51 protein-coding genes, 3 tRNA genes, 1 pseudogene and 2 riboswitches (2 of these 57 running past the window's edge) are annotated in these 55,715 nt (G+C 70.6%); of the genes and pseudogenes, 28 read left to right on the plus strand and 27 right to left on the minus strand.

Going from position 1 to position 55,715, the window contains the following annotated elements:
- On the minus strand, positions 1–821 hold the 5' portion of the coding sequence (locus VGN45_RS05005) for an acyl-CoA dehydrogenase family protein (protein ID WP_327459993.1). 364 nt of this gene lie to the left of the window's left edge; only the first 821 of its 1,185 coding nucleotides appear in the window; its start codon is at positions 819–821; its stop codon lies beyond the left edge, outside the window.
- Between the two features lie 100 nt (positions 822–921).
- Between VGN45_RS05005 and ligD the strand changes: the two genes are divergently transcribed.
- Positions 922–3,489 (plus strand): DNA ligase D, encoded by a 2,568-nt coding sequence (gene ligD / locus VGN45_RS05010; RefSeq protein ID WP_327460186.1) that lies wholly within the window; start codon positions 922–924, stop codon positions 3,487–3,489.
- Between the two features lie 13 nt (positions 3,490–3,502).
- On the opposite strand, the gene VGN45_RS05015 is transcribed toward ligD, so the two are convergent.
- The 4 genes from VGN45_RS05015 to VGN45_RS05030 form a co-directional block, all read right to left on the minus strand.
- Complete coding sequence (locus VGN45_RS05015; RefSeq protein WP_327459995.1) at positions 3,503–4,366, minus strand: Ku protein; 864 nt, start codon at positions 4,364–4,366, stop codon at positions 3,503–3,505.
- A 153-nt stretch (positions 4,367–4,519) separates the two neighbouring features.
- Positions 4,520–6,163, minus strand: coding sequence for a chaperonin GroEL (gene groL / locus VGN45_RS05020; protein ID WP_327459998.1), 1,644 nt, complete (start codon positions 6,161–6,163; stop codon positions 4,520–4,522).
- 55 nt (positions 6,164–6,218) lie between these two features.
- Positions 6,219–6,506 (minus strand): co-chaperone GroES, encoded by a 288-nt coding sequence (gene groES, locus VGN45_RS05025; protein WP_055808823.1) that lies wholly within the window; start codon positions 6,504–6,506, stop codon positions 6,219–6,221.
- Positions 6,507–6,644: 138 nt separating this feature from the next.
- Positions 6,645–7,946, minus strand: coding sequence for a tetratricopeptide repeat protein (locus VGN45_RS05030; protein WP_327460003.1), 1,302 nt, complete (start codon positions 7,944–7,946; stop codon positions 6,645–6,647).
- Positions 7,947–8,267: 321 nt separating this feature from the next.
- Between VGN45_RS05030 and VGN45_RS05035 the strand changes: the two genes are divergently transcribed.
- On the plus strand, positions 8,268–8,768 hold the full coding sequence (locus VGN45_RS05035; protein ID WP_327460005.1) for a hypothetical protein: 501 nt from the start codon (positions 8,268–8,270) through the stop codon (positions 8,766–8,768).
- 138 nt (positions 8,769–8,906) lie between these two features.
- On the opposite strand, the pseudogene pgi reads toward VGN45_RS05035, so the two are convergent.
- Positions 8,907–10,523: pseudogene (gene pgi / locus VGN45_RS05040) on the minus strand (glucose-6-phosphate isomerase); the annotation flags it as partial.
- Between the two features lie 108 nt (positions 10,524–10,631).
- On the opposite strand from pgi, the gene VGN45_RS05045 reads away from it, so the two are divergent.
- Entirely contained in the window at positions 10,632–11,099 is a 468-nt protein-coding gene (locus tag VGN45_RS05045) for a hypothetical protein (RefSeq protein WP_327460007.1), read from the plus strand.
- Here VGN45_RS05045 and VGN45_RS05050 read toward each other — a convergent pair.
- From VGN45_RS05050 to VGN45_RS05065, 4 genes are all read right to left on the minus strand, one after another.
- Positions 11,096–11,758, minus strand: a complete 663-nt coding sequence (locus VGN45_RS05050) for a redoxin domain-containing protein (protein WP_327460009.1) — start codon at positions 11,756–11,758, stop codon at positions 11,096–11,098. The two genes, VGN45_RS05045 and VGN45_RS05050, sit on opposite strands and share 4 nt — an antisense overlap.
- Positions 11,759–11,775: 17 nt before the next feature.
- Positions 11,776–13,896, minus strand: a complete 2,121-nt coding sequence (locus VGN45_RS05055; RefSeq protein ID WP_327460011.1) for a protein-disulfide reductase DsbD family protein — start codon at positions 13,894–13,896, stop codon at positions 11,776–11,778.
- Between the two features lie 79 nt (positions 13,897–13,975).
- The gene (locus VGN45_RS05060; protein WP_327460013.1) at positions 13,976–14,428 is read right to left on the minus strand and encodes an OmpA family protein; all 453 of its coding nucleotides are present in this window, start codon (positions 14,426–14,428) and stop codon (positions 13,976–13,978) included.
- Between the two features lie 127 nt (positions 14,429–14,555).
- A complete protein-coding gene (locus VGN45_RS05065; RefSeq protein WP_327460015.1) occupies positions 14,556–14,879 on the minus strand; it encodes a YMGG-like glycine zipper-containing protein in 324 nt (107 codons plus the stop codon).
- A gap of 161 nt (positions 14,880–15,040) precedes the next feature.
- Here VGN45_RS05065 and VGN45_RS05070 point away from each other — a divergent pair, with 161 nt between their 5' ends.
- Genes VGN45_RS05070 through VGN45_RS05080 form a run of 3 tightly spaced genes read left to right on the plus strand, consistent with a single transcriptional unit; the run spans position 15,041 to position 17,190 of the window.
- Entirely contained in the window at positions 15,041–15,409 is a 369-nt protein-coding gene (locus VGN45_RS05070; protein WP_327460017.1) for a hypothetical protein, read from the plus strand.
- 42 nt (positions 15,410–15,451) lie between these two features.
- Positions 15,452–16,396 carry a diacylglycerol/lipid kinase family protein gene (locus VGN45_RS05075; RefSeq protein ID WP_327460019.1) on the plus strand — a complete coding sequence of 315 codons (945 nt, stop codon included), beginning with the start codon at positions 15,452–15,454 and terminating at the stop codon, positions 16,394–16,396.
- On the plus strand, positions 16,393–17,190 hold the full coding sequence (locus VGN45_RS05080) for a metallophosphoesterase (protein WP_327460021.1): 798 nt from the start codon (positions 16,393–16,395) through the stop codon (positions 17,188–17,190). Before VGN45_RS05075 ends, VGN45_RS05080 begins: the two co-directional genes overlap by 4 nt.
- A gap of 6 nt (positions 17,191–17,196) precedes the next feature.
- Here VGN45_RS05080 and VGN45_RS05085 read toward each other — a convergent pair whose 3' ends face one another.
- Both VGN45_RS05085 and VGN45_RS05090 read right to left on the minus strand, forming a co-directional pair.
- Positions 17,197–17,586 (minus strand): hypothetical protein, encoded by a 390-nt coding sequence (locus VGN45_RS05085; RefSeq protein WP_327460024.1) that lies wholly within the window; start codon positions 17,584–17,586, stop codon positions 17,197–17,199.
- Complete coding sequence (locus VGN45_RS05090; protein ID WP_327460026.1) at positions 17,586–17,963, minus strand: DUF883 family protein; 378 nt, start codon at positions 17,961–17,963, stop codon at positions 17,586–17,588. The genes VGN45_RS05085 and VGN45_RS05090 overlap by 1 nt, the downstream gene beginning before the upstream one ends.
- A gap of 125 nt (positions 17,964–18,088) precedes the next feature.
- Between VGN45_RS05090 and VGN45_RS05095 the strand changes: the two genes are divergently transcribed.
- The 3 genes from VGN45_RS05095 (at position 18,089) to VGN45_RS05105 (ending at position 20,340) form a co-directional block, all read left to right on the plus strand.
- A complete protein-coding gene (locus VGN45_RS05095) occupies positions 18,089–18,739 on the plus strand; it encodes a fumarylacetoacetate hydrolase family protein (RefSeq protein WP_327460028.1) in 651 nt (216 codons plus the stop codon).
- Positions 18,736–19,368: a maleylacetoacetate isomerase gene (gene maiA / locus VGN45_RS05100; protein WP_327460030.1), complete on the plus strand. Its 633-nt coding sequence runs from the start codon at positions 18,736–18,738 to the stop codon at positions 19,366–19,368. Before VGN45_RS05095 ends, maiA begins: the two co-directional genes overlap by 4 nt.
- Positions 19,369–19,440: 72 nt before the next feature.
- Complete coding sequence (locus VGN45_RS05105) at positions 19,441–20,340, plus strand: aldo/keto reductase (RefSeq protein WP_327460032.1); 900 nt, start codon at positions 19,441–19,443, stop codon at positions 20,338–20,340.
- Here VGN45_RS05105 and VGN45_RS05110 read toward each other — a convergent pair.
- Positions 20,324–22,129: a TonB-dependent receptor plug domain-containing protein gene (locus tag VGN45_RS05110; RefSeq protein ID WP_327460034.1), complete on the minus strand. Its 1,806-nt coding sequence runs from the start codon at positions 22,127–22,129 to the stop codon at positions 20,324–20,326. The genes VGN45_RS05105 and VGN45_RS05110 overlap by 17 nt on opposite strands.
- A 170-nt stretch (positions 22,130–22,299) precedes the next feature.
- Positions 22,300–22,440: riboswitch (cobalamin riboswitch) on the minus strand.
- 48 nt (positions 22,441–22,488) lie between these two features.
- Positions 22,489–23,010: a hypothetical protein gene (locus VGN45_RS05115; protein ID WP_327460037.1), complete on the minus strand. Its 522-nt coding sequence runs from the start codon at positions 23,008–23,010 to the stop codon at positions 22,489–22,491.
- A gap of 58 nt (positions 23,011–23,068) precedes the next feature.
- Here VGN45_RS05115 and mutS point away from each other — a divergent pair, with 58 nt between their 5' ends.
- The gene (gene mutS, locus VGN45_RS05120) at positions 23,069–25,753 is read left to right on the plus strand and encodes a DNA mismatch repair protein MutS (protein WP_327460187.1); all 2,685 of its coding nucleotides are present in this window, start codon (positions 23,069–23,071) and stop codon (positions 25,751–25,753) included.
- Here the strand turns inward: mutS and VGN45_RS05125 are convergent.
- Complete coding sequence (locus VGN45_RS05125; RefSeq protein ID WP_327460039.1) at positions 25,734–26,363, minus strand: CAP domain-containing protein; 630 nt, start codon at positions 26,361–26,363, stop codon at positions 25,734–25,736. The two genes, mutS and VGN45_RS05125, sit on opposite strands and share 20 nt — an antisense overlap.
- A 57-nt stretch (positions 26,364–26,420) precedes the next feature.
- Here VGN45_RS05125 and glnD point away from each other — a divergent pair, with 57 nt between their 5' ends.
- The 5 genes from glnD to VGN45_RS05150 all read left to right on the plus strand — a co-directional run bounded on the left by glnD (position 26,421) and on the right by VGN45_RS05150 (position 33,099).
- Entirely contained in the window at positions 26,421–29,138 is a 2,718-nt protein-coding gene (gene glnD, locus VGN45_RS05130; protein WP_327460041.1) for a [protein-PII] uridylyltransferase, read from the plus strand.
- Between the two features lie 122 nt (positions 29,139–29,260).
- Positions 29,261–30,802 carry a murein biosynthesis integral membrane protein MurJ gene (murJ, locus tag VGN45_RS05135; protein WP_327460188.1) on the plus strand — a complete coding sequence of 514 codons (1,542 nt, stop codon included), beginning with the start codon at positions 29,261–29,263 and terminating at the stop codon, positions 30,800–30,802.
- Between the two features lie 37 nt (positions 30,803–30,839).
- Complete coding sequence (gene trpS, locus VGN45_RS05140; protein WP_327460044.1) at positions 30,840–31,886, plus strand: tryptophan--tRNA ligase; 1,047 nt, start codon at positions 30,840–30,842, stop codon at positions 31,884–31,886.
- Positions 31,887–31,955: 69 nt separating this feature from the next.
- On the plus strand, positions 31,956–32,663 hold the full coding sequence (locus VGN45_RS05145; protein ID WP_327460046.1) for a GNAT family N-acetyltransferase: 708 nt from the start codon (positions 31,956–31,958) through the stop codon (positions 32,661–32,663).
- On the plus strand, positions 32,638–33,099 hold the full coding sequence (locus tag VGN45_RS05150; RefSeq protein ID WP_327460048.1) for an OsmC family protein: 462 nt from the start codon (positions 32,638–32,640) through the stop codon (positions 33,097–33,099). The genes VGN45_RS05145 and VGN45_RS05150 overlap by 26 nt, the downstream gene beginning before the upstream one ends.
- Positions 33,100–33,226: 127 nt before the next feature.
- Here the strand turns inward: VGN45_RS05150 and VGN45_RS05155 are convergent, their stop codons facing one another.
- On the minus strand, positions 33,227–34,105 hold the full coding sequence (locus VGN45_RS05155; RefSeq protein ID WP_327460050.1) for an SDR family NAD(P)-dependent oxidoreductase: 879 nt from the start codon (positions 34,103–34,105) through the stop codon (positions 33,227–33,229).
- Positions 34,102–35,331, minus strand: coding sequence for an NAD-dependent epimerase/dehydratase family protein (locus VGN45_RS05160; protein WP_327460052.1), 1,230 nt, complete (start codon positions 35,329–35,331; stop codon positions 34,102–34,104). The genes VGN45_RS05155 and VGN45_RS05160 overlap by 4 nt, the downstream gene beginning before the upstream one ends.
- A 158-nt stretch (positions 35,332–35,489) precedes the next feature.
- Here VGN45_RS05160 and VGN45_RS05165 point away from each other — a divergent pair, with 158 nt between their 5' ends.
- The gene (locus tag VGN45_RS05165; protein ID WP_327460054.1) at positions 35,490–35,708 is read left to right on the plus strand and encodes a hypothetical protein; all 219 of its coding nucleotides are present in this window, start codon (positions 35,490–35,492) and stop codon (positions 35,706–35,708) included.
- 26 nt (positions 35,709–35,734) lie between these two features.
- Here the strand turns inward: VGN45_RS05165 and VGN45_RS05170 are convergent.
- A tRNA-Arg gene (locus VGN45_RS05170) sits at positions 35,735–35,811 on the minus strand.
- Between the two features lie 110 nt (positions 35,812–35,921).
- Between VGN45_RS05170 and VGN45_RS05175 the strand changes: the two genes are divergently transcribed.
- A complete protein-coding gene (locus VGN45_RS05175) occupies positions 35,922–37,211 on the plus strand; it encodes a hypothetical protein (protein WP_327460056.1) in 1,290 nt (429 codons plus the stop codon).
- Between the two features lie 12 nt (positions 37,212–37,223).
- Here VGN45_RS05175 and VGN45_RS05180 read toward each other — a convergent pair.
- Positions 37,224–37,299: transfer RNA gene (locus VGN45_RS05180), tRNA-Ala, on the minus strand.
- A gap of 141 nt (positions 37,300–37,440) precedes the next feature.
- On the opposite strand from VGN45_RS05180, the gene VGN45_RS05185 reads away from it, so the two are divergent.
- The 7 genes from VGN45_RS05185 (at position 37,441) to VGN45_RS05215 (ending at position 43,915) form a co-directional block, all read left to right on the plus strand.
- Complete coding sequence (locus tag VGN45_RS05185; protein WP_327460058.1) at positions 37,441–37,764, plus strand: YggT family protein; 324 nt, start codon at positions 37,441–37,443, stop codon at positions 37,762–37,764.
- Positions 37,765–37,845: 81 nt separating this feature from the next.
- A complete protein-coding gene (locus VGN45_RS05190) occupies positions 37,846–38,724 on the plus strand; it encodes a 3-hydroxybutyryl-CoA dehydrogenase (RefSeq protein ID WP_327460060.1) in 879 nt (292 codons plus the stop codon).
- Positions 38,721–39,281: a phthalate transporter gene (locus tag VGN45_RS05195; protein ID WP_327460062.1), complete on the plus strand. Its 561-nt coding sequence runs from the start codon at positions 38,721–38,723 to the stop codon at positions 39,279–39,281. Before VGN45_RS05190 ends, VGN45_RS05195 begins: the two co-directional genes overlap by 4 nt.
- Positions 39,282–39,424: 143 nt before the next feature.
- Positions 39,425–42,013, plus strand: coding sequence for an ATP-dependent chaperone ClpB (gene clpB / locus VGN45_RS05200; protein WP_327460064.1), 2,589 nt, complete (start codon positions 39,425–39,427; stop codon positions 42,011–42,013).
- 97 nt (positions 42,014–42,110) lie between these two features.
- Positions 42,111–42,530, plus strand: coding sequence for a hypothetical protein (locus VGN45_RS05205; protein ID WP_327460067.1), 420 nt, complete (start codon positions 42,111–42,113; stop codon positions 42,528–42,530).
- 257 nt (positions 42,531–42,787) lie between these two features.
- Positions 42,788–43,129, plus strand: a complete 342-nt coding sequence (locus VGN45_RS05210; protein ID WP_327460069.1) for a GIY-YIG nuclease family protein — start codon at positions 42,788–42,790, stop codon at positions 43,127–43,129.
- A 216-nt stretch (positions 43,130–43,345) separates the two neighbouring features.
- Positions 43,346–43,915, plus strand: coding sequence for a DUF5655 domain-containing protein (locus VGN45_RS05215; RefSeq protein WP_327460071.1), 570 nt, complete (start codon positions 43,346–43,348; stop codon positions 43,913–43,915).
- A gap of 3 nt (positions 43,916–43,918) precedes the next feature.
- Here the strand turns inward: VGN45_RS05215 and VGN45_RS05220 are convergent, their stop codons facing one another.
- The 3 genes from VGN45_RS05220 to VGN45_RS05230 all read right to left on the minus strand — a co-directional run bounded on the left by VGN45_RS05220 (position 43,919) and on the right by VGN45_RS05230 (position 45,021).
- Positions 43,919–44,275, minus strand: a complete 357-nt coding sequence (locus tag VGN45_RS05220) for a hypothetical protein (protein ID WP_327460073.1) — start codon at positions 44,273–44,275, stop codon at positions 43,919–43,921.
- A gap of 51 nt (positions 44,276–44,326) precedes the next feature.
- A tRNA-Arg gene (locus VGN45_RS05225) sits at positions 44,327–44,403 on the minus strand.
- A gap of 81 nt (positions 44,404–44,484) precedes the next feature.
- Positions 44,485–45,021 (minus strand): hypothetical protein, encoded by a 537-nt coding sequence (locus VGN45_RS05230; protein ID WP_327460075.1) that lies wholly within the window; start codon positions 45,019–45,021, stop codon positions 44,485–44,487.
- An 83-nt stretch (positions 45,022–45,104) separates the two neighbouring features.
- Between VGN45_RS05230 and VGN45_RS05235 the strand changes: the two genes are divergently transcribed.
- Positions 45,105–46,847, plus strand: a complete 1,743-nt coding sequence (locus VGN45_RS05235; protein ID WP_327460077.1) for a gamma-glutamyltransferase family protein — start codon at positions 45,105–45,107, stop codon at positions 46,845–46,847.
- A 7-nt stretch (positions 46,848–46,854) separates the two neighbouring features.
- Here VGN45_RS05235 and VGN45_RS05240 read toward each other — a convergent pair whose 3' ends face one another.
- Positions 46,855–47,712 carry a lipid A-modifier LpxR family protein gene (locus VGN45_RS05240; protein ID WP_327460079.1) on the minus strand — a complete coding sequence of 286 codons (858 nt, stop codon included), beginning with the start codon at positions 47,710–47,712 and terminating at the stop codon, positions 46,855–46,857.
- Between the two features lie 170 nt (positions 47,713–47,882).
- Positions 47,883–49,775 (minus strand): ribonucleoside-diphosphate reductase subunit alpha, encoded by a 1,893-nt coding sequence (locus tag VGN45_RS05245; RefSeq protein ID WP_327460081.1) that lies wholly within the window; start codon positions 49,773–49,775, stop codon positions 47,883–47,885.
- 250 nt (positions 49,776–50,025) lie between these two features.
- On the opposite strand from VGN45_RS05245, the gene VGN45_RS05250 reads away from it, so the two are divergent.
- Complete coding sequence (locus VGN45_RS05250; protein WP_327460083.1) at positions 50,026–50,775, plus strand: phosphatase PAP2 family protein; 750 nt, start codon at positions 50,026–50,028, stop codon at positions 50,773–50,775.
- A gap of 3 nt (positions 50,776–50,778) precedes the next feature.
- Positions 50,779–50,968: riboswitch (yybP-ykoY riboswitch) on the plus strand.
- Positions 50,969–51,047: 79 nt separating this feature from the next.
- Positions 51,048–51,608: a TMEM165/GDT1 family protein gene (locus VGN45_RS05255; RefSeq protein ID WP_327460085.1), complete on the plus strand. Its 561-nt coding sequence runs from the start codon at positions 51,048–51,050 to the stop codon at positions 51,606–51,608.
- Between the two features lie 95 nt (positions 51,609–51,703).
- Here the strand turns inward: VGN45_RS05255 and VGN45_RS05260 are convergent, their stop codons facing one another.
- Positions 51,704–52,507 (minus strand): metallophosphoesterase family protein, encoded by an 804-nt coding sequence (locus tag VGN45_RS05260; protein WP_327460088.1) that lies wholly within the window; start codon positions 52,505–52,507, stop codon positions 51,704–51,706.
- 2 nt (positions 52,508–52,509) lie between these two features.
- Entirely contained in the window at positions 52,510–53,289 is a 780-nt protein-coding gene (locus VGN45_RS05265) for a hypothetical protein (protein ID WP_327460090.1), read from the minus strand.
- Positions 53,290–53,459: 170 nt separating this feature from the next.
- Here VGN45_RS05265 and VGN45_RS05270 point away from each other — a divergent pair, with 170 nt between their 5' ends.
- Entirely contained in the window at positions 53,460–55,553 is a 2,094-nt protein-coding gene (locus VGN45_RS05270; protein ID WP_327460092.1) for a response regulator, read from the plus strand.
- On the opposite strand, the gene VGN45_RS05275 is transcribed toward VGN45_RS05270, so the two are convergent.
- Positions 55,550–55,715 carry the 3' portion of a glutathione S-transferase family protein gene (locus VGN45_RS05275; RefSeq protein WP_414643388.1) on the minus strand. 485 nt of this gene lie beyond the right edge of the window, so the window shows 166 of its 651 coding nt (coding positions 486–651); its start codon lies off the right edge, out of view; its stop codon occupies positions 55,550–55,552. The two genes, VGN45_RS05270 and VGN45_RS05275, sit on opposite strands and share 4 nt — an antisense overlap.

Genomic DNA, 55,715 nt, shown 5'->3' on the forward strand with positions numbered 1-55,715 from the left:
CCGATCGAGCCGGTCGCGACCTGGCCCAGCGGGCGGCCGCCGCCGATCTCTCCCATCGCGCCGATCATGGTCCGCTCGTGCGCCAGCAGGTGCTTGGCCACGTCCCAGCCGCGGTTCAGCTCCCCGACCAGATTCTCCTTCTCCACCCGCACGTCGTCGAAGAAGGTCTCGCAGAAGGGCGACTTGCCCGAGATCAGCGTGATCGGCTTGGTCGTCACCCCCGGCGTCGCCATGTCGAACAGGACGAAGCTGATGCCCAGATGCTTGGGCGCCTCCGGATCGGTGCGCACCAGACAGAAGATCCAGTCCGCCTTGTCGGCATAGCTGGTCCACACCTTCTGGCCGTTCACGATCCAGTGGTCGCCGCGGTCCTCGGCCCGGGTCTGCAGGCCGGCCAGGTCCGACCCCGCGCCCGGCTCGGAATAGCCTTGGCACCAGCGGATCTCGCCGCGCACGATCTCGGGCAGGAAGCGCTTCTTCTGCTCCTCGCTGCCGAACTTCAGCAGGGCCGGGCCCAGCATCCAGACGCCGAAGCTGTTCAGCGCCGGCTGCGCGCCCAGGCGCGCCAGCTCCTGGGCCAGCACCTTGGCCTGTTCCCGCGACAGGCCGCCGCCGCCGTATTCCGTCGGCCATTCCGGCGCGGTCCAACCCCGCTCGCCCATGACCTTCAGCCAGCGTTCGTGCCCCGGGGTGGCGAAGACGGCCTTGCGCCCGCCCCAGATCACCTCGTCCTCGGACCGCACCGGCCCCCGCACCTCGGGCGGACAGTGGGTTTCCAGCCAGGCGCGGGTTTCCGCGCGGAAATCGTCGAGCTCGGTCATGCTGCGGATGGAGCCACGCTTACGCCGGGGGAGGCAAGAGCGGGCGGTGATCGATTCCGGCCCGACGACGTTTGCAGCACAGGACCCTGCGGAGACCTCGGTGCGCGGAGAGCTGAAGACCTATCGCGCCAAACGGCGCTTCGACGAGACGCCCGAGCCCAAGGGGGCCAAGGGCCGGTCGAGCCACGCCCGTCAGCTGCGCTTTCTGATCCAGCGGCACGCGGCGACGCGGCTGCACTACGATTTCCGCATCGAGCACGACGGGGTGCTGAAGTCCTGGGCGGTGACCAAGGCGCCGTCGCGCGATCCCGGCGTCAAGCGGCTGGCGGTGGAGGTCGAGGACCACCCCCTGGACTACGGCGATTTCGAAGGCACGATCCCCGACGGGAACTACGGCGCCGGCACGGTGCAGCTGTGGGACACCGGCGCCTGGACCCCGCAACATCCCGAGACGCTGGAAGCGGACTTCGCCCGGGGCTCGGTGAAGATGTGCCTGCACGGCGAGCGGCTGAAAGGCGGCTGGGCCCTGGTGCGGCTGAAGTCCGATCGCGGCAAGCCGTCAAAGCGGGCCAACTGGCTGCTGATCAAGGAGAAGGACGACCACGCCGTGCCGGGCGAAGGCGACGCCCTGGCGGAGGTCGACGCCTCGATCGCCACCGGCCGGTCCCTGGCGCAGATCGCGCGCGGCGACGAGCGCTGGACGACGTCCAAGGCGACCGGGCGCAAGGGCCCCAAGGTCCCGCCCCCGACCAAGGCGCGCGCGGCGACCGAGAGACCGCACGCCTTCGTGCCGATCCAGATGTGCAGCGTCGTTGATCATCCGCCGGGCGGCGCCGGCTGGGCGCACGAGATCAAGTTCGACGGCTATCGCATCCAGATCGCGGTCGGCGGCGGCAAGGCGACCCTGAGGACGCGCAAGGGGCTGGACTGGACCTACCGCTTTCCGGAGCTGGTCAAGGACGCGGCGACCTGGCCGGACGGCGTGGTGGACGGGGAACTGTGCGCGCTCGACGCCGATCGGATGCCGGACTTTTCGGCGCTGCAGGCCGCCATTTCGGACGGGAAGACGGGCGGGTTGATCTATTTCGCCTTCGACCTGCTGTTCGAGGGGCAGGAGGACCTGCGCGCCCTGGCGCTGTCGCACAGAAAGGCGCGGCTGGAGGCCTGGGTGGCGCGCGCACCCAAGAAGGCCGCCGGCCGGCTGCGCTACGTCGAGCATTTCGGGTCGACCGGGCAGGCCGTGCTGGAAAGCGCCTGCCGCATGGACCTGGAGGGCGTGATCTCCAAGAATCTGGACGCGCCCTACCGGGCCGGGCGGAGCGCGACGTGGGTCAAGTCCAAGTGTCGAGGGCGCGACGAGGTGGTGATCGGCGGCTGGTCGTCGGAAGGCGGCGCGCGGTTCCGGTCCCTGCTGGTCGGCGTTCGGGAGAAGGGCGGGCTGAGGTACCTGGGCCGGGTCGGCACGGGCTACGGCGCGGCGGTGACGAAGACCCTGGTCCCGGCCTTGAAGGCGCAGGCGGCCGATCAGAGCCCCTTCGCGGGCGCCGGCGCCCCCAAGAGCGGGCGCGACGTGCACTGGGTGAAGCCGGTCCTGGTGGCGGAGATCGAACACGGCGGCTGGACCGAGGGCGGATCCCTGCGTCAGGCCGCGTTCAAGGGCCTGCGCGAGGACAAGACGGCCCAGGAGGTGACGGCCCGGCCCCAGGCGCCGTCCCCGGGGGCGAAACCGGCGCCCTCCGCGGCGACGGCGCCGGCCGCGCCCAAGGGCAAGCTCGCGGTCGCCGGGGTGACCCTGTCCAATCCGGACAAGGTGCTGTGGCCCGCCCTGGACGGCCGCCCGGCGATCACCAAGGCCGACCTAGCGCGGTACTATGAGGCGGCGGCGGACCGGCTGCTGCAGCACGTCGGCGACCGGCCGGTGTCCATCATCCGCGCGCCCGACGGGATCGGCGGGCAGAAATTCTTCCAGCGGCACGCCATGGCCGGCTTCAGCCCCCGGCTGAAGCTGATCGACGTGCACGAGCGCGAGCCCTACGTCGCCGTCACGGACGTCGGCGGCCTGGCGGCGGTGGCGCAGTCCGGCGGGCTGGAGCTGCATCCTTGGGGCTGCGCGCCGGGCGATCCGGAAACGCCGGATCAGATCACCTTCGATCTGGACCCGGACGAAGGCCTGGAGTTCGCCGCCGTCATCGCCGGGGCCAAGGCGGTGAAGGCGCGGCTCGAGGACCTGGGCCTGCCCGCCTTCGTCAAGACCACCGGCGGCAAGGGTCTTCACGTCGTCGCCCCGATCCGCGCCGACGCGCGCAGCGCCGTGACCTGGGACCAGGCCAAGGCCTTCGCCAAGGCGGTGGCGGAGGCGATCCGCGCGGACGCTCCCGACCGGTTCACCATCACCCTGGCGAAGAAGGCGCGGGGCGGTAAGATCTTCGTCGACTATCTGCGCAACGGGCGGATGGCGACCGCGGTCGCGCCCTGGTCGCCGCGCGCGCGGCCGGGCGCGGGCATCGCCACGCCGCTCTCCTGGGCCCAGGTGAAAAGCGGACTGGAGCCGGCGGCGTTCAACCTCGCGACCTATCCCAGCCTGTTGAAGAAGGCCGATCCGTGGGCGGACTTTCGCGCCGCCGCCGTCTCGCTGAAGCCCGCCTTGCGAAGGATGGGCGTGGCCTGAACACGCCCTTGTGTCAGGCCGCCTTCTTTTTGGCCGCAGGTTTGCGCGCGGGCGCGTTCTTGGCCGCCGCCTTCGCGGGCGCCTTGCCGGCGCCGGATCCCGCAGATCCCTGAAGGCTCTTCTTCAGCGCGGCCATCAGGTCCACGACGTTGGTGTCCTCCGGCTCGGGCGCCGCGACTAGGCCCTTACCGCCCTTGGTCTTGGCCTTGATCAGCTCGCGCAGGGCCGCGTCGTAGCGGTCCTTGAACTCGGCCGCGTCGAAATCGGCCTCCTTCTGGGCGATGAGGCGCGCGGCGATCTCGACCATGTCGGCGTCCGCCTTCACCGAGGGGATGTCGTCGAAATAGTCCGCCGCCTCGCGCACCTCCTCATGCGCGCGCAGGGTATAGGCGACCAGACCCTTGTCGCGCACCTCCAGCGCCACCTGGCGCTCCTTGCCGCGCAGGACCAGGCAGCCCAGCGCGACCTTGCCCTGTTTCTTCATGGCGTCCCGGATGACGGCGAAGGCTTCGACCCCGGCGCCCTTCTCGGGCACCACATAGTGGGGCGCGTCCCAGTACAGCCGGTCGATGTCCGCCTCGTCGACGAACTTGTCGATGGATATGGTTTTGGTGCTCTCCAGCTTCACCTGATCGAAGTCGGCGTCGTCGAACAGGACGTACTCGCCCTTCGACACCTCATAGCCGCGCACCAGATCCGACCGCTCCACGGGACCGACGTCGGGATCGGTCGGCACCATGCGGATGCGGTTGTTCGTGTCCGGATTGATCAGATGAAACCGCACGTCGTTGGTGCTGGTCGTCGCCGGGTAGAGGGCGACGGGGCAGGTCACGAGCGAGAGCTTCAGATGCCCCTGCCATGTGGGCCGCGCGACCATGGGAAACTCCGTCGTTTCAGAACGCGGAGTCGAACGCGGGGGACGAGAGGGGGTTCACCGAAGTTCGGTCCAAGAAAAAGGGCGGGCCCGTCGCCGGACCCGCCCTCTTCGTGGACGGACTTCCCGAGGCGCGCCGTGCGCGCTTCGATCAGCTTAAAAGTCCATGTCGCCCATGCCGCCCATGCCGCCCGGGGCGCCGCCGGCCGGGGCCGACTTCTTGGGGGCGTCGGCGACGGCCGCTTCGGTGGTGATCAGGATGCCGGCCACGGAGGCGGCGTCCTGAAGCGCGGTGCGGACCACCTTGGCGGGGTCGATCACGCCCATGGCGACCAGATCGCCGTACTCTTCGGTCTGGGCGTTGAAGCCGTAGGTGGCGCCGGGGTTTTCCAGCACCTTGCCGACCACGATCGAGCCTTCGACGCCGGCGTTCTCGACGATCTGCCGGATCGGAGCCTGGATGGCGCGACGGATGATGGCGATGCCGGCGGTCTGGTCGGCGTTGTCGCCGGTCAGGCCTTCCAGAGCCTTGGTCGCCTTCAGCAGGGCGATGCCGCCGCCCGGGACGATGCCTTCTTCCACCGCAGCGCGGGTGGCGTTCAGGGCGTCGTCGACGCGGTCCTTCTTCTCCTTGACCTCGACCTCGGTCGAGCCGCCGACGCGGATGACCGCGACGCCGCCGGCCAGCTTGGCCAGACGCTCCTGCAGCTTCTCCTTGTCGTAGTCCGAGGTGGTGTCCTCGATCTGCTTCTTGATCTGGCCGATGCGGGCCTCGATCGCGTCCTTCTCACCGACGCCGTCCACCAGGGTGGTGTCGTCCTTGGTGATGGTGACCTTCTTGGCCTTGCCGAGCATGTCGAGGGTGACGTTCTCCAGCTTGATGCCCAGGTCCTCGGAGATGACCTGGCCGCCGGTCAGGACGGCGATGTCCTCCAGCATGGCCTTGCGGCGGTCGCCGAAGCCCGGCGCCTTGACGGCGGCGACGCGCAGGCCGCCGCGCAGGCGGTTGACCACCAGGGTGGCCAGGGCCTCGCCCTCGATGTCCTCGGCGACGATCAGCAGCGGACGGCCCGACTGCACCACGGCCTCCAGGATCGGCAGCATGGGCTGCAGGCTGGACAGCTTCTTCTCGTGCAGCAGGATCAGGGGCTCTTCGAGCTCGGCCTGCATCTTGTCGGCGTTGGTGATGAAATAGGGCGACAGGTAGCCGCGGTCGAACTGCATGCCTTCGACGACGTCCAGCTCGGTCTCGGCGGTCTTGGCTTCCTCGACCGTGATGACGCCTTCGTTGCCGACCTTCTCCATGGCGCGGGCGATCATCTCGCCGACCTCGGCGTCGCCGTTGGCCGAGATGGTGCCGACCTGGGCGATCTCGGTGTTGGCCGAGACCTTCTTGGACGAGGCCTTGATGTCGGCGATGACGGCGGCCACGGCCTTGTCGATGCCGCGCTTCAGGTCCATCGGGTTCATGCCGGCGGCGACCGACTTCAGGCCTTCCTGGACGATCGACTGGGCCAGGACGGTGGCGGTGGTGGTGCCGTCGCCCGCCTTGTCGTTGGTCTTGGAGGCGACCTCACGGATCATCTGGGCGCCCATGTTCTCGAAGGCGTCCTCCAGCTCGATCTCCTTGGCCACCGAGACGCCGTCCTTGGTCGAGCGCGGGGCGCCGAAGGACTTCTGGATGACGACGTTGCGGCCCTTGGGACCCAGGGTGACCTTCACCGCATTGGCGAGGACGTTGACGCCGCGCAGCATCTTGTCGCGCGCGTCGGTGTTGAACTGAACGATCTTGGCGGCCATGTGCGGCTGCTCCTTATCTGTCTGTTTGTGAGAGAGAAATCAGGTCGTCGGGTGCTTACGACAGCACGCCCAGGACGTCCGATTCCTTCATGATGATCAGGTCTTCGCCGTCGATCTTGACCTCGGTGCCCGACCATTTGCCGAACAGGATGCGGTCGCCGGCCTTCAGCTCCAGGGCATTGACCTTGCCCGTATCGTCACGGGCGCCCGGGCCGACGGAGACGACTTCGCCTTCCTGCGGCTTCTCCTTGGCAGTGTCGGGGATGATGATCCCGCCCTTGGTCTTGGATTCCTCTTCCACGCGCTTGACCAGCACGCGATCGCCGAGCGGACGAAACGCCATCTGTAGTTCTCCCTTCAGGGCCTCTGATGATTGAGCGCCCCCGGACGTCGGCGCTTTTTGGCAGCCGCCGCGCCCGAGTGCTAACGCGCCGCGGAAGTAGGTCCGGCTCGAGTTGGCGTCAAGGGCGGAGAGCCCGATTCAGTCAGGAGATTTCGCCAGCCAGGCGGCCTGGACGAGGCGGCGAAACAGCGGGGCCGCGCGGCGGGTGGGATCGCCGCCCTCCAGCCGTCGCCCGTCACGCCGGAACAGGGCGTCGCGGGCGGGTCTGAGCACGGCCAGCGCTTCGTCGGCGCGTCCGGCGCGGGCCAGGAAGCCGCCGTGGTCCGCAGCCTGAAAGACGGCGTCAGGATGCCCTGCCGGCTGGCGGGCGGCGAGGATGGCGCCGGCGCGGATCATCAGGGCCTCGGCCTCATCCGGCCGGCCCAGTCCGATCAGGGCTTGGCCATAACCGTCCAGCGTGGTGACGAGATCCGGGCCGTCGGCGCCCAGCCCCGCCTCCAGCACCGGCAGCGCCGTCTGGAACAGCGGCAGGGCCTCGGCATGGCGGCCCTGATCGACCAGGCTGAAGGCCAGATTGGCGGTGGCGATGCCGGTGAAGGGGTGGTCCGGGCCCACCAGCTCCAGCGCGATGGCCAGCGCCTGCCGGAAGATCGGCTCGGCCAGGTCGCCGCGCCCGGTGAGGTGCAGCAGCCAGCCGTGGTTGGTCAGGGTCTGGGCCAGCAGCACGGGGTTCTCCACCCGCTCGGCGATGGCCACGGCGCGGCGGTGCGAGCGCTCCGCCTCGTCCATGCGGCCGGTGCGGCGCAGGATGTTGCCCAGGTTGCTGAGCGCCAGCGCCACCTGCTCGTCCTCGGCGCCGTAGGCGGCCTCGTAGATCACCAGCGCCCGCCGCTGAGGCGGTTCGGCCTCGGCGTAGCGGCCCTGGGCCATCAGGGCGTTGGCCAGCTGGTTCAGGGCGTCGCCGACGTAGGGATCGTCGGGACCCAGAAGCCCGGTCCGCAGGGCGATGACGGTCCGCGCCGCGCCTTCCGCCTCGGCGAAGCGGCCCAGCACGTCCAGGTTCTTGCCGCGCTCATAAGTCAGGTCGGCGATCTGGTCCGGCTCCGTCGCCAGGGCGAGCGCCCGCTCGGCGACGGCCAAGGCTTCGTCGTGGCGACCCTGGATGTATCGCATGCGGGACTGCGTCAGCAGCACCGGGACCAGTTCCGGCGACGTCGGGCCGAACGCGGTCTCCGCTATGCCCAGCGCCTGCCCGATCGCGGCGTCCGCATCGGCCTCGCGCCGCAGCGCCAGCCGGATTTTGGCGGTCTCGACATAGGCCTCCGTCGCGGCCCGTGCGTCGCCGCGCAAGTCGGCGGCTTGGGCGACCCGGAGGTAGGCGATCTCGGCCCCGGCCAGATCCCCCGCCTCGGCCAGCGCGCGCGCGTCCGAAATCCGCACGTCCGTCGAGGGCGCCGGGATCGGAGGAGGCGGAGGCGGAGGCGGAGGAGGAGGCGGCGGCGCGACGGGAGGCGGGGGTGGGGGCGGCGGGGGCGGCACGTCCTGAGCGGTCGCGCAGCCGGCCAGCACCAGCGAGGCCAGCACTGCCGCGCCGGCGATCGATCGTCTGAGGCCGCTCCACGTCCGCATGCCCCGACCCTGCCGGTCCGCAAGCGCCACGGCAAGGCGCACGGCATGAACGCCGGTTGAACGGCGCGTTTCCGGGGCAGTTCAGGCCCCATGGGGCAAGGTGCGGACATACCTCATGAAAGGAGCGCCGACATGAAGACGAAGATGTTGATGGCCGCGGCCGCCCCCCTGGCCGCCCTGACGCTGACGGCCGCCCCGGCGGCGGCGCAGGACTATCGCTATGACCGCGACCGGGATCGGAACGATTCCACCCGTGACGCCCTGATCGGCGCCGCAGTGGGCGCCGTGGCCGGGGCCGTGATCGGCCAGGGCGACGGCACCTACATCCTTGGCGGGGCGCTGGCCGGCGCCGCGGTGGGCGCGACCGCGACCGCGAACGGCGGCGACGACTGCGGCTTCTACCGCGACGGCCGCTGCTGGCGGAACCAGGGCCACTGGGAACGCGAGAACGGCATCGACCGCAACCGCTACGGCTACCAAACCGGCTACGGCTACGATCAGCGCTACGTCGATGGCCGGACCTATCAGGGACGCGGCTACTGGCGGGACGGTCGCTTCTGGCGGAACCACGGCGAGTGGCGCAGCGCTCAGAACCGTCAGGACCGCGACTGGCGCTACGATCGCCGCTGGTAAGTCCTAGGACTTCTTCCTGACCGACAGGAACGAGGGGCGCGCTTCCTTTGCGGGGGCGCGCTCCTTTTCTTTTTTCGGCTTGTCCGGCCTCGACTTCGCACTGGGCTCCGGCGCCGGTTTGGGGGCGGGTCGCGTCGCCAGCCGGGTCAGGAGGGCGGCGGTGGAGGGGTCGAGGTCCGCCGACGGCGCGCCGGCCTCGGCGTCCGCCAGAAGGCTGCGGGCCATGGCCTTGCCCAGTTCCACGCCCCACTGGTCGAAGCTGTTGATCCCCCAGATCACGCCCTCGACGAAGGTCTTGTGCTCGTAAAGGGCCAGCAGCGCCCCGACCGCGCGGGGCGTCAGCGCATCGAGCACCAGCGTGCTGGACGGACGGTCGCCCGGGAACGCCTTATGCGGGGCCAGACGGTCGGCTTCTTCCGCTTCGACGCCCAGTTCCAGCATTTCCGCGCGCGCCTGATCCGCCGTCTTGCCCACCATGAGCGCGCGCGCCTGCGCCAGGGCGTTGGACCACAGCGGCGCCTCCGAAGCGCCCGCTCCGGTCGTGTCGCGCACCACGACGAACTCGGCGGGCACCACCTGCGGCCCTTGGTGCAGCTGCTGGAAGAAGGCGTGCTGGCCGTTGGTGCCGGGTTCGCCGAAAACGATCGGTCCCGAAGCGGCGACCGGCGCGCCGGCCAGCGTTACGCCCTTGCCGTTCGATTCCATCTCCAGCTGCTGCAGGAAGGCCGGCAGGCGGCGCAGCCCGTGGGCATAGGGGGCGACGGTGCGGGCCGTCCGGTCCAGCCCCGCGACGTTGAAGATCTGGGCCAGCGCCAGCAGGACGGGCGCATTGCCCTCCAGCGGCGCGGTGCGGAAGTGGGCGTCCATCTCCGCGGCGCCCTCGAGCATCTCGGAGAAGACGTCCCAGCCCAGGCCGACGGCGCAAGACAGGCCGACCGCCGACCACAGCGAATAGCGACCGCCCACCCAGTCGCGGAAGGCGAAGGTGCGGCCGCAACCGAACGCCTCGGCCCGCTCCGGCGCCGCGGTGACGCCGACGATGTGCCGGCCCAGGTGCTTGGCGGGCACGGCGGTCTTCAGCCAGTCGCGCGCCAGCTCGGCGTTGGCCAGGGTCTCCTGCGTGGTAAAGGTCTTGGACACGACCACGACCAGGGTCGCCTCCGGGTCCAGCCCGGCCAGCGCCTCGGCCATCTCGCGCGGATCGACGTTGGCGACGAAGCGCATGTCGAGGGTGGGCTCCACGGGGCGCAGGGCGTCCCATACCAGGCGGGGGCCCAGGTCCGACCCGCCGATGCCGATGTGCACGACCGCCTCGAACGGCCGCCCGCCCGTGCCGGTCTCGCGCGCGGTGCGGACGTCCTCGGCGAACTCCGCCATCGCCTCGCGCACGGCCTCGACCTCGTGCGAGACCGGTTCGCCCAGCGCCGTGAAGGTCGCGCCGTCGGGGGCGCGCAGGGCGGGGTGCAGGACCGCGCGGCCTTCGGTGGGATTGACCACCTCCCCGCCGAACAGGGCGCCACGACGCTCCTCGACCCCGGCGGCGCGGGCCAGATCCAGCGCCGCGGCCAGGCCCGCCTGGGACCACGGCTGTTTCGACAGGTCCAGCGCCAGGCCCGCCGCCTCCAGAGTCATCCACTCCAGCCGGTCGGGCTCGCGGCCGAACCAGTCGACGATGCGGGTCTTCGCATCAGCCTCTGCGGCGCGGCGAAAGGCCTTCCAGGCCTTGTCGAGGGCAGCGGGGCGGGCGGTCGGCATCATCGGCTCCGAAGTCGGTCGTCAAGCGTCCGTTTACGGCTGGGGCGTACCCCCATTCAATGACCGATTCGCCAGTCGCGCGAGATCGGATGAACAAGGAACGCCGCCATGTCCTGCGGTCTTGCCCTCGCCGTCGCCCTGTCCCTGACCGATCCCGCCGTCGCAACGGCCGTCGCGCAGCCGGCGTGGACGCCGGGCGACCCGGTGACCGTCGCCGAAGAGCCCCTCTTCGTCGACATCGTCGCCCGCGCCGGCAAGCTGAGGATCACGGCCGAGGGCTGGGCCTCCATGGACCTGGCCGTCGTCCTGGGCGGCCCGGACTGGACGGCCTTCAAGGCCGACGCCCTTGCGCTGGCCGACCGCGACATGCAGGGGCATCTGGCGCTGAAGGACCGCGGCGTCGACGGCGACCTGAAATGCATCCTGCGCGGCATTTCGGAGGACATCCCCGTCCGCCTGACCGCCTTCGAGAACGCCTCCAGCCCGGAAGAGCGCGCTTCCGCGCTTTCCGAATTGGTGCACCTGTTCGACGACAACGTGGCCGTGATCACCGCCCCGCCGCAGCCGGAGGTCTAGGCCTCGGCCTCGACCGTCTCCGGATACTTGATCGAGCAGCCGTAGGGCTGGGCGAAGGGCGTCGCCACGGGGCGGCCGGCCTCGAGATCCGTCAGGGCCGCGCGGACGAAGTTGTTGGCGCCTTCCAGATCCTCGACCTTGTTGGTCGGCCGGTCGTCGATGCCGCCGACGAAGACGACGCGGCCCTCGGGGTCGATGATCCGCATGTCGGGCGTGGTCCTGGCGTCGTACAGCTTGCCGACCTGACCCGTCGGATCCATCAGCAGGTGGGTCCAGGCGCCGTCGTGCCGGTTCCGGTAGCCGCGCGAGGCCTCGCCTTCGACGTAGCCTTGGGTCCCGGGCGCCGAGGAGATGATCGTCAGCCAGACGATCCCGTCGGCGGTCGCCTCTCGCTGCAGCGCCTGCATGGCCCCGGCCGAATAGTGCTTCTGCACGTAGGGGCAGCCCTCGTTGGTCCACTCGATGACGATGGTTTTGCCGCGGAAGTCGGCCAGACTGCGCCGGACGCCGTCGGAATCGACCAGGGTGAAGGCCGGCGCCGCGGGCAGGGCGGCGGTGGACGCGGCGGCGGTTTCCGTCTTCGTTTCGGGCGTCTCCGACGCGGGCGAGCAGGCGGCGAGGGCCAGGACGGCGGCGCAGGCGAGGGTCACGCGGATCATGGGACGTCTCCTTCGGTTCAGCGGGCGGAAATCTCCTGAAGGGCACGCACGATCGTGCCCTCGGTCAGCAGTTGCGGCAGGATGCGGGGCTCGCCGCCCCCCGCCGGGTAGAGCAGATACAGCGGCACGCCCGAGCGGCCGTGGCGGGCCAGTTCGGCGGCGATGACGTCGTCGCGCCGCGTCCAGTCGCCGACCAGATAGACGGCGTTCGCCGCCTCCAGCGCGTGCGCCACGCGCCCGGACGACAGGGCGGCGCGCTCGTTGATCTTGCACGTCACGCACCAGTCGGCGGTGAAGTTGACCAGCACGGGTCGGCCCTCGGCCTGTGCGGCGGCGACGGCTTCGGCCGACCAGGGCGAGGACGGCAGGGTCGTCGTGCCGGCGGGGACCGCCCCGGAAGTCGGCGCGGGCAGCATCGTCGCCGTTCCCGCCAGCGCGAGGCCTGCCAGCAGGGCCAGCGCCGCCGCGGCGGCGCTGAACACCGCCGGTCGGCTCTCCGCCCGTGCCGTCTGGTTCAGACCCGCCAGCCACAGGCCGAAGGCCACCAGAAGCGAGGCGGCGAACAGCAGGGCCAAGGCTTCGGCGCCCGCCTGCCGGCTGAACACCCAGGCCAGCCACAGGGCCGTGCCGTACATCGGAAAGGCCAGCACCCCCTTCAGCCGGTCCATCCACGGCCCGGGCGGGGGCAACCGCCGCAGCACGGCCGGGCTGAAGCTGACGGCGACGTAGGGCAGGGCCAGGCCCAGGCCCAACATGGCGAAGACGAGCAGGGCGACAGGCCACGGCATGACGAGCGCGGCCCCCAGCGCCAGCGCCATGAAGGGCGCGGTGCACGGGGCGGCGACCACGACGGCCAGCACGCCGGTGAAGAAGGCCCCGACCCCGCCCGGCAGGCGCGAAAGCGGACCCGATCCGGCCGCCGCCTGCAGCCCCGCGCCGACGTGATAGACGCCCGACAGGTTCAGTCCGACGGCCAGCATCAGCAGGGTCAGCCCGGCCATCACCCCCGGCGACTGGAGCTGGAAACCCCAGCCGACCGCCTGCCCCGCCGCCCGCAGCGCCAGCAGGGCGCCGCCCAGCGCGACGAAGGCGACCAGCACCCCGGCGAGGAAGGCCAGGCCGTCGCGCCGTGCGCGCGCGGCGTCGTGCGCCGTGGCCGCCAGCGACGCCGCCTTCATCGCCAGGATGGGGAAGACGCAGGGCATCAGGTTCAGGATCAGCCCGCCGATCAGCGCCAGCCCCAGCGCCGCCAGCACGCCGACGGCCGCGCCGGCGGTCGCCTCCGCCTCAGGCGTCAGGGCGCCTCCGCCCGACGTGCCGGGCAGGGCGTCGCCCGGTTCGGCGACGACTTCGAACGCGCCCCTGTCCGTGTCCAGCACGCCGGCCAATGGGCGCGCGGCCGGATCGAAGCCCCGGCCCGCGGTCAGCGTCAGCGCCAGGCCGTCGGGTCCGCGCGTCCCGGTCTGGGCGGCCGCATGGTCCAGCACCCCGCCCTCGAAGGGGAAGAAATAAGCCCGGGTCACGCCCTCGATCTCCGACCCTGTCGCGGTCAACAGGGGCCGGCCGTCCTCGCCGACGGTGACGCGCGCCGCGATCGGCGCCGGCCTGGGGCTGGTCTCCAGCACCTGCCGGATGGGCCCGGCGTGGACCGTGTCGGTCGCCGCGCCCGCAGAGACGGGCAGGGCCAGCGACAACTCCAGTTCGTCGGGCACGCACATTTCCGCGCTGCAGACCAGGAAGAGGGCCGTGACGGTGAACGTCCGCCGCGATCCGGGCGCGGCGTCCGCGGGAACCTGCACCGGCACGGGCAGGTAAACCACGCCGGAATAGCCGTAGTTCATCAGCGGCCCCAGCCGCTGCCGCTCCGGCAAGGGCCAGACGATGTCGCCGGCGGCGAAACCTGTCGGCAGCCGCCAGTCCAGCGTGGTCGCGCCGCCGGAATCTCCGGGGTTGCGCCAATAGGTATGCCAACCGGGCTCGATGTCCTGCCGCACCGCCAGCATCAGGGTCGAGCCGGGCGTGGCCCAGGCCGACATCGACACCAGTTCTGCTTCGATCCGCTCGGTCGTGCGGGGCTGGGCTGCGGCCAGCGCAGGCCACAGCAAGAAGGCCAGGATCAGGGCGGACAGACGACGCAAGCGGACCTCCGGGCGAGGCCTGCTTTCCTACAGAGCCGGGACGCGCGCTCCAAGCGCGGCGTCGCCGCAGCGTCGCGCCTCAGCGCGGGCGCGCCTCGATGAAGACCTGGGTGCGGCGACGCAAAGGTTCCATCGTGCCGTCGGCCGTCACCGCGCCCGCGTCGCCGGCGGCGTCAACTTGGAAAGCCGGCGTCGGCCATCCCTTCCGTTCGAACTCGGCCGCCACCGACTGGGCCCGCCGCTGCGACAGGGTCAGGTTCGCCTCGGGCGTGCCCGTCGCGGAAGCCAGGCCGATCACGGTCACCTGTGCGATGTCGCAGCCGCCCATCTGATCGGCCACGAGGTCGATCGCCTGCCGCGCCGCCGGGGTCAGGCCGGCAGCGGCCTCCTGGAAATAGACCTCGAACGACCGCGCGGTGCAGACGGACGGCTCCGCCACCAGCTGATCGCGCGTCAGCGGTCCTCCGGCGCAGGCCGCGAGGGTCAGCGCGGCGGTGAGGCCGAGGATGGGCGAAAGGCGCGATGCGGTCATGACGTCCACCTGATGTCTTTCCGGCGTAACGCCGCTCCACCCCGCCCGGTTGCGGTGAAGCGTCACCATAAACGAAAACGCCCGCCGTCCGAAGACGACGGGCGCATTTGAATCGGGTCGCCGCCGATCAGCGGTAACGACGGCCGTCCGGATAGTAGCAGTCGCCTTCCGGATAGCAGTAGATGCCGCGCGCCTGGTCATAGCGCTGATTGGCGCGGTCCTGCTGCGACCCGCGGATGGCGCCCGCTGCGCCGCCGACGACGGCGCCGATGGCCGCGCCGCGACCGGCGTTGCCGTCGCCGACGTTGTTGCCGATGATCGCACCGGCGACCGCGCCGACGCCGGCGCCGATGGCGCCCTGACGTACGGTTTCATTCGTGCCGTATCCGTCGCTGGCGCACGCGGCGGTCAGCAGGCCGGCGCCGGCGATGGCGATGAGAGCCTTTTTCATGGTGTTCCGTCCTCTGGAGAATCTCTGGTTTCGCCCCGGGGGTGAGAACGCTGGACCTGCGGGCGGGTTCCGCGATTAGGCTTGGCCGTAGGGGCCGGCTATAAGGTTAACGTCCGGAGTGGGACGGGGCCATGGCCCGTTCGTTGGTGGGGGTTGAGTGGATGATGCGTTTTTCTGAGATCATGCGGATGGCCGACGACGGCGGATCCGGACCGGTGTGGGCGTCGAAGCGTCGGCGAGGCGGCAATCCTTTGGTCGGGTTTCTGGTCGGCTTGCTGGCGCTGTTCGGCGCGGTGACGCTGGGCCTGTCGATCATGGACCGTTCGGTCGCCGAGGCCGGCGCCCGTATGGACGGCTGGATCGCCACGGGCTGGAACGCCGTGACCGGCAAGACCGAAGAGGCCGTCGACGCCGTTCCGGTCGCCGCCGACAAGGTCGCCGACGAGGCCGGCAAGGCCGCCGAGAAGACGGGCGACGCCCTGGAAGCCGGCGCGGCCAAAACCGCCGAGGAACTGCGCAAGGCCGACTGATCCTCGCGGGAACGGGGCCGCGCGCGGCACGTTTCGGCGAGCATGAGCGAAACCTTTGCCGTTGACGACGCGCCCGATCCCGCCGAGGCGCGCAGCCTGACGCCGCACGTTGCGTTGGGCCGCGTGCGCATGATCGTCAATCCGGCCTCGGGCAGCGTCGAGCTCGGCGCCGCAGAGGCCGCTCGCGCCATGCTGGCGGAGTACGACCTGCCGGACGTGGAGGTCGTCGAGTTGGCCCCCGGCGCCTTCGCCGAGGGGATCGCCCAGGCTGTGGACGCACGCCCGGACCTCCTGATCATCCTGGCCGGCGACGGCACGGCCGGCACGATCGCCTCGTCTCTGGGAGATGACGGCCCGCTGATCGCCACTCTGCCGGGCGGCACCATGAACATGCTGCCCAAGGCCCTGTATGGCACCACCGATTGGCGCAAGGCCCTGCGCGAGACTCTGGAGCAGGGCGAGGTGCGTCATGTCTCGGGCGGAGAGGTGGAGGGCCGCGCCTTCTTCTGCGCCGCCATCTTCGGCTCTCCGGCTCTGTGGGCGCCGGCGCGGGAGGCGATGCGCGAGGGGGATTGGCGGCTGGCTTGGCTGCACGGACGCCGCGCCCTGCGCCGGGCCTTCGGCGGCCGCTTGCGGTATCAGTTCGACGGCGGGCCGACGCGACGGGCCCAGGCGATCGCTCTGATCACCCCCCTGATCTCCAAGGTCATGGACGTCGACCGGGGACTGGAGGCCGCCGCGATGAGCCCGGAGGGCGCCGCCGACGCCTTCCGCCTGGCCGCGCACGCCCTGTTCGACGACTGGCGGCACGATCCGGCGGTGACGACCCAGACGGTACGAAAGGTCGTGATGAAGGCGCGCTCACGCATTCCGGCGGTCGTGGACGGCGAGCCGATGCGGCTGGACGCCGAAGCCCTGGCCACCTTCCGTCCGCGCGCCTTCAAGGCATTGGCCCCGCGTCTCGATCCACCGGGAATGGAGGCGTGAGCGGTCGCCTGATCCAGGTGTCCGACGTGCATTTCGGACGCGAGAACGCCGCCGCCGCCGAGGCGGCTCTGGAGTTGACGCACGTTCTCAAGCCCGACCTGACGCTGGTGACCGGGGACGTGACCCAGTCGGGGCAGCCGGAAGAGTTTCAGACGGCGGCCCGATGGATCGACCGTCTGGCAAATCCGACCTTCGTCGTCGTGGGCAATCACGACGTGCCCTATTTCAACGTGTGGCACCGGCTGTTCTCTCCGTGGAAGGCGTTCGAGACGACGATCGGCCACCCGGCCCACGACCATCAGTGGGTCGGCGAGCGGGTCATGGTGCGCGGGGTCACCACCGCGCGGGGCTGGCAGGCGCGGCTGAATTGGTCGAAGGGCGTGATCGATCTGGACCAGACGCGTCGGGCCGCCGAGGCCCTGCGCGCCGCGCCCTCCGGCGTGCTGCGGGTTCTGGCCTGCCACCATCCGTTGATCGAGATGATCGGCACGCCCGTGACCGGCGACGTCCGGCGGGGCGACGCCGCGGCGATGATCTTCGCGGAGGCCGGCGTGGACCTGATCCTGACGGGCCACGTCCACGTGCCGTTCGCCACGCCGATTCCGCTGGCGGACCAGTGTTCCTATGCCGTGGGATGCGGGACGCTGTCAGATCGTGAGAGGGGAGCGCCGGCCAGCTTCAACCGCATCGATTGGGACGACCGCGAGATCGTGGTGACCGTGATGGCGTGGACCGGCGACCGGTTCGACGAAAGCCAGGTCTGGCGGCTGCCGCGCCGGCGCGCCGCCGCTTGAGACGGGTCAACGGCGACGGCCGTGCGGCTTTTCGGTGAAGGCCGCGGCGACCATGGTGGCCAGCGCCGGGTTGCGCAGGAAAATCCAGCCCCCGGCCAGAGCCGCGACCGTTCCCAGGATCGGACGCTGGCGGAACAGCGCGTAGGCCCGGCCGCCCAGGCTCTCCGGCTCCTCTATCTCTTCCTCGTCGGCGTCGGGCGCGCCGAGAAAGACGGCCGCGATCACCGCCGCAGCAATGGCGAACAGCAGCATGGTGATGGCCGCGGCCGCCAGCGGCACGACCACCAGCGCCAGCGCGAAATAGATCGTCGCGCCAAGAGCGACGACCGCCACGAAGGCGGAAGCGGCGGCCGCGGCGCCCGCGACCGCCTTCTTGATCAGGCCTCGACCGATCATCAGCGCCGACGGCCGGCCAGCAGCATGCCGATCAGGACGCCGACGCCCAGCGCGATGGCGGTGGACTGGACCGGCCGCTCCTGCACCCGCTCGATAACGTAGCGCTGGGCCTCGTCGAAGCGCTCGGCGGCGTCGTCATAGACTTCGCGGCCACGCACGCGGGCCTGCTCGTAATAGGCCTGGGCCTGGACGCGGGCCTGCTCGGCCTTTTCGCGGACCAGGGCGTCGGCTTCCGCCGCCTTGGCTCGAAGGCGGGCCTCGGTTTCGGCGGCCTTGGCGCGCAGGCGCGCGGCCTCCTCGCGGCCGGCGATCTTCACGTCCTCCTTGAGGGTCTTCAGATCGTTTTTGACGTCTTCCCGAGCCTTGGTCGTGGCCATGTGATGCGCTCCGCTGTTCAAGCTTGACGGTTTAGATAGGGAACCCCGCCTGTCAACGCCATCTGGTGGGCGGAGTTCCCGCAGTGCGGCATGGCGGCGGCGCCGCGACCTGCTATTCAGATCTCATGACAGCCTGGATCCTGCCGCCCGCACTGACGCCGTCCCTGCCGGTCGTGGGGTCGGCCGCGCGCTTTCCCGTGCGCCGCATCCTGTGCGTCGGCCAGAACTACGCCGCCCATGCGCGCGAGATGGGGGCCGAACGGGCCGAGCCCTTCTTCTTCTCCAAGCCGGCCGACGCACTGGTCGCCGACGGCGCGGATCCCGTCTATCCGACGGCGACGGCGGACCTGCATCACGAGGTGGAACTGGTCTGCGCGGTCGGTCCTGACGGCATTCTGGGTTGGGCGATCGGTTGCGACCTGACGCGGCGCGACCTGCAGGCGGCGGCGAAGAAGGCGGGCCGGCCGTGGGATGCGGCCAAGGGATTCGACATGTCGGCGCCCTGCGGCGCGATCACGCTCGGGGCCGGCCCCGGCCCGGACGCCGCGATCGCCCTGTCCGTGGACGGAGAGCTCCGGCAGTCGGGTCGGATCGGGGACATGGTCTGGGCGCCCGACGAGATTCTGGCGAAGGCGCGGAAGCTGTGGGACGTGCGCCCCGGCGACCTGATCTTCACCGGCACCCCCGAGGGCGTCGGCCCGATCCTGCCCGGCCAGACGGTCGAGGCGACGATCGAGGGCCTGACTCCGCTGCGCTTCACGATGAGATCCCGATGATCCTGCACGGCTACTGGCGCTCCGGCGCCGCCTACCGCGTCCGCATCGCCCTGAACCTGAAGGGCGTCGCCTATGAGCAGAAGGGCGTGGACCTACGCACCGGGGCGCAGCGCGATCCGGCGTTCCTGAGCCGCAATCCGCAGGGGATGGTCCCGGCGCTGGAGACCGACGGTCTGGTGCTGACCCAGAGCCCGGCCATCCTGGAGTGGCTGGAGGAGACGCGGCCGGAGCCGCCGCTGCTGCCGGTCGCCCCGGCCGACCGGGCGGCGGTGCGGGCCATGACGGCGCTGGTCGTGTGCGACGTGCACCCCCTGAACAATCTGCGGGTCCTGAAAGCGCTGCGCGAGAGCTTCGACGCGGATCAGGACGCGGTCGACGCCTGGGCCGGTCGCTGGATCGGCGCGGGTTTCGACGCCCTGGAGCGACTGGTGGAACGGCATGGCGGCGGCTTCTGCTTCGGCGCGAGGCCGACCCTGGCCGACGTGGCGCTGATCCCGCAGATGTATTCGGCCCGGCGCTTCAACGTCGATCCGGCGCGCTGGCCCGGTCTGATGCGGGTCGAGGCCGCCGCCCTGGCCCTGCCCGCCTTCGCCGAGGCTCATCCGGACCGCCAACCGGACGCCGACTGACGATCGGCAGGGTTAATCCGCCGTCAAGGTGTTGGAAAACCGGCCTTAAGTTTTCGCCGTCAGGATCGGGCGGTGACGATTCCCGCGACCCGCGCGACGCCCGCCTCCGCCCTGGCCCTGGCCGTGGTGACCGAGCCCCTGCGCGCCGCGCCGGTGGCCCCGGGCGCCCGGGAAGAGAACCTGCGCGCCCTGCTGCAGACTGCCGCCGACGGCGGCGTTCGGGCCGTCGTCAGCCGGCCGGACGGGGACGAAGAACGCCTGCTGGGCCACGCCTGGCCATTCCCGTCACCCTTTGAGGTCACGGTTCGCACCGTCGCGTCCACTGAGGGGCTGGACCGGGTCGAGGCGCGCGCCCGACGCTCGCTGGAGCGGATGGGGCTGCCCCGCGCCGAGGCGCTTCTGGTGTCCTCAGCCGCCGATCTGGCGGGGTCGGAGGGACGCGCGCTGTGGGACCGCGTTCAGGGTCTAAGGGACCGCGGCTTGTTCAAAAAGGTCGGCTTCGTCGCCGAGGTCGAAGACGGACCGGGACTTCTGGCCCGCCGTCTGTCGCCCGACGTCGTGCGCCTGTCGTGCAATCTGCTGGACCAGGCCGCCTGCCGCTCGGGCGAGCTGGAAGCGCTGAACGGTCTGGGCGTGCAGGTGCAGCTGTCGTCGGTCTTCGCCAAGGGGGCCCTGTTCGGCGGCTCGGCCACGCCTGAGGCCTGGCACGGGCGTGAGTTGGAACTGTCGCGCGCGCGCCGTCGTCTGGCCGAGGCGCGGATCGATCCCATGCAGGCGGCCCTGGCCTATGGCCTGTCGCTGCCGGGCGATCCGCGGCTGGTCGTCTCGGTGGCCTCGGCGGCGGAGATGCGGGCCGTCCTGGCTGCGGTCCACGCGCCGGCCCCGAACATCGACTGGACCGAACTGGATCTGGGCCGCAGGGCGCCGGCCGCCGAAACGACCGGCGCCCGCTCGATCAGTAGCGCAGCCTGACGCCGACGAAGCCGGACCGACCCGGCTCGCCGTAGCCGAGCAGCTGTTGATAGGTCTCGTCGGCCAGGTTCTCGATCCGGGCCGTCAGCTCCACCCGATCCGTCAGACGCCAGGCGCCGTTCAGATTGGCCGTGACGAAGCCGTCGCGCTCTCCGCCCGAGTCCGGCATGTCGCCCTCGGCCCGCACCGTCAGGGCCGCGGACAGACGGTCGCCGATCCACGACAGGGTCGCGGAGCCGGCGTGTTCGGGCACGCGAAGGACGGGCGTCCCGGCGCCGACGTCTTCGGCGTCGGTCCAGGCATAGGCCAGGCTGAGGTCGAAGCCTCCGCCCAGCGCCGCGCGACCCTCCAGCTCCACGCCGTCCGTCCGCGTTTCGTCGAGGTTGACGTAGTAGAACTCGAAGCTGCCGAAATCGAAGAAGCCGTCGATCTGATCCTCGACCTCCAGCCGATAGGCGGTGACCCGTCCGTCGAACCGACCGTCGGCGGACCGCCAGCCCAGCGCGACCTCGCCGCCCCGTGCCGTCTCCGGCACCAGCGCCGGAACGATCGTGCCGGGCAGGACGAAGCAGAAGTCGCATACCGCCTGGCTGACGCTGGGCGTCTTGAACCCCGTGCCGTAGGCGCCCGACAGCGTCAGGCCGCCGCCCAGATCGTAGGCCGCCGACAGGCGTCCGGTGGTCTCGCCGCCGAAGTCGTCGGTCGAATCGTGACGCAGGCCGAGGTTCAGCGTCAGCCGGTCGGTCGCGCCCCAGCGCAGGGCCCCGAAGGCCGAGTCCACACCCAGTTCGGCGGAATAGCCGTTCAGGAAGGCCTCCGTCTCCTCGCGCTCCAGTCCGAAGGCATAGCCGACGTCGGCGCCGGCCCGGCCGTCGGCCTGCCACCGCAACAGACGACGCTCCCCCTCATAGGTCGAGGGTAAGGCGCTGTCCGTGACGCGTTCGATGTCTGAGCCCGCCGCGGTCAGCTGGTGGTCAAGTCCCAATACGTCGACGGCGCTCAGACGCACGAACCCCGAGCGATTGCGCGTGTCCGTCGTGTCGGCGCTGTCGACCGGACCGAAGGCGTCGATCTCGGCGAAGACGTCGGACTGGCGCGCCCGCGCCTCCAGCGACAGCCGGTCGGTCAGGGCGACGCGCCCGTTCAGGGCGATCGTCTCGGCCTCGACCCCGTCCGCCTCCGTCCCTGAGGCGGCGGCGGAGATGCCGTCGGTCTCGTAGCGGGAGAAGGACGCGCCGAAAGCGTGGCGGTCGGTCGAGACGCCCGCGGTCAGGCGGCCGCGCACGGTGTCGAAGGATCCGGCCTCCGCCTCCGCCTCGACGCCGTCCACCTCTCGGCTGACGACCGCGATGACGCCGCCGATGGCGTCGGAGCCCCACAGCGACGACTGCGGCCCGCTCAGCACCTCGAGGCGATCGACGGCGCCGAGGTCGAAGCCGGAGAAGTCGAAGCCGCCGGCGGGCTGTGACGGATCGCCGACCGGCACGCCGTCGACCAGCACCAGGGTCTTGTCCTGGCTGGCCCCGCGGATGCGCACGGCCGTGACCCCGCCGGGGCCGGCGCGATAGACCGACAGGCCGGGCACGTCGGCCAGCACGTCCTGGGCGAAGACGGCGCCGCGCAGGCGGACCGTCTCCGCGTCGACGACGCGGGCGCCGGGCGTGTCCTGCACGACGGCGGGCAGACGGGTGGCGGTGACGACGACGTCGTCCACGCGGGTGGTTTCCTGGGCGAACGCGCAGGCGGGCGCGGCCAGAACGGCCGCGGTGGTCAGAAGGAGTCGCTTCATGGCGACGGTCTCCTCGGCCGGAGGCGGGCGCGCCCCCCGACGGATGATGAGCGACCGATCCGCCGGACCTTTCGGTTCGGACGGCGCACGGATCGGGTCGCTTCGAAGAGACAAGCCTGTCCCCGCGCCTCCATCTGGTCCCGGATGGCGGGCGAGCGACGTCGGCGGCCAGGTCTCCTGGCTTGCGGGTCACAAGCGGTCATCCTCGCCTTCCCGGTTTCCCAGTGGCGCCGGATCCAGAGACCCGGAACGAACGACGGCCTCGCCGCCTACAGTTGCGGGCACAGCCGCGGTGTTCGACCGCGTTCCCTTAACCGCCTGCCGCGCTTGTCGCAGGGCGGCGGCGCGCGGGCAAGCGTTCAGCTCAGCTTGGCCGCCAGCTTCGACGCCCGGGACGCCAACGATTTGCGTCCGTCACGGCTTAGCCGCTGGAGGTGGGGACGAAGCCAGTCCCGCAAGTCGGCATCGGTTCGCGCCCAGACCGCCAGGGTGTCGATGGTCGTGTTGAGAACGATCCAGTCGTCGCTTTCCACCAGATTGCGGCGCAGCAGCGCCTCGGCCGCCCGGCGTTGATCCCCGTCCATGTCCGCGGCCAATCGGCCGAAAAGCTGGGCCAGCGTCCATTGCGCCGAGGCCTGATCCAGCGCGCCGACCTCGCTCAGCAGCCGGTCGATCACCGGCGCCAGCCAGTCATGGCGTTGGGCCTCCACGCGCTTCAGAGCATTGGACGCGCGCAGGCGCACCAGCGGATCGTCGCTGCCGTAACAGTCCAGCAGCTCTCCCAGCCGGGCCCGATCCGCCAGCACGGCCTCGACCACCTCGACGGTTCGACCCAGAGAATTGGGGCGTCCGCCGCTCAGCATGACGCGAAAGTCGTCCATGACCGCACCTTTGCGGCTTGAGGCGCCCACGGCAATCCGCCACGCTGGCCCGACCGCCATGAACGCCCGCCCCTCCCCAGAGCATTTCGTCGCCCCAGAGGGCTCGACGCCCGTCATGGCCCAGTTTCTGGAGGCCAAGGCGCAGCATCCCGACGCCCTGCTGTTCTTCCGCATGGGCGACTTCTACGAACTGTTCTTCGAGGACGCAGAGCGGGCGGCGGCGGCGCTGGGCCTGGCCCTGACCAAGCGCGGCAAGCACCTGGGTGAGGACATTCCGATGGCGGGCGTGCCGGCCCACGCCATGGAGGGCTATCTGGCCCGCCTAATCCGCCAGGGGTTTCGCGTCGCCGTCTGCGACCAGCTGGAGGATCCTGCCGAGGCGAAGAAGCGCGGGTCCAAGGCGGTGGTGCGGCGCGGCGTCGTGCGGATCGTCACGGCGGGCACCCTGACCGAAGACGGCCTGCTGGACGCGCGCGCGGCCAACCGGCTGGCGGCCGTGGCCATCCGGCGCGGCCGGGCGGCGGTGGCGACGGTGGAGCTGTCGGCTGGGGCGGTGGAGGTCATGGCCTGTGCGCCCGGCGACCTGGGCGCCGCGCTGGCCTCGGTGCGGCCCAGCGAGGTGCTGGCGCCCGACCGCCTGTTCTCCGACCCTTCGTTGAAGACGGCGCTGGACGGCTCAGGCGGCGTCGTCCAGGCCGTGCCGCAGGCCCAGACCGAACCTGAGGCGGCGCGGGCGCGGGTGGAGCGGCTGTACGGCGTCGCCTCGCTGGACGGCTTCGGCGCCTTCGAGGAGGCCGAGGTCTCGGCGCTGGGCCTGATCGCGGCCTACGTCGAGCTGACGCAGGCCGGAAAGACGCCGGCCTTGCTGCCGCCCCGCCGGCTGGGCGAGACCGGCCGGCTGGCCATCGACGCCGCCACGCGCCGCAGTCTGGAGATCGATCGGACCCAGTCGGGCGACCGGGAGGGGTCTCTGCTGGGCTGCCTGGACCGCACCGTGACGCCGGGCGGGGCGCGGGCGCTGGCCGACCGGATCGCGCGGCCGCTGTCGGATCCTCTGGAGATCAATCACCGTCTGGACGCGGTGGACTGGCTGCTGGAGCGGCGCGGACTGCGGCGGACCTTGCGCGACGGGCTGAAGGGCTCGGCCGACGTGGCGCGGGCGCTGTCGCGGCTGACGCTGGGACGGGGCGGGCCGCGCGATCTTGCGGCGATCCGCGGCGGCCTGCACTGCGCCGAGAGCCTGTCGGCCTGTTTCCTGACCGGCGGCGACGGCTTGCGGCCCCAGCCGCGCGACCTCGAGACGATCCTGGCCGACCTCGCCTTCCCGGCGGAGCTGGGCGCCCTGCTGGCCGAGCTGGACGCGGGCCTGTCGCCCGAGCCGCCGCATCTGGCGCGCGACGGCGGTCTGGTGAACCCCGGCTTCCGGCCTGAGCTGGATCAGGCGCGGTCCCTGCGAGACGACGCGAGGCGGGTCATCGCCGATCTGGAAGCCCGCGCCTCGGCCGAGGCGGGCATCCCCTTCAAGGTCCGGCACAACGCCGTGCTGGGCTATTTCCTCGAGACGACCGCGCAGAAGGCCGAACCCCTGCTCAGGCGCGGCCCGGACAGCCCCTTCATCCATCGCCAGACGCTGGCCAATCAGGTGCGGTTCACGACGGTGGAGCTGTCGGACCTCGATGCCCGCATCGCCCAGGCCGGGCATCGGGCGCTGGCCATCGAGGTCGAGACCTTTGAGGGCTGGCGGGCCGCCTGCGCCGCTGCCGCCGCGCCGCTGCAGGCGGTGGCGGAGGCCCTGGCCGCGCTGGACGCCGCCTGCGCCCTGGCCGAATGGGCCGAGGAGGTCGGCGCGGTGCGGCCCGTCGTGGACGGCTCGACCTGCTTCTGCGTGGAGGCCGGGCGGCATCCGGTGGTCGAGGCGGCGGTGCGCCGCGCGGGCGACCCCTACACGCCCAACGACTGCCTGCTGGACGGCGAGGCTTCCGCCGGGCCGCGCATGGCCCTGGTCACCGGGCCGAACATGGCCGGCAAGTCGACCTTCCTGCGCCAGAACGCGCTGCTGGTGATCCTGGCCCAGGCCGGCGCCTTCGTGCCGGCGCGGTCGATGCGCCTGGGCGTCGTCGATCGCCTGTTCAGCCGGGTCGGTTCGGGCGACGACCTGGCGCGGGGTCGATCCACCTTCATGACCGAGATGGTCGAGACGGCGGCGATCCTGAGTCAGGCGGGCGAACGCAGCTTCGTCGTGCTGGACGAGATCGGGCGGGGAACCGCGACCTATGACGGCCTGGCCATCGCCTGGGCGGTGACGGAGGCCCTGCACGACCGGGCCCGCAGCCGCACCCTGTTCGCCACCCACTATCACGAGCTGGCGGCGCTGGAGGACCGGCTGGGCGGGCTGGCCAACCTGTCCATGCGGGTGCGCGAGTGGGAGGGCGAGCTGGTGTTCCTGCACGAGGCGGCGGCGGGGGCGGCGGACCGCAGCTATGGCGTCCAGGTGGCGCGGCTGGCCGGGGTTCCGCCCCAGGTCGTGGCCCGGGCGCAGTCCGTTCTGGAGACGCTGGAGGGCCGCGGCCAGTCCGCCGGGCGGCTGGCGGACCTGCCCCTGTTCGCTTCGGTCGCCGAGCCTGCGGCGCCCGCGCCGGGTCCCTCTCCGCTGGATCGCGCGCTGGCCGAGATCGAGCCGGACGACCTGACGCCGCGCGAGGCGCTGGAGGCGCTCTACCGGCTCAAGTTCCTGCGGGACTGACGACGGCCGGCGTGGCGAAGTTCAGGACGCAGACGGTCCGCCAGACCGGATGCGGGCCGCAGGCGGCGCCCACCAGCCGGTAGTTCGGGCTGAACAGGATCGTGCGGTGACCCCGATCCGGCACACCGTCGTCGACGATCAACTGCATGATCGCCTGTTCTGGCGTCGGGCCATAGGCGATCGCCTCCGCGGTCCCCCGCCAGCGGCCGTGGCGGCGCATCCGCTCGTGCGGCGTGGAGCCGTCGGTGCCCGCATGGCCGACGCGGCCCGTGCGCCCTTGCTCCGCCGCATGATCGGCCGCCGCCCGGTCCAGCGGCGTCGAACGGGCGAGAGGCGGAAGGGCGGGCTGGGACTCCAGAAACCGGATCGCCTCGTCCACCGCCGCCACGCCTTCCTGGGTCACGACCGCGATCTCGCCCGTCCGCTGGAACCGATTGCCGGTGAACAGGTCGCGAAAGGCGCGCACCTGCTCCGCATAGGCGCGAGGATCGGTCCGTGCGGCGTTCAGCTCGGCCAGCATGGCGTCCACGCCGGTCGGGGCCTGCGCCGGAGCGGTTCCGAGAAGCAAGAGACAGAACGGGCCCAGAAGCATTCGGAGGATCGCGCTCATGCCGCGACCATGCCTCGCCCATAGGCGGCGCGCCAGCGGGCGGGCTATATCCACCCCATGAGGGACCCTCGCCCCGCATCGCTGACGTCTGACCTGCTTCAGGAAGACGCCTGGGCCGCGGCCGCCCTTGCTGCGGACCCGCGGGCGGCGGTCGGGCCGCTGGTGGCCGCCCTGCTGTCGTCGGGTCGGGACCGGGCGACGCGGCGGCTCGAGGCCGGCGCCGGCGGCGTGGACACGGCGCGGCTCTATGCCCAGGCCGCCGACGCGGCCGTGGCGGCGCTGTGGGACTTCGCCTCCGGGCGCCTGTTCCCCGCCGCCAATCCGACCCAGGCCGAGCGGCTGTCGCTGCTGGCCGTCGGCGGCTACGGGCGCGGCGTCCTGGCGCCGCACTCGGACCTCGACCTGCTGTTCCTGCGGCCGTGGAAGACCACGCCGCGCGCCGAACAGGTGACGGAGTTCGTGCTCTACGTCCTTTGGGATCTGGGGCTGAAGGTCGGCGCCTCGGCCCGATCGGTGGACGAGTGTCTGAAGCTGTCGCGCAGCGACATGACGATCCGCACGGCCCTGCTGGAGGCGCGGCCTCTGGCGGGGGACGCGGCGCTGTCGGCGGAAATGATCGAGAAATTCCGCGCCTTCGTGCGCAAGGCCGACCCGCGGCCCTTCATCGCCGCCAAGTTGGAGGAGCGCGACGCCCGCCACGAGAAGGCGGGGGCGGTCCGCAACCGGGTCGAGCCCAACGTCAAGGACGGCAAGGGGGGGCTGCGCGATTTGAACGCCCTGTTCTGGATCGCGCGGGGCCTTTCGCCCGACAGCCCGGACGGCGAGGCGACGCTGAACGAGATCCTGACGGCCCGCGAGCGCCGCCTGTTCGCCGAGGCGGCCGACTTCCTGTGGCGGGTGCGGCATCACATGCATCTGACGGCAGGCCGAGCGGTGGAGGCGCTGACGTTCGACCTGCAGCCAGAGGTGGCGCGCCGCATGGGCTGGCGGGGGCGAGGCGACGAGCCGGCGGTGGAGCGGTTCATGCGCCGCTACTTCCTCGTCGCCGGCGACGTCGGGGCCCTGACCCGGGCCTTCGCCGCCCAGCTGGAGGCGCGCGGGCAAAAGGCGACGCTCAGCCTGTCGCGCCTGTTCCCGCCCCGGCTCAGAAAACTGGCGACCGAGGGGTTCGTCGTCGTCGGCGGCCGGCTGTCGGTCACCGGGCCGGAGGTGTTCGCCGCGGACCCGGTCAAGCTGCTGGACCTGTTCCGGGTCATGGACGCCGAGGATCTGGACCTGCACCCCGACGCCTTCGCCGCCGTGTCGCGCTCGCTCAATCTGGTGACGCCGCAGCTGCGACGCGACACGCGGGCCGCCCGCGCCTTTCTGGACGTGCTCGCTTGGGGGCAGCGCCCCTATCGCGTGCTCAGCGTGATGAACGCCGTCGGCCTGCTGGGCCGGTTCCTGCCCGAGTGGGGCCGGATCGTCGGTCAAACGCAGTTCAACATGTACCACGCCTACACCGTCGACGAGCACACGCTGCAGGCGGTGGGGGTCATCAACGACGTCCAGCGCGGCAAGTTGAAGGACGACCACCCGCTGGCCAGCGAGATCGTGCATCGCATCGTCGACTTCGAGGCGCTGATGCTGGGCATGCTGCTGCACGACGTCGGCAAGGGCGGCGATCGCGGCCAGCTGGAGGACGGCGCCATCGCCGCGCGGCGCGCCTGCCAGAGGCTGGGCGTCGATCCGCGCCGCACGGAGCTGGTGTGCTGGCTGGTGGCCAGTCACCTGATCCTGTCCGACGTGGCCCAGAAGCGCGACGTGTCGGACCCCGCCACCGTGCGCGCCTTCGCCGAGCGCGTCGGCGATCCGGAGCGGCTGCGGATGCTGCTGGTGCTGACGGTCGCCGACGTGCGGGCGGTGGGCCCGGGCGTCTTCAACAGCTGGAAGGGCGGGTTGATGCGCGATCTGTTCCGGCGCGTCGACGCCCTGTTCCGGGGCGAGGACGCCGACGAGGTCGATCCGGCCGCAGGCTTCGAGGCCCTGCTCGACAGGGCGCGGGACGAAACCGTCGCCGCCGACGCCCTGGTGGACTGGGACCAACCGAAGATCGGCGGTCGGGCGACCACGCGCGTGGCCGTCGCCGCGCCGGACCGGCCTCGCCTGTTCGCCGACCTGGCCGCCGCCTTGGCGGCCGAGGGAGCGGACGTCGTCGGCGCCCGCATCGGCTCCGTCGGCGACGGGCTGACGCTGGACGTGTTCGAGGTCCAGGACGGCGCGGCGCGCCCGTACGGTCAGGACGAGCCTCGGCGTCTGGCGCGACTGCTGGAGAGGTTGGCCGACGCGGCGCGAACCCCGATCGTCCGCCCCGCCACTCCCGCGCCCGCCGCGCCGAACCCCAGGCGGGCGGCCTTCGACGTACGGCCGGTGGTCATGGTCGACCTCGAGACGGTCGACGACGCGGCGGTGGTGGAGGTGTCGGGGCCCGACCGGCCGGGGCTGCTGGCCGCGCTGGCGGCGGCGCTGGCGGACGGCGGCTGGCAGATCCGCTCGGCCCATGTGGCCAACTTCGGCGAGCGCGCGGTGGACGCCTTCTATCTGACCGACCGCGACGGCTCCAAGCCGCGCCCGGGCAAGCGACTGGACGCCCTGCGCGGCGCGCTGGCCGCCGTGCTGGAGGCCGCGCCGCCGCCGCTGCCCGACGGTCGCCGCATCACGCCCGTGCGCGCGTCGACGCGCGACGTGTCGGACCTGTCGCGCGGGGCCGTTCCGTCGCGGCGCAAAGCGGGATAAGCGGGGTCGAACCTCGACCACGGGACGCCCGGACCTTGACCTTCACGCCTGAGCCGCCGTCCGGTCCGACCGACGCCGAACCGCCGACGGCTCCGGCCGGGTCCGTGGCGAAGGGCGGCGGCATGCTGCGCTCCTCCGCTATCTTTTCGGGCCTGACGCTGGTCAGCCGCGTCGTCGGTTTCGCGCGGGACGTGGTGATCACGGCGGCGCTCGGGGCGGCTTCCGGTCCGGCGGGGGACGCCTACAACACGGCCCTCAGCTTCCCGAACCTGTTCCGCCGCATCTTCGCCGAGGGGGCGTTCGCCGCCGCCTTCGTGCCGGCCTACACCCGCACATTGAAGACCGAGGGGCCGGTCGAGGCCGACCGCGTGGCGACCCAGGCCCTGGCGGCCGTCGCCTTCGCCACCGTCCTGCTGACGGTGGCGGCCCAGCTGGCCATGCCCTGGCTGATGCGGGGCATCAACGTCGGCTTTCTGGACGATCCGGCCCGGTTCAAGCTGGCGGTGGTCCTGACCCAGATCACCATGCCGTACCTGCCCTGCATGGCGATCGCGGCCCTGCTGTCGGGCGTGCTGAACGCGCGCGGGCGGTTCATCGTCTCGGGCGCCTATCCCATCCTGCTGAACCTGATCATGCTGATCGCCGTCATTCCGGCCCAGGGCGGCCAGATCGGCGCGGCCTACGCCGCCAGCTGGGCCGTTCTGGTCGCGGGCGTCAGCCAGGCGGGCCTGTGCTGGTGGGGCGCGCGCAAGGCGGGGGCGGACGTGCGGCTGGCCCTGCCGCGGCTGACGCCGCCGGTGAAGGCCATCATCATCACGGCCATCCCGGCCGCCATCGGCAATTCGGCGACCCAGATCAACGTCTTCATCTCCGGCAACCTGGCCAGTTTCGTGGACGGCGGCCGCACCTGGCTGGCGACGGCGGACAGGCTTTATCAGCTCCCTCTGGGACTGGTCGGCGTCGCCATCGGCATCGCCCTTCTGCCGCGCCTGTCCGCCGCCGTGGCGACCAAGGACCATGCCCAGGAACAGGCTGCGATGGACGAGGCGGTGATCCTGTCCATGGCGCTGACGCTGCCGGCGGCGGCGGCACTCATGGCCATGCCCTACTTCCTGATCGATGGCCTCTTCACGCGTGGCGAATTCCTGGCTCTGGACGCACGCGCCACGTCCGCGGCCCTGTTTCAGTTCGGCTGGGGCGTGCCGGCCTTCGTCCTGATCCGCATCCTGTCTCCGGGCTTCTTCGCGCGCGGCGACACGCGTACGCCGATGACCTTCGCCTTGGTCTCCGTGGCGGTGAACGCGGCGCTGGCCCTGGCGCTGTTCTATGGCGGCATGGGCGTGCCGGGCATCGCCGCCGCCGTGTCGGGCGCGGCTTGGGCTAATGCAGGGCTTCTGGCTCTGACGCTCTGGCGCACCGGCCACTGGCGGCCCGGTCCCGGCGTGCTCGGGCGGCTGGCGCGGATCGGTCTGGCGGCGCTGGGTCTGGCGGCGGCCGTATGGGCCGTCCAGTCCGTTCGGCCCCAGATCGAGGCGGTCGTCGGGGCCAAGGAGATCGCCCTGGTCGCGGCCACCGCCGCCGGCGGGCTGGCCTACGTCGTGCTCGCCTTCCTGACGCGCGCGATCACCCCGGCCGAGGTGCGCCAGCTGGTGCGGCGTCGCTAGACTTGCGGCTCCGTTCCCGCTGAGGCAAAGCCCGGCCATGTCCGAGACCGCGTCCCCGCCCGCTTCCGCCTACGTCGGCCCCCGCCGCATCCTGTCGGGCATTCAGGCGTCCGGCGCCCTGCATCTGGGCAACTACCTCGGCGCGCTGAAGCGGTTCACCCAGCTGCAGGACCAGGGCGCGCCCTGCTTCCTGTTCGTGGCCGACCTGCACGCCGTCACCGTGTGGCAGGATCCGAAGCTGCTGGCGGCCCAGACGCGCGAGATCGCGGCGGCCTATCTGGCCTCGGGGCTGGACCCCGCGCGCTCGGTCATCTTCCCGCAGTCGGCGGTCCGCGCCCATTCCGAACTGGCCTGGATCTTCAACTGCGTCGCCCGCCTCGGCTGGCTGGACCGCATGACCCAGTTCAAGGAGAAGTCCGGCAAGCACAAGGAGCGGTCCTCGGTCGGCCTCTACACCTATCCGGTGCTGCAGGCGGCCGACATCCTGCTCTACAAGGCCACCGAGGTGCCGACCGGCGAGGACCAGAAGCAGCATCTGGAACTGACCCGCGACATCGCCGCCAAGTTCAACGGCGACTTCGAGGTTCCGGGCTTCTTCCCCCTGCCCGAACCCCTGACCCAGGGGCCGGCGCCGCGCGTCATGAGCCTGCGCGACGGCACGGCCAAGATGTCGAAGTCCGATCCGTCCGACGCCAGCCGCATCAACCTGACCGACGACGCCGACGTCATCGCCGGCAAGATCCGCAAGTCAAAGACGGACATGGGCGTCATGCCCGAGCCTGGCGAAAGCCTGGACGACCGGCCCGAGGTTCGCAACCTGCTGACCATCTACGCCGCCCTTTCGGACCGCAGCCGAGACGATGTGATCGCCGAGTTCGCCGGTCAGGGCTTCGGCGCCTTCAAGCCGAAGCTGGCAGATCTGGCCGTCGAAAGCCTGGCCCCGGTCACCGCCGAGATGCGCCGCCTGATGGCCGACCCGGCCGAGATCGACCGCGTGCTCAAGGACGGAGCCTCCCGCGCCGCGGCCGTCGCCGACGCCACGGTCGCCGAGGTCAAGGACGTCGTCGGGTTCTGGAAGGGCTGATCGCGACCTTCGGACGTCCGTGTCCGGCTCTCGGCTGACGTGACCCGACGGCAGGGCTATATCCCGGCCATGCATCCCCTCGATCGGCCGATCTGGAGCGCCCTGACCACACGCCAGGCGCATCTCGCCGTCGGCGACGGCGGGGCGTTGAGGTTCGATGCGGAGCACGCCCTGTTCGCCGCCGGCGCCGACGTCGGCCCTGATGCGGCGCCGGCGCTGGGACGGCTCGTTCCCGATGCCGGGACGATCGGGCTGGTGGAGGCCGCGCCGGTGGCCTTGCCCGTGGGCGCCCGCGCGGTCGTCCAGCCCGCCTGCGTGCAGATGGTTCTCGACGCCCTGACGCCGTCGCGCGGCCCGGAACCCGCATGGATCGACCTCGTCGAGGCGGACGCGCCCGACATGCTGGCGCTGGCCACGCTGACCGAGCCCGGCCCCTTCTTCCGAAGGACCCATCTCTTGGGCGGCTTCGTCGGCGTGCGGATCGACGGGCGTCTGGCGGCCATGGCCGGGGAGCGCATGAAGCCTGAAGGCTTCACGGAGGTTTCGGGCGTCTGCGTCCATCCGGACTTTCGCGGTCGCGGCCTGGCCGGCGCCCTGATACGGATCGTCGCCGACCGCATCCTGGCGCGCGGCGAGACGCCCTTTCTGCACGCCTACGCCGGGAAGCCCGAGGCCCTGGCCCTGCACCGCTCGGTCGGCTTCGAGGTGCGCCGGCCCATGATCTTCACCCTGCTGAGCAAGATGGACGACGATGAGCGAACATGCGGCCACGGTTGAATGGGCACGGGGCGATCAGCCCTTCTCCGACGGGCGGTACTCCCGCGCCCACGACTGGCGCTTCGACGGCGGGGCCGTGGTGCGCGGATCATCCGCGCCGCCCGTGCCGGGCTCCGATCCGGCCGCCGTCGATCCGGAGGAGGCCTTGGTGGCGGCCGTCTCGGCCTGCCACATGCTGTTTTTCCTGGCCTATGCGGCCAAGGCGGGGTTCGTGGTCGACCGTTACGCCGACGCCGCCTCGGGAACCCTGGGCAAGGACGATCGGGGCCGCCTCTCCATGACGGAGATCGTCCTTCGCCCTCGCATCGACTGGGTCGGAGAGGGGCCGACGGCCGAGGCTCTGGCGGACCTCCATCATCGGGCGCACGAAAGCTGCTATCTGGCCAACTCGATCCGGGGCCACGTCAGGCTGCTCGATCCGTCGACCGGCTCCTGACGCGGTCACCCACGGGCCGCCGGTCTGAAATGTCCGCCTTGTGTCGCCCGTCCTTGTCCGGCGACCCCCGAGTGTCCTGCTTTTGTGCCCTCGAATGTGTCGGTCACGGCCCTGCGATTTTCGGCCTTCAGCCCCCGGCGGCCAGCACCGCTTCCAGCCCTTCGCGATAGCCCGGCCAGCGCGGTCGCCAGCCCAGTTCCGCCTTGGCTCGCGCGTTCGAGAGGCGTTTGGAGTCGCGATAGAAGCGACGCATCTCGTCCGACACCGACGGATCGCTCCAGTCGACTTCGGGCGGCTGCGGCAGGCCCAGACGGGCGGCGGCCCACTCGATCACCTCGTCCGCCGGACAGGGTTCGTCGTCGCACAGCGTGTAGACCCCTCCCGGCCTGGGACGTGCCATTGAGGTCAGAAATCCCCGCGCCGCATCCTCTTCATGAATCCGGTTGAACACCTGTCCCGGCTTGCGTACGCGCCGCGCCGTTCCGGTTCTCAGTCGGTCGAACGGCGAGCGGCCGGGGCCATAGAGGGCGGGCAGGCGGAAGATCTGGACGGTCAGACCCAGCCCGCGGCCCAGCTCCAGCCACTCACGCTCGGCCCGCACCCGGCGGGCGCCCTCGATCGTCGCCGCGTTCAGCGGGTCGTCCTCGAAAGCCCAGCCGCCGTCGCGGTCCCCGTAGACGCCGGTGGAGGAGACGTAGCCGATCCAGTCGGGCCAGACGTCGCCGCCCAGATGGGGCTCCAGCGCGCGCAGCCCGGGACAGCCGTCCGCATCGGGCGGCGCCGTCACCAGCAGGGCCGAACATTCGGCGACGGCACGGCCCAGAGCGTTCGCGTCCGCTGGATCGACCGCCGTCATGCCTTGGGCCGTGAGGGCGTCACGGCGCGCGGCGTCGCGCGACGTGGCTGCGGCGGCGCCGCCTGCCGCCATGATCAGACGCGCCGTCGTCCGGCCCAGCCGTCCGCCGCCGAAGACCAGCAGACGCGTCGGGCCGTCGCCCTGCCTCATCCGGCGACGCGGGCCGCGACCGGCTTCAGGGCCGGCGCCGAACTCTCGGCCAGCGCCTGTTCGCGGCGCGCGTTCCAGGCCGAGACGCAGGGAATCTTCGACATGTCGACGCGGTCCGCATAGCGGCGCGCCACGTCGGTCACCTCGTCCATCAGACCCTGCGCCAGGGTGATCGGCTTCAGGCCCAGATCGCGGAACTGATCATTGGCGACCACCAGCTCGTTCTCGTCGGCTTCGTGGCGCGGGTTGGCGACGTTCTGGACCTCCGCCCCCGTCATCCCGGCGATCATGGCGGCCAGATCGCGGACGCGGCGGCTCTCGGTCATCTGGTTCAGGATCTTGACCCGCTCGCCCGACTTCGGCGGGTGGTTCAGCGCCAGCTCGACGCACCGCACCGTATCCTGAAGGTGGATGAAGGCCCGCGTCTGCCCGCCCGACCCGTGCACCGTCAGCGGATGCCCCACCGCCGCCTGCATCAGGAAGCGGTTCAGCACGGTGCCGTAGTCGCCGTCGTAGTCGAACCGGTTGATCAGCCGCTCGTCCCGGCGCGTCTCTTCCGTCTGGGTGCCCCAGACGATGCCCTGGTGCAGGTCGGTGATCCGCAGGCCGTCGTTCTTGGCGTAGAACTGGAACAGCAGGGCGTCCTGCGTCTTGGTCATGTGATAGATGCTGCCCGGGTTCGGCGGGAACAGGATCTCCTGCTTCGTCGGCCCGAAGTCGGTGTCGACCGTGACGGTCAGATAGCCCTCTGGGATGCGCAGGCCGGCGGTGGTGTAGCCATAGACCCCCATGGTCCCCAAGTGCGCCAGATGCACGTCCCGCCTGCTCTCGACGATGGCGGCCAATAGGTGGTTGGTGGCATTTAAGTTATTGTCTACAGTATATAATTTATGCCGCGCTGACTTCATGGAATAGGGCGCGGCGCGCTGCTCGGCGAAGTGCACGACGCTGTCGGGGCGCTCCGCCCGGATCAGATCGACCAGCCCGTCGAAATCCTTGCCGATCGTCATGTCGACGAAGCCGATCTCCCGTCCCGAAATCTCCTTCCAGGCCGCGATGCGCTCGCCCATCGCGCGGATCGGCGTCAGGGACTGCACCTCAAGCTCGTCGTCGATCATGCGCCGGCTCAGATTGTCGACGATGGTCACCTCCCAGCCGCGGGCCGACAGATGCAGCGCCGTCGGCCAACCGCAGAAGCCGTCGCCGCCCAACACCAAGACCTTCATGATGGCTCCTCGATACCTGTCGGCCCTGCCTAGACCATGCGCCCCGTCGGTCAAGCCGGACCGTGGCCGGCCCTTGCGCGCGGTGCCGTCCGGGCGCACTCTCGACCGCGGAACGGGTCCGGCCGGGCCGACGTTCCGCCCAGATACGGAGACGTCCCATGACCGTCAGACTTCTCGCCGCCCTGGCCCTGATCGCCCCGCTCGCCGCCTGCGCCGGCGGCCCGGCTTCGGGCGAACGCTACGCCACCGAACTTGACGCCCTGGCCGCGGACTGCCGCGATCGCGGGGGAATCCTGTCGCCGACCGGGGGACAGACCGGCGATCCGGCCCGCGACAACGTCTGCAAGATCAACGGGCAGGCCGCCCGCGCCGGCTGAGGGACTCCGGCAAGCCCGCGCACGGCTGGCGCACCCGACACGATTCGAACGTGTGACCTTTGCCTTCGGAGGGCAACGCTCTATCCAGCTGAGCTACGGGTGCTTTCAGGCCGGCGGTCTTCCTAGGGGAAACCGGGACGGAAGGGAAGCGCGCTTCCCCCGGCGGCGACATGGCTCTAGCGTGCAGGCGAAAACGCCTTCGCGGAGTGCCCCATGCGCGTGCTGATCCTGTCGACCCTGGCCTTCGTCGCCGCGTCCTGCGCCCCTACGCCGGGCGTCCAGAGCCCGGTCGGGGAAGACCTGAACGCCCTCGCCGAGGACTACGTCCGGCTGATCCTGGACGTGGGCGAACTGGAAGAGGGTTATGTCGACGCCTACTACGGCCCGGCGGAATGGCAGGCTGAAGCCAAGGCCGAAACCGAAACCCCGGCCGAGCTGAAGACGCGGGCCGAGGATCTGACCCGGCGGTTGGAGGCGGTCGCGATTCCGGCGTCGGCGCCGGCTGAAGTGGGACGGCGCAAGGCCTATTTGCTGGCCCACGTCTCCGCCGCCCACGCCCGCCTGCGCATGATCGAGGGCGAGAAGTTCGGCTTCGCCGACGAGGCCTTCGCCCTGTTCGGTGTGCGGCCCGAGCTGCGCCCGCTGGAGAGCTTCGACCCGGTGCTGGCGCGTCTGGACGCCCTGCTGCCGGGCGCCGGCACGATCAACCAGCGCCTCGCCGCCTTCCGCGGCGGCACCGCCATTCCGCGCGACAAGCAGGAAGCCGTGATGCGGGCCGCCATCGACGAGTGCAAGGTGCGCACGCTTCAGCACATTCCGCTGCCGGCCAATGAGCGCTTCACCCTGGAGTTCGTCACCGACAAGCCGTGGTCCGGCTACAATTACTACAAGGGCGACGCCAACAGCCTGATCCAGATCAACGTGGATCAGCCGATCTCGATCGAGCGCGCGGTCGATCTGGGCTGCCACGAGGGATACCCCGGCCACCACGTCTACAACCTGCTGCTGGAAAAGACGTTCGTGAAGGAGAAGGGCTGGGTCGAGATGAGCGTCTATCCGCTCTACAGCCCCATGAGCCTGATCGCCGAGGGCAGCGCCAACTACGGCATCGACCTGGCCTTCCCAGGCGAGACGCGCGGCCAGTGGGAGGCGGCGGTGCTGTATCCCCTGGCCGGGCTTGACCCGCGCGGTGTAGAAACCAACGGCGCCATCTTGCAGATCATGCGCGAACTGGCGCGGGCCGAGTACACGATCGCCGACGACTGGCTGGCCGGCCGCGCCGACCGCGAGACGACGATCCAGCGGCTGATGACCTATGGCCTGCACAGCCGGGCCTCGGCCGAGCGGCGCATCCGCTTCATCGACGCCTACCGCAGCTACATCATCAACTACGGCCTGGGCCGCGACATGGTGCAGGCCTGGGTGGAAGCGCAGGGCTCCGACCACTGGACGACCATGGAAGGTCTGCTGGGCAGCCAGATCCTGCCGGTCGATCTTCTCTGAGGGGAGGCCGCCTGGTGGAGCCGAGGGGAGTCGAACCCCTGACCTCGTCATTGCGAACGACGCGCTCTACCAACTGAGCTACGGCCCCGGTTTCCCGGTCCAGGCGGAGGCGCGACATAGGCGGGGCGGCGGGCGCGCGTCAAGGGGCGCGCGGCCCCGAAATCCTTGGACGCGGCGGCGCGGCGGGCGCTAGAACGACCGTCACGATCCACTGACACGGAACCGACCCATGGGCGCGGGCATCGCCGGCTTCATCTGCTTTCTCATCTCCACCGCCTTCGCCTTCCTGTGGTGGGCGATCATCGGCACGGTGATCCTGAGCTGGCTGTTCGCCTTCGACGTGATCAACTACCGCAACCGGTTCGTGGCGCAGATCGCCCAGTTCTTGGACGCGGTGACCAATCCGGTGCTGGCGCCGCTGCGCTCCATCATTCCGGTGATCGGCGGGTTCGACCTGTCGCCGCTGGTGGCCCTGGTGCTGATCTCGGGCATCCAGCGCTACATCCTGCCGATGTCGTGCCAGGCGCTGTATTCCCTGTTCGGCGGGATGTGAGGTCTTCTCGCCCTTGCGCCGTTCCAACTGCCTTCTAAGGTGCGCGCGACGGGCGGGGCCGCCTGAAACCATCCGGAAGTCATGAGTTCCATCCGCACAGTTTCCATCCTCGGCGCCGGCCAGATGGGCGCCGGCATCGCCCAGGCCGTGGCCGTGGGCGGTTATGAGGTGCGCCTGTACGACGTCGATCCCGCGCGCGTCGCCGCGGCTCGGGCCGAGATCGGCGCCAGCCTGGCGCGGCAGGCCGGGCGCGGCCTGATCACCGCCGACGCGGGCGCGGCCGCCGCGGCGCGGGTCACGGCGGCTTCTGGGCTGGCGGACGTTGGGCAGGCGGATCTGGTGATCGAGGCGGCGGTGGAGGACGAGGCGGTCAAGAAGGCGGTTCTGGCCGAGTTGACGCCTCATCTGGCGGTCGGCGCGCTGCTGGCCTCCAACACCTCCTCCATCTCGATCACCCGGCTGGCGTCCGCGACGGATCGGCCCGACCGGTTCATAGGCCTGCACTTCATGAAGCCGGCGCCGACGATGAAGCTGGTCGAGATCGTGCGCGGCATCGCCACCTCGGCCGCCACCTATGACGCAGCCGTCGCCTTCGCCGAGAGCCTGGGCAAGACGACCACGAACGCCGAGGATTTCCCGGCCTTCATCGTCAACCGCATCCTGGCGCCGATGATCAACGAGGCGGTCTTCACCCTGTACGAGGGGGTGGGCGACGTCGTGTCGATCGACACGGCTCTGAAGCTGGGGGCCAATCACCCCATGGGCCCGCTGGAGCTGGCGGACTTCATGGGTCTGGACGTCGTCCTGGCCATCATGAACGTGCTCTATGACGGCCTGGCCGACAGCAAGTACCGGCCGTGTCCTCTGCTGGTGAAGTACGTCGAGGCCGGATGGCTGGGCCGCAAGGCCGGGCGCGGCTTCTACGACTATTCCGGCCCCGAACCGACGCCGACGCGATGAAGGTCGATTTCGAAGACGCCTCGACCCTGCCCGGCCGCCGCCCCGTGGCGTGGCGGCGATCGTCTGGCGCGATCGCGCTGGCGGCCGTCGCCGGCGTCCTATGGCCGCCGCTGTGGCTGACCCTGCTGATCTGGCGGCCGGCCAGCTGGTTCCGGGGCGTGGACACCGACTGGAGGCTGATCGTGCTGGCGGTCGGGGCGATCGCCGTGCCGGCCATCCTGTGGCAGCTGCGGCGCGAGCATGCGCGCACCGGCCGGCCGGGGACGCGGCTGGGGCTGGTGTGGCGCTTCATGTTCTATGGCGGCCTTCTGTCCGTCGGGCTGCAGGCGCTGCTGGCGCTGGTCATTTCCGTTCTGGGCTGGGTGACGTCGGCCGATCCGGGGCAGGCGCTGGGCTTCACCGAGACGGCGCTGCTGCTGTTCGGCGTCGGCGGCCTGCCGCTGGCGGCGGTGGTGGGCGTGTCCTACGCCCTGTGGGCCGGCCTGTGCGCGGCCTTCCTGGCGGTCGAGGAGCGGCCGACGGCCCGCGTCCGGCCCGGAGTGCTGCAGCGCTCCTGACCGCGCATTGCTTGGCCCACACCCTTGTGTGACGCATCGGCCACACCCAACTGATCCGCGACACCAGCGGCGCGACGCTTGCAGGGCGGCGTGGACCAGCCTCAAGCAGCGAGGCGCCGCGCGCCGAGCGATAGGCCACAAGAATGAACCTCGACCTCTACTCCGATCGCGCCAAACAGGCCGTCCAGTCGGCCCAGTCTCTGGCCCTGGCCCGCCGCCACCAGCAGTTCGCGCCCGAACACCTGCTCAAGGTGCTGCTGGAGGAGCGCGACGGCCTGGCCCGCAACCTGATCACCGCCGCGGGCGGCGACGCGAAGCGCGCCGAGGCCGACGTGGAGACGGCGCTGTCAAAGCGGGCCCAGGTCTCCGGCGGCTCGGGCCAGCTCTATCTCGACGGCGACACCGCCCGGGTCTTCGCCGCCGCCGCAACCGCTTCGAAGAAGGCCGGCGACGCCTTCGTCACCACCGAACGCCTGCTGTCCGCCCTCGCCAAGGAGGGCGGCGTGGCCAAGACCGTGCTCAGCGCCGCCGGCGTCTCGCCCGACAAGCTCGACGCCGCCATCACCGAAATCCGCAAGGGCAAGACAGCCGACTCCGCCTCGGCCGAGGACGCCTACGACGCCCTCAAGCGCTACGCCCGCGACCTGACCCTGGCCGCCGCCGACGGCCGGATCGATCCGGTCATCGGCCGCGACGAGGAGATCCGCCGCACCATCCAGGTCCTGGCCCGCCGCACCAAGAACAACCCCGTCCTGATCGGCGAGCCCGGCGTCGGCAAGACCGCCATCGTCGAGGGCCTGGCGCTCCGCATCGTCAACGGCGACGTGCCCGAGAGCCTGCGCGACAAGAAGGTCATGGCGCTCGACATGGGCGCCCTGATCGCCGGCGCGAAATACCGCGGCGAGTTCGAGGAGCGGCTCAAGGCCGTTCTCAACGAGGTGGCGGCCGCGGAAGGGCAGATCGTCCTCTTCATCGACGAGATGCACACCCTGGTCGGCGCCGGAAAGGGCGACGGCGCCATGGACGCGTCGAACCTGCTCAAGCCCGCCCTGGCTAGAGGCGACCTGCACTGCGTCGGCGCCACCACGCTGGATGAATACAGGAAGCACGTCGAGAAGGACGCCGCCCTGGCCCGCCGCTTCCAACCGGTGTTCGTCTCCGAACCGACGGTCGAGGACACGGTGTCGATCCTCCGTGGACTGAAGGAGAAGTACGAGGTCCACCACGGCGTCCGCATCTCCGACAGCGCCATCGTCGCCGCCGCCACCCTGTCGAACCGCTACATCACCGACCGTTTCCTGCCCGACAAGGCCATCGACCTGGTCGACGAGGCCGCCAGCCGCGTCCGCATGGCCGTCGACAGCAAGCCCGAGGCCCTGGACGAGATCGACCGCCGCCTTGTCCAGCTCAAGATCGAGCGCGAGGCCCTCAAGAAGGAGACCGACAAGGCCTCGGTCGCCCGCCTCGACAAGCTGGAGGACGACATCGCCGACCTGGAGGGCCAGTCCGACGCCCTGACCGCCCGCTGGAAGGCCGAGAAAGAGAAGGTCGGCCAGGGCGCCCAGCTCCGCGAGACGCTCGACCGCCTGCGCGCCGAGCTGGCCGCCGCCCAGCGCGCCGGCGACCTGGCCCGCGCCTCCGAGATCGCCTACGGCCAGATCCCCGAGATCGAGCGCCAGCTCTCGCAGGCCGAGGCCGCCGAAGCCGACAAGTCCGGCCCCCTGACCCCCGAGGTCGTCGACGCCGAACAGATCGCCGCCGTCGTCTCCCGCTGGACCGGCGTACCCGTAGACAAGATGCTGGAGGGCGAGCGCGAGAAGCTGCTCAAGATGGAGGACGCGCTGGCCGCCCGCGTCGTCGGCCAGGACGAGGCCCTCGCCGCCGTCTCCGACGCCGTGCGCCGCGCCCGCGCCGGCCTGAACGACCCGAACCGCCCGCTCGGCTCCTTCCTGTTCCTGGGCCCCACGGGCGTCGGCAAGACCGAGCTGACCAAGGCCCTGGCCGAATTCCTGTTCGACGACGAGGCCGCCATCACCCGCCTCGACATGAGCGAATACATGGAGAAGCACAGCGTCAGCCGCCTGATCGGCGCGCCCCCCGGCTACGTCGGCTACGACGAGGGCGGCGCCCTGACCGAGGCCGTGCGCCGCCGCCCCTATCAGGTCGTCCTGTTCGACGAGGTCGAAAAGGCCCACCCCGACGTCTTCAACGTCCTGCTCCAGGTGCTGGACGACGGCCGCCTGACCGACGGCCAGGGCCGGTCGGTGAACTTCAACAACGCCCTGATCATCATGACTTCCAACCTGGGCTCCGACGCCTTGGCCGGCCAGGGGGAAGGCGACGACGTCGAGGCCGTGCGCCCCTACGTCATGGAGGCCGTCCGCGCCCACTTCCGCCCCGAGTTCCTCAACCGCATCGACGAGATCATCCTGTTCCGGCGTTTAGGGAGAGCCCAGATGGCCGGCATCGTCCGCATCCAGCTCTCCCGATTCGAGCGCCTCCTGGCCGACCGCCGCCTGACCTTGTCGCTGGACGACGGCGCCGCCGCCTGGCTCGCCGACAAGGGCTACGACCCGGTCTACGGCGCCCGGCCGCTGAAGCGCGTCATCCAGAAGGAGCTGGTCGACCCGATCGCGCGCAAGCTGCTGGCGGGAGGGGTGGAGGACGGGTCGGTGATCGCGGTGTCGGCGGGGGTTGACGGGCTGGAGATCGGGAAGGCGCGGGTACATTGAGAACGCCGCCTGGCTAAAGACAAGAATAGTATTCTTTTTGTCTTGACGATTCGCGCGGCTCGCGTCATTTGTATGGACCAGCGATGGAGCCACACACATGACGACGCAGATAAACGTCCCGATTGCCACCCAGCAGTTTCTTGCACTTGCCGCATTCCTCGACGGCCACGGTTCGAGCCAAGACCCGGTTGACGTCGTAGGGCTGGCCATCGACTACTGGATGGATAACGCCGACTGGAAGCCTGAGTTTTTCGAGACCGGCGTGCGAGGGCGCGGTTATCGCTGGAAAGAGCTCTTCTTGCCTCACGGAACTGAGGCTCGCTTCCGATACAAGGCCCAGTATCACTATGCCCGAGTAGACGGTGATGAGTTCCAGGTCGGTTCCCAGCCAACCAGCCCGGCGCACTTTGCAAACTCGGTGGCGAACTCAAGCCGAAATGCGTGGCGCGATATAGAGGTGAAGCGGCCAGGTGATCGCGAGTGGCGATTGGCCCAGTCGCTCCGCAAGGGCGGTTGAACATGGCGCCCTGAACGAACGCTTCCATACCTTTCGTCATCCTCCGGCAAGCCGCGCAGCGGCGCAGACCGGGGGACCCAGCGGCGCCGCGACGGCGGCGAAACACCGGCGGATCAGGCGTTCGCGCTCTCGGCAGGGTCGCGCTCTCGCGCGCCGCTGGGTCCCCCGGTCTCGCTTCGCTCGCCGGAGGATGACGAAAGAATGGGTGCGGTTCGCCGGAGGATGACGAAAGGGAAGGATCAGCATAGGTTGTGCGGATGGCAACCCATCGCACCTTCATCGCCACCTACATCATGGCGAGCGGGCGCAACGGCACGATCTACATCGGCTCCACATCCAACCTCACCAGCCGCGTGTGGAAGCACAAGACGCGCGCCTTTCCCGGCTTCACCGACGAGAACGACTGCACCGACCTGGTCTGGTTCGAGCGCCACGTCTGGATGGTTGAGGCGATCCGGCGCGAGCGGCGGCTCAAGAAATGGCTGCGCGACTGGAAGCTGAAGCTGATCGAGACCGACAATCCGAATTGGCGAGACCTCGCGGCGGACTGGTTTCCCGTCAACGATCCCGATTGGCAGCCGCCGCCGGAGGAGGATTAGGCACCGTTTCCTACACTTTCGTCATCCTCCGACAAGCCGCGAAGCGGCGCAGATCGGGGGACCCAGCGGCCTGCGACAGCAGGACACTGTCGAAAGCGCCGCTGTTTCGCCGCCGTCGCGGCGCCGCTGGGTCCCCCGGTCTCGCTGCGCTCGCCGGAGGATGACGAAAAAAGATGGGGAGGTTAACCTCAGCGTTTCCCCGCCCGGAAGCTCGCCATGTCCGCCCTCGATCAGGCCCGCGCCAGCCACATCGCCAACATCGAGGCCAAGACCGGACAGTCCCTGGCGCAGCTGCGCGCCGCGCTCGAGGCGGCGGGCCGGCCCAAACATGGCGAGGCGCGCGCCTGGCTGATGCAGACCTATGGCCTGGGCCATGGCGACGCCAACGGGCTGGTCCACTACGCGCGCGGCACGGACGGCCAGACCGCCGCGGCCGACAAGTCCGACGACGCCGTGCTGGACGAGATCTATGCGGGCAAGAAGGCCCACCTGCGCCCCATCCACGACGCCGTCCTGGCCGCCGTGGAGGCGCTCGGCAAGGTCGAGGTCGCGCCCAAGAAGGGCTATGTGGCGCTGCGCCGCAAGAAGCAGTTCGCCATGATCGGCCCCAAGACCAACGACCGCGCCGAGCTGGGGATCAACCTGAAGGAGGACGCCGCCTGCGCCCGCGCCGTGGCCTTAAAGCCGGGCGGCATGTGCCAGTACGCCGTCGCCCTCTCGAATGCCGAACAGGTCGACGCCGAGATCACCGCCCTGCTGCGCCGAGCCTACGACGCGGCCGGGTGAGCCTTAAGCCTCGCGCCCCAGCACCGGCATCACCTCCACCCCGTCGCAGACGAAGATCGACATGTGCGGATGGCCGTCGAACAGGCGCGCGGCGGCCTCGTGGTCGTCGGCGCGCACGACCATGAAGACGGTCAGCGGGTTGACCACATCGGTCACGGCGCCGGCGTCGTCGATGCGGCGGGTCGAGCCCAGCGGGCCGCCCACGTGGACGATGGCGTCCGCGTGCGCCGCCTCCCAGGCCTTGACGGCGGCGACGCCGATCTCGGCCCGAGCGGCCTGATCCTCCGGCGTCATGGCGCGCCAGGCGCGCCACTTGGACCCGGTCTTGTCGCTGGTGAAGACGGCGAGGAAGTGCGGCATGGGCCGATGCTGGCCCCGCGCGGGCCGCGCGGCAAGCACGGCGGTCAGGCATGGCGCACCCGAAGAGATTCGAACTCCTGACCCCCAGATTCGTAGTCTGGTGCTCTATCCAGCTGAGCTACGGGTGCGCACTGGCCTTGACGGCGAGGGCGGTCATCTAACGGTTCGGGCGCGGCAAGGCAAGCCGTGTCCGAACGGTTTCGATCCGGTCACCAGTCGGTGGGCATGGGGCGGTCGGGCACCTCTCCGGCCCAGGTGATGGAACTGATCCACCAGCGCCTGCCGTCGTTGAACAGGGTGACGGAGTTGACGCCGCGCTGGGTCGTCGCCCCGCCTTCGGTCGCGGCGGTCTCATAGGCGGTCAGCACTTGGGTCAGCGGTCCCCACGTCTGGACCTTGCGGCCGATCTCGCGCTCGAAGAAGGCGTTCTCCATGAAATAGGCGCCGGAGTTTCGGACGTAGTCTTCGACGCCGCCGACGCGCAGGCGGGCGATGCCGTCGCGGACGGGACCCGAGCCGCCCAAGATCGCGCCAGGCAGGAACAGACCACGGAACCGGTCCCAGTCGCGCGGGCCGGCCGGGCCGGAGATGACGTCGTAGAGGGCGGCCATGATGCCGTCGATCGTCTCCACGTCGGCGGGGTTCGGCACATGCGCCGGGGCCGCGGCGGGGGCGGGCGCCTCCTGCGACAGGGCCGGCGTGGCGGCGAAGGCGAGGATCAGGGCGGCGGCGAGCGGGCGGATCATGAGCGGTCTCCCCAGAATGGTCGTCGCATGAGGCACGGCCGGCGGGGTTGGCGCAAGCGGTCGCGTCGCCTAGGTCAGGAGCCATGACCCCGCCCCCCGCCCGCCGCGCCCTGCTCGTCCTGGCTTCGGCCGTCCTGCTGACGGTGGGCGGCTGCGGAGCCGCACCGACGGCGACGCCCGCGACGCCGGCCCTTCCGCCTCCGCCGCCGGCGCGGGGGCCGTTCGTCTCGGCGGCCAATCCGCTGGCGGTCGAGGCGGGGATGAAGGTGCTGCGCGAGGGCGGCTCGGCGGTCGACGCGGCGGTCGCCGTGCAGGCGGTGCTGGGGCTGGTGGAGCCGCAGTCGTCGGGTCTCGGCGGCGGCGCCTTCATGATGCACTACGACGCCGAGACGGGGGACATCACCAGCTTCGACGGACGCGAGACGGCGCCGGCCGCAGCGACGCCGGAGCTGTTCTACGAAAATGGCCGGCCGCTGAACTTCCGCGACGCGGTGCTGTCCGGCCGATCGACCGGTGTGCCGGGCGCCGTGGCCATGCTGGGCTTGGCGCACGAGAAGCACGGACGGCTGTCGTGGAGCACCCTGTTCGGCGACGCCGAGCGGCTGGCGCGCGACGGCTTCGTGGTCTCGCCCCGTCTGGCCGGCTTCGCCGCGTCGCGGACGGGACAGGGGGGGACGCCGTGGGCCCAGGCCTATTTCACCAGGCCGGACGGCGCGCGCGTGGTCGCGGGCGATCTTCTGAAGAATCCGGCCTATGCTCAGACCGTGGCCGAACTGGCTGTGCGCGGCCCGGACGCCCTGTACGAGGGGCGCATCGCGGCCGAGATCCTGACCGCCGTCGGCGCCCAGCCGCGCCCCGGGTCGCTGACCGCGGCGGATCTTGAGGCCTATGAACCCAAGGAGCGCGGGGCCCTGTGCCGGCCCTATCGGCTTTACCTGGTCTGCGTGCCGCCGCCGCCGTCGTCCGGCGTGGCCGTCCTGCAGTTCCTCGGCATGGCGGAGACGACGCCGGCCATCCTCGAAGGGCCCGACAGCGTGGACGCCTGGGCGACCTTCGCCCAACTGCAGCGCGTCATGTACGCCGACCGCGACCGCTGGGTCGGCGACCCGGCCTTCGTCGGCGTGCCGGTGCAGGGCATGCTGGACGAGGGCTATGTCGCCGAGCGGGCGGAGCTGGCCATGACCCTGACCGGTGCGGCCGAGGCGGGGCGGCCCCCCGGCGGCGTCATCCGCGGCTTCGACGCGACGCAGGAGCCCTCGGGCACCAGCCACTTCGTGGTCGTGGACGCCCAGGGCGACGTGGTCAGCATGACGACGACGGTCGAAAGCGTTTTCGGGTCGGGCCGGATGGCGGCGGGCTTCTTCCTGAACAACCAGTTGACCGACTTCTCGTTCGAGCCGCTGCGGGCGGACGGCCAGCCGGCGGCCAATGCGGTGGCGCCGGGCAAGCGGCCGCGCAGCTCCATGTCGCCGGTGATCGTGCTGGATCTGGAGGGCCGGTTCGTCGCCGCTCTGGGCTCTCCCGGCGGAACCTCGATCCTGGCCTACAACGCCAAGGCGCTGGTGGCGGTGCTGGACTGGGGCCTGCCGATGCAGGCGGCGTTCGACCTGCCCAATCTGGTGGCGCGCGGCGGCGGGTTCGGCGCGGACGCGGAGAGGTTTTCTCCGGAACTGCGTGCGGCGCTGGGCGAGCGAGGGATCGTGGTCCGGCCGAACACCAGCGAGAACTCCGGCCTGCACGGCGGAATCTGGCGACGCGGCGCGGGCGGCGGCTGGGGCTGGGACGGCGGCGCCGACGACCGGCGCGAGGGCGTGGTGGCCTACTGAAGGGCGATCACCACTCCGGCTTGACCGACAGCTGGAAGGCCAGCATGCCCTCGTCGACGTCGTCGTCGACGCCCTGACCGACGCGCAGGCCCTCGACCTCGACTTCACGGTAGACCAGGCCGACCGATCCGTGGATCGGTCCCTGCCGCATGGCAACACCCAGAGAGGCGTCGCCGATGAAGGCGCCGGAGTCGTGGCTGACGCCGGAGCGGGCGAAGTCGCCGTCGCGCGTGCGGGCGAAGTTGTAGCCGACCGCCCGGCCCGAGCCTGCGGCATAGACGTACCAGCGCGGGCGATCTCCGAAGGCCTGAAGACCGTCCGGAACCATGCGCTCCAGGTCGTTGCCGATCTTCAGCGTGGCGCCGGCCTCGGCCGAGCCGCCGCGCGAGCCCAGACCGATCCCTGCGTGGGGCGTCAGCGACACCTCGAGCCCCGAGGCCGTCCGGGCGATCGCCGTCGGCCAGCCGCGCGTGTAGGTCAGGTCGAACGTCTCGTCGTCGAGCACGGCGGCGTCCAGCGGTCCCGGCGGCACGGGCGCGCCGTCGATCCGCTGCATCCGGCCGGATCGGGTCAGGCGAAAGCGGTCGGTCGCGGCCTCGCTCTCCACCCAGACGTCGCGCTCGACGGCGACCCAGGGGGAACCCGGCTCGGTGACGATCCGCGCGGCCGCGGGAGCAGGATCGGCGAATCCGGCGCCGGAGGCCAGCGTCGTGGCGGGCATGCGGTTCAGGCGGGAGGTGGCGTCGGCGCCGTCCCCCCAGGTCTGGCGGATCGCCGTCTGGGCCGAGGCGGCGCCGGCGACCAGGCACAGGGCCGCGGCGACGGCGCAGCTCCCTCCCTTGATCACGGCATTCGTCCGGCGCATGGCGGTCCCCTCAAACCGTCGTCAGCCCCGACAGCATGCCCCAGGGTCAGCCCCGGCCGCAACTGACGTTTTCACGACGGATTTCGGACACCGAACGGACAGGAAGCTCGGCGGGTTCCGCCGCCCTCAAAGCAATGAGAGCGACCGCGTCGCTAGCGTCAGGGCCAAGATCACTGGCAGGCCAAGCACTCGTCGTAGTCGGTGCGCGCGGCCGAGAAAAGGTCGGGCTGGTTCGGATCGACCTCCGCCTCATCCGAAGCGGCCTTGTCCTCGGCGCCCGCGAACGCGGCGCGCTGCACCGATTTGGAGCGCAGGTAGTACAGCGACTTCACGCCCCGTTCCCACGCCGACCAGTGCAGCATGTGCAGATCCCATTTGTCGACGTCGCCGGGAATGAAGAGGTTCAGAGACTGCGCCTGGCAGATCTCCGGCGCACGATCCGAGGCCAGATCGATCAGCCAGCGCTGGTCCAGCTCGAAGGCGGTCTTGAACACCGACTTCTCGTCGTCGGTCAGGCCGTCGAGATGCTGCACCGAGCCCTCGTGTTCCAGAATGGAGGACCAGATGGCGTCGGTGTTGAGTCCTTTGCCCTCCAGGAGTTCCTCCAGATACGGGTTCTTGACCGCGAAAGAGCCCGAGAGGGTCTTGTGGGTGTAGATGTTGGCCGGAATCGGCTCGATGCCCGCGCTCGTCCCGCCGCAGATGATCGAGATCGAGGCCGTCGGGGCGATGGCCAGCTTGTGGCTGAACCGCTCCATGACGCCGCGTTCACGGGCGTCCTCGCACGGGCCCTTCTCTTCGGCCAGGACGCGGCTGGCCTTGTCGGCCTCGCGGCGCAGGTGCTTGAACAGGCGCATGTTCCAAGACTTGGCCATGGCGCTTTCGAAGGCGACGCCCTGGCCCTGCAGGAAGGAGTGGAAGCCCATCAGGCCCAGTCCCACCGACCGTTCGCGCACGGCGGAATAGACGGCGGCCTTCATGGCCGGCGGGGCGCGGCGGATGAAGTCCTCCAGAACGTTGTCCAGGAACCGCATCAGGTCCTCGACGAACATCGGCTCTTCACGCCACTCCAGGAACTTCTCGGCGTTGACCGACGACAGGCAGCACACGGCGGTGCGGTCGATGCCCAGATGGTCGCGGCCGGTGTGCAACATGATCTCGGCGCACAGATTCGACTGCTTGACCTTCAGCCCCAGGTCCTTCTGGTGCTGCGGCATCTGCCGGTTCACCGTGTCGGAGAAGATCAGATAGGGCTCGCCCGTCTGCAGGCGGATCTCCAGGATCTTCTGCCACAGGCCGCGGGCGTCGACGGTCTTCATCACCTCGCCGTCCTTGGGCGAGAGCAAGTCGAAGGTCCGGCCGTCGCGCACCGCCTCCATGAAGGCGTCGGTGATGTTGATGCCGTGGTGCAGGTTCAGGGACTTGCGGTTGAAGTCGCCCGAGGGTTTGCGGATTTCCAGGAACTCCTCGATCTCCGGGTGGTGGACGTCCAGATACACCGCCGCCGAACCCCGGCGCAGCGAACCCTGGCTGATCGCCAGCGTCAGCGAGTCCATCACGCGGATGAAGGGGATGATGCCGGACGTCTGGCCCGCGCCCTTGACCTTCTCGCCGATGGAGCGGACGCCGCCCCAGTAGGTGCCGATGCCGCCGCCGTTGGACGCCAGGGCGACGTTTTCGTTCCAGACGTTCTGGATGCCGTCCAGGCTGTCGCCGACCGCGTTCAGGAAGCAGCTGATCGGCAGGCCGCGATCCGCGCCGCCGTTGGACAGCACCGGCGTGGCCGGCATGAACCACAGCTTCGACATGTAGTCATAGACGCGCTGGGCGTGGTCGGCGTCGTCCGAGAAGGCGGTGGCCACGCGGGCGAACATGTCCTGATAGGACTCGCCCTTCAGCAGATAGCGGTCCTCCAGCGTCTTCTTCCCGAACTCCGTCAGCAGGTCGTCGCGCGACCGGTCCAGCTGGATCGATTTCACGACCGACAGCTGGGGGCGCGTCGTCACGTCGACGTCTGCAACCGTCTGGAATTCCGCCGTCTTCACCGCTTCGCCGCCAGCCATTTCGTCAGTGCCCCGAACAGAGTCTCGATTAAGCCACCTGCGTTCCGACCACATCATCTAGTGGGCGAAGCGCCTCCCGAACCCACATATGGGGCGCAGATGGCTAACGACCCGTCAACGGGGTTGACGGTCGTTTTCTGGGCGAATCGCGTTCGAGACGGGGGATGAGCCTGTGGACGGGCCGCGACGGCGGCATGACGACCAACATCACGACCGCGTGATCGGGAACGCCCGACAAGCGTGGCCGTTCATGCCCACCATGACCGAAAGCCAGATCGCCACCTTCCTACGCCGCGCCCTGCGCATGGCGCGCGCCGAGATCTCTGCCCTGGCCGCCCTGCTGATCGTCGCGCTGGGCATTCTGACCTTCATCGAGGTGGCCGACGACGCGACCGAGGCCGACGGCCAGGCCTTCGACATGTCGGTGCTGACCTGGCTGCAGCCGACGCCCGGCAATGCGCGGGGCCCGTGGTGGCTGGAGGAGGCCGCGGCGGACCTGACCTCGCTGGGCGGCATTTCCGTGCTGACCCTGTTCGCCCTGATCGCCGTGATCTTCCTGATCATGCAGAGGAAGCGTCTGTCGGCCCTGCTGCTGGTGCTGGGCCTGCTGGGCGGGGTCGCGCTCAGCGAGGGGTTGAAGGCCCTGTTCGCCCGCGATCGCCCGCCCGCCGCCTATCAGGCGGTGGAGACGATCAACGCCAGCTTTCCGTCCGGCCACGCCCTGCTGTCCACCGTCTTCTATCTGACGCTCGGCGTGATGCTGACGCGCGCTTTCCAACAGCGGCGGTTCAAGGCGTTCGCCCTGGGTTGCGCGCTGACGATCGCCCTGATCATCGGCATGACCCGCGTCTATCTGGGCGCCCACTGGGCCAGCGACGTCATCGCCGGCTGGTGCGCGGGCGCGGCCTGGGCCATGGCGCTGTGGCTGGTCAGCTATGGCTTCGAGCGGCGGCAGGCGGCGCGCCTGTCCGGCTTGCATGACGAGCCCTCTCCGCGGTAAGGCGACGCCGTCATCGGGGAGTAGCCGTCCGCAGCGTCTCATGCGGGGTCCGCGTCAACATGCTTTCCCTCGCCCGGAGGGAATGGCGCGGAAGGGAAGCTCAGTCGGATCATGATGATCCGGCCCGCCCTCAAGCAGCGAGCGCCCGCGGCGCGAGCGTTAGGGCAAGCATCTCCAGCAAGACCGCTGACTTCGCAGGGCGCTTCCACGCGGGGGCCTGGCTGCGAAGTCGCTGGTTCTCCGTCGGCCCCCCGCGCATCCGGTGACGTCCTTTGGACGCCTTTCTGATTTCGACCGGCCTGGTCGCGGTCGCCGAGATCGGCGACAAGACCATGCTGCTGGCCGTGATCCTGGCCGCGGCCTGGCGCCGGCCCGCGCCGATCATCCTGGGCGTCTTCGCCGCCACGGTCCTCAACCACGCCTTCGCGGCGGTCGCCGGCTCGGTGCTGGCGCGCTTCATGGACGGCGATCACCTGAAGTGGGGCGTCGGCCTGGCCTTCCTCGGCTTCGGCGCCTGGGCCCTGATCCCCGACAGGCTGGAGGAGCGGACCGACGCGGACGAGAAGACCTTCCTCGGCGTCTTCCTGACCACCGCCGCCGCCTTCTTCGTGCTGGAGATCGGCGACAAGACCCAGATCGCCACGGCCCTGCTGGCCGCGCGGTTCGAGGCGCTGGTCCCGGTCTTGCTGGGCTCCACTCTCGGCATGATGATCGCCAACGTGCCGGCCGTCCTGCTCGGCGAGGCGCTGGCCGCCCGCCTGCCCCTGAAATGGATCCGGCTGGCGGCGGCGCTGGGCTTTATCGCGACGGGGGCGTGGATGCTGCTGAGGTGAGGCAATAGGCAGTAGGCAGTAGGCATTAGGACGTCATGCCCCCTTGGTCCGCCACTGGCCTGCCTTTGCTGCCTCCTGCCTACTGCCTACTGCCTTCAAACCTCGAACACCCGATACGGCGTCTCACCCAGGGTCCGCAGCACCGGCAGGGCGACGTTGTAGACCGGCACGCCCTTGTTGGTCCGCCCCTCCGGCGCGCCGCGGTGGGCGTGGCCGTGCACCACCAGGCTCACGTTGTCGTAGCGGTCGATGGTCTCGCCCAGACGCGACGAGCCCAGGAAGGCGTGGATCTCCGGCGGCTCGCCCACCACGGTGTCGACCACCGGCGCATAGTGCAGCACGACCACCGACCGCTCCGTGCGCAACGTGCGGATGGAGTTCTCGATCAGATTGGCGTCGTCCACCGCCTCCTGCACGAAGCGCTTGATCTCCGTCTCGCCGAAGGCGCTCAGCATGTAGCGACCGAAGCCGCCCACGAACCCCTTGCCGCCGGCGAAGCCCACGCCCTCGATCTCATAGGCCTGGCCGCCGTCCAGCACCTTGACCCCCGCGTCGCACAGCAGGTCGCGCACATGGTCGGGCTGACCGCACTCATGCTCGTGGTTGCCCAGCACGCCGACCATGGGGATGCGGCAGGCCTTCAGGTCCTCCAGCAGGATTTCGACCTCGCGCGTCTTGCCGAAGTTGGTCAGGTCGCCGGCCAGGCACAGGACGTCGGCGTCCTCGTGCACGCGCTCGAACAGGTCGCGATGGGGCCGGTCCTGACCCTCGCCGACGTGCAGGTCGCCGACGGCGGCCACGCGCAGCTTCTTGACCGGGCCGGGCTCCAGGCCTGGCTGAAGCGTCTGCGGGGCCGCGTCCTGATTTGCGGGGGAGATGGGCGTGACGACGTCGCTCATGGTCAGTGCACCGGGTCGTGCCGCTCTTCCAGGCCCTTGCCGACCACGTCGCCGAAGCCCCATTCGGCCACGTCGGAGATGTAGTCGCGCGGGCTGAACAGACGGCCGCGGCACACCTTCACCCGCGGCGCCGGCAGATCGACCTGCGCCCGCAGCCGCTCGGTCAGCTCGGTCATGACCCAGGCGGGCACCCGGTCCCGCTCGGTCGGATAGGCGAACCGGAAGTTCAGCAGGTGCGCCATCAGCACCTCCCAGTACAAGTCCATCTGATCCAACAGGCTCTTCCAGTCGATGGCCTCGGACTGCTTCAGGATGACGTGGTTCACGTCCGCGCCGTCATAGCGGTAGCGGTCCTGGATGAAGACCTTCGAGAGGATCAAGGCGGTCGGCGGGGTGATGGTGACGCGATGGCCATAGACCTCGATGGCGTCGTCGCCGAACCAGCTGTCGTTGACCGCGATGGTGCCGTTCGACATGGCGAAGATGACGTCGAAGAAGTGCTTCTCGTCCTTCCAGACCTTGGCGATCCAGCGCTCGTCCTCGACGTCGGTGCGGTATCCCCGCGCCTGGAAGAAGGCCAGGATGCGGGGGTAGTCGCCGGGCTTGCAGAAGACGTCCAGGTCCTTGGTCGGCCGCCGGATGCCCGTATAGGCCGTCACCGCATAGGTGCCGGACAGCAGAAACGGGATGCCGCTCTCCTTCAGCAGGCGCAGGCTCTCCTCATAGAACTCCACCGCCTCCTCGGGCGGATGAAAGCTGGGGTCGAGCACGGTGTCGGACATCGGGGCCTCTGGACGCGAGGCAGGGGGAACGGCTCCGCCTGAACCCCGGTTCCGGACCCGCGGCCCGTGGACCGATTTGTTTACGGCTGGCGGATAGTCTGCGCCCGGATGGAGTGGGAGGGCCGCCCGTGAAGGGTCGGTGGCGTCTTTTCCGGCATGAGGCCGGACGCGTGGCGGGACCGCCGCCCTGGGCCTATGTGGCGATGTTCGTCGCCTCGCTCGTCGCCGGGTTCTGGTCGGCGCGCGAATTCGGCGCGGTCGCGGTCTGGCTGTCCAACGGCATCATGGCCGCAGCGCTCCTGCAGCTTCACCGACGCGACGCGGTGGCGGTGATCGCCGCCTGCTTCGCCGCCAATCTTCTGAACAACGTCGTGCGGGGCGACCCCGGCGTCTTCCTATGGATCAACGCCCTGCTGAACCTCGGCATGGCCGCGCTCGCAGCGCTTCTGGCGCGCCGGTTCTGCGGGGCCGCGCTGGACATGCGACGGCCCTCGAGACTGCTGCGTTTCACCGTCATGGCCGCCCTGCCGGCCGTGCTTCTGTCGGCGGCGGCGGCCATCGGTCTGATGTCGCTGTTGATGCCCCTGCCCGCGGCGATCCTGGCCTTCTACGTCCAGACCTATGTGTCCGTGGAGTTCCTGGGGGTGATGTTGGTCACGCCCGCCCTGCTGATGCTGGCCCGGGCCCACAGGTTTCGGGGCGTGACCCGGGCCTCGAAGCGTGAGGCGGCGGCCCTGATCGCGCTCAGCGTGGCCGTCACGATCCTGACCTTCACGCAGGCGGCCGCGCCGGTCCTGTTCCTGGTCCTGATGCCTCTGGTGCTGATCGCCTTACGCCTTTCGCCGACGACAACGGCCGCGATCGTCCTGGTCACGGCGGCGATCTGCGGAACCCTGACCTTGACGGGTCAGGGGCCGGTGCATCTGACGCAGCTGTCCGACGACCCGGCCCTGGCGGGTTCCTCGCCGATGCTGAGGCGGCTGCTCATCCTGAACGTCTTCCTGGTCTGCGCGGTGATCACGATCCTTCCGATCTCCACCGTGGTGACGGAGCGCCGACGCCTGGAGGCGCGTCTGCGGACCCGGACCCAGGCGGCGCAAGAGGCGCGGCTTCGGGCGGAGCACGCAGCCGAGGCCCGGGGGCGATTCCTGGCCCTGATGAGCCACGAGATGCGAACGCCGCTTAACGGCGTCGCCGGGTTCGCCGACCTGCTCGCGACGCGGCCAGGGCTTGACGCGGAGGCCGTGAGACAAGCCCGGCAGATTCGCCAGTCCAGCGACGGCCTTCTGATGCTGGTCGAGGACGTTCTGGATTTCGCGCGCGGCGGCGCCGCCCTGTCGCCCGAACCGGTCGAACTGGAGACCGTCGTACGCGACGCCGCGTCTGCCAGCCTGGGTGCGCTGGAGGCCAAGCGCCTGGAGTTTCGGGTCGAGGCGCGCTTGGCGCCCGGCGCCCGCCACTTCGCCGACCGCCGCGCCCTGCGCCAGACGCTGCACGCCCTGATCTCGAATGCGGCCAAGTTCACCGAGCGCGGCCATGTGGAAGTGCGCATCGAAGAGCGCGGCGGGCAGATCGTGATCCGCGTGGCCGATACGGGCCCCGGCGTCGATCCCGATCACCGCGACCGCCTTTTCGGGGCGTTCGAGCAGATCGACGATTCCCTCAGCCGAGCGCATCAGGGCGCCGGTCTCGGTCTTGCCCTGGTGGCCCGCAACGTGCGGCGCATGGACGGGCGGGTGGACGTCGGCGACCGGCCGGGCGGCGGTGCGGCCTTCACCCTGACCTTGCCGCTGCCCCGGGCCGGAGACATGCCCGGTCCCGCGCACGAACCGGCCGACGCCGCGCCGCCTCCGGACGAGGGCGGCCGCGCGCCCCGAGTGCTCGTCGTGGACGACCACCCCGTGAACCGAGAAGTCGCGCGGGTCATGCTGGAAGCCTTCGGCTGCGAAGTGACCGAGGCGGTGGACGGGCTTGAGGCTGTGTCGCGTGCCCAAGCGCAGGCGTTCGACCTCATTCTCATGGATGTGCGCATGCCCCGCATGGACGGGATCGAGGCGACGCGCCGCCTGCGCGCCGACCTGTCGGAGGCGCCGATCGTCGCCATGACGGCCGACGCCATGCCCGAAGACGTGGCCCGTTGCCTGGGCGCAGGCATGGACGCCCACATGGCCAAGCCGATCAGCCAGCACGGCTTGCTGACCGTACTGAACCGCGCTCTGTCGGGCGAGTTCGCCGCCACCAGACCGGACGCCGTCGCGGCCTAACCCATATAGTCGCCCTCGAACGGAAACCGGCGGGCCCAGAATTCCGCCAGCTCCGGCAGGGCGTCGACCCGCCGTGCGACCTGGCCCAGTCGCGGCGCCACCTCATGGAACCGCCGCCGCAAGGGTCGCCAACGGCTGACGACCGCCATGTAGAGGTCCAGC

Origin of the sequence: Brevundimonas sp., assembly GCF_035999125.1 — a bacterium.
GTDB lineage: Bacteria > Pseudomonadota > Alphaproteobacteria > Caulobacterales > Caulobacteraceae > Brevundimonas.

Coding starts and splice junctions, on each gene's coding strand:
- VGN45_RS05015 (WP_327459995.1), bottom strand. CDS start 4,366: ATGGTCGCGCGGCCCACATGGCAGGGGCATCTGAAGCTCTCGCTCGTG.
- groL (WP_327459998.1), bottom strand. CDS start 6,163: ATGGCCGCCAAGATCGTTCAGTTCAACACCGACGCGCGCGACAAGATG.
- groES (WP_055808823.1), bottom strand. CDS start 6,506: ATGGCGTTTCGTCCGCTCGGCGATCGCGTGCTGGTCAAGCGCGTGGAA.
- VGN45_RS05035 (WP_327460005.1), top strand. CDS start 8,268: ATGAAGACGAAGATGTTGATGGCCGCGGCCGCCCCCCTGGCCGCCCTG.
- VGN45_RS05045 (WP_327460007.1), top strand. CDS start 10,632: ATGTCCTGCGGTCTTGCCCTCGCCGTCGCCCTGTCCCTGACCGATCCC.
- VGN45_RS05050 (WP_327460009.1), bottom strand. CDS start 11,758: ATGATCCGCGTGACCCTCGCCTGCGCCGCCGTCCTGGCCCTCGCCGCC.
- VGN45_RS05060 (WP_327460013.1), bottom strand. CDS start 14,428: ATGACCGCATCGCGCCTTTCGCCCATCCTCGGCCTCACCGCCGCGCTG.
- VGN45_RS05065 (WP_327460015.1), bottom strand. CDS start 14,879: ATGAAAAAGGCTCTCATCGCCATCGCCGGCGCCGGCCTGCTGACCGCC.
- VGN45_RS05070 (WP_327460017.1), top strand. CDS start 15,041: ATGATGCGTTTTTCTGAGATCATGCGGATGGCCGACGACGGCGGATCC.
- VGN45_RS05075 (WP_327460019.1), top strand. CDS start 15,452: ATGAGCGAAACCTTTGCCGTTGACGACGCGCCCGATCCCGCCGAGGCG.
- VGN45_RS05085 (WP_327460024.1), bottom strand. CDS start 17,586: ATGATCGGTCGAGGCCTGATCAAGAAGGCGGTCGCGGGCGCCGCGGCC.
- VGN45_RS05090 (WP_327460026.1), bottom strand. CDS start 17,963: ATGGCCACGACCAAGGCTCGGGAAGACGTCAAAAACGATCTGAAGACC.
- VGN45_RS05095 (WP_327460028.1), top strand. CDS start 18,089: ATGACAGCCTGGATCCTGCCGCCCGCACTGACGCCGTCCCTGCCGGTC.
- maiA (WP_327460030.1), top strand. CDS start 18,736: ATGATCCTGCACGGCTACTGGCGCTCCGGCGCCGCCTACCGCGTCCGC.
- VGN45_RS05110 (WP_327460034.1), bottom strand. CDS start 22,129: ATGAAGCGACTCCTTCTGACCACCGCGGCCGTTCTGGCCGCGCCCGCC.
- VGN45_RS05115 (WP_327460037.1), bottom strand. CDS start 23,010: ATGGACGACTTTCGCGTCATGCTGAGCGGCGGACGCCCCAATTCTCTG.
- mutS (WP_327460187.1), top strand. CDS start 23,069: ATGAACGCCCGCCCCTCCCCAGAGCATTTCGTCGCCCCAGAGGGCTCG.
- VGN45_RS05125 (WP_327460039.1), bottom strand. CDS start 26,363: ATGAGCGCGATCCTCCGAATGCTTCTGGGCCCGTTCTGTCTCTTGCTT.
- glnD (WP_327460041.1), top strand. CDS start 26,421: ATGAGGGACCCTCGCCCCGCATCGCTGACGTCTGACCTGCTTCAGGAA.
- murJ (WP_327460188.1), top strand. CDS start 29,261: ATGCTGCGCTCCTCCGCTATCTTTTCGGGCCTGACGCTGGTCAGCCGC.
- trpS (WP_327460044.1), top strand. CDS start 30,840: ATGTCCGAGACCGCGTCCCCGCCCGCTTCCGCCTACGTCGGCCCCCGC.
- VGN45_RS05145 (WP_327460046.1), top strand. CDS start 31,956: ATGCATCCCCTCGATCGGCCGATCTGGAGCGCCCTGACCACACGCCAG.
- VGN45_RS05150 (WP_327460048.1), top strand. CDS start 32,638: ATGAGCGAACATGCGGCCACGGTTGAATGGGCACGGGGCGATCAGCCC.
- VGN45_RS05155 (WP_327460050.1), bottom strand. CDS start 34,105: ATGAGGCAGGGCGACGGCCCGACGCGTCTGCTGGTCTTCGGCGGCGGA.
- VGN45_RS05160 (WP_327460052.1), bottom strand. CDS start 35,331: ATGAAGGTCTTGGTGTTGGGCGGCGACGGCTTCTGCGGTTGGCCGACG.
- VGN45_RS05165 (WP_327460054.1), top strand. CDS start 35,490: ATGACCGTCAGACTTCTCGCCGCCCTGGCCCTGATCGCCCCGCTCGCC.
- VGN45_RS05175 (WP_327460056.1), top strand. CDS start 35,922: ATGCGCGTGCTGATCCTGTCGACCCTGGCCTTCGTCGCCGCGTCCTGC.
- VGN45_RS05185 (WP_327460058.1), top strand. CDS start 37,441: ATGGGCGCGGGCATCGCCGGCTTCATCTGCTTTCTCATCTCCACCGCC.
- VGN45_RS05190 (WP_327460060.1), top strand. CDS start 37,846: ATGAGTTCCATCCGCACAGTTTCCATCCTCGGCGCCGGCCAGATGGGC.
- VGN45_RS05195 (WP_327460062.1), top strand. CDS start 38,721: ATGAAGGTCGATTTCGAAGACGCCTCGACCCTGCCCGGCCGCCGCCCC.
- clpB (WP_327460064.1), top strand. CDS start 39,425: ATGAACCTCGACCTCTACTCCGATCGCGCCAAACAGGCCGTCCAGTCG.
- VGN45_RS05205 (WP_327460067.1), top strand. CDS start 42,111: ATGACGACGCAGATAAACGTCCCGATTGCCACCCAGCAGTTTCTTGCA.
- VGN45_RS05210 (WP_327460069.1), top strand. CDS start 42,788: ATGGCAACCCATCGCACCTTCATCGCCACCTACATCATGGCGAGCGGG.
- VGN45_RS05215 (WP_327460071.1), top strand. CDS start 43,346: ATGTCCGCCCTCGATCAGGCCCGCGCCAGCCACATCGCCAACATCGAG.
- VGN45_RS05220 (WP_327460073.1), bottom strand. CDS start 44,275: ATGCCGCACTTCCTCGCCGTCTTCACCAGCGACAAGACCGGGTCCAAG.
- VGN45_RS05230 (WP_327460075.1), bottom strand. CDS start 45,021: ATGATCCGCCCGCTCGCCGCCGCCCTGATCCTCGCCTTCGCCGCCACG.
- VGN45_RS05235 (WP_327460077.1), top strand. CDS start 45,105: ATGACCCCGCCCCCCGCCCGCCGCGCCCTGCTCGTCCTGGCTTCGGCC.
- VGN45_RS05240 (WP_327460079.1), bottom strand. CDS start 47,712: ATGCGCCGGACGAATGCCGTGATCAAGGGAGGGAGCTGCGCCGTCGCC.
- VGN45_RS05245 (WP_327460081.1), bottom strand. CDS start 49,775: ATGGCTGGCGGCGAAGCGGTGAAGACGGCGGAATTCCAGACGGTTGCA.
- VGN45_RS05250 (WP_327460083.1), top strand. CDS start 50,026: ATGCCCACCATGACCGAAAGCCAGATCGCCACCTTCCTACGCCGCGCC.
- VGN45_RS05260 (WP_327460088.1), bottom strand. CDS start 52,507: ATGAGCGACGTCGTCACGCCCATCTCCCCCGCAAATCAGGACGCGGCC.
- VGN45_RS05265 (WP_327460090.1), bottom strand. CDS start 53,289: ATGTCCGACACCGTGCTCGACCCCAGCTTTCATCCGCCCGAGGAGGCG.